55 protein-coding genes (1 of these 55 running past the window's edge) are annotated in these 54,782 nt (G+C 67.4%); 25 read left to right on the top strand and 30 right to left on the bottom strand.

What is annotated here, in order from left to right:
- The 3 genes from VLK31_RS12795 to VLK31_RS12785 all read left to right on the top strand — a co-directional run.
- A protein-coding gene (locus tag VLK31_RS12795) for a hypothetical protein (protein WP_409168788.1) crosses the window boundary here: on the top strand, positions 1-270 show its 3' portion. 258 nt of this gene lie to the left of the window's left edge; 270 of the gene's 528 nt are visible here — the last part of the coding sequence; its start codon lies beyond the left edge, outside the window; its stop codon occupies positions 268-270.
- A gap of 131 nt (positions 271-401) precedes the next feature.
- Positions 402-896: a hypothetical protein gene (locus tag VLK31_RS12790; RefSeq protein WP_409168787.1), complete on the top strand. Its 495-nt coding sequence runs from the start codon at positions 402-404 to the stop codon at positions 894-896.
- A gap of 184 nt (positions 897-1,080) precedes the next feature.
- Entirely contained in the window at positions 1,081-2,337 is a 1,257-nt protein-coding gene (locus tag VLK31_RS12785) for a metallophosphoesterase (protein ID WP_409168786.1), read from the top strand.
- A gap of 20 nt (positions 2,338-2,357) precedes the next feature.
- On the opposite strand, the gene VLK31_RS12780 is transcribed toward VLK31_RS12785, so the two are convergent.
- The 4 genes from VLK31_RS12780 to VLK31_RS12765 form a co-directional block, all read right to left on the bottom strand.
- Entirely contained in the window at positions 2,358-2,855 is a 498-nt protein-coding gene (locus tag VLK31_RS12780) for a polyhydroxyalkanoate granule-associated phasin (RefSeq protein ID WP_409168785.1), read from the bottom strand.
- A 98-nt stretch (positions 2,856-2,953) separates the two neighbouring features.
- Positions 2,954-3,931 carry a lysylphosphatidylglycerol synthase domain-containing protein gene (locus VLK31_RS12775; protein ID WP_409168784.1) on the bottom strand — a complete coding sequence of 326 codons (978 nt, stop codon included), beginning with the start codon at positions 3,929-3,931 and terminating at the stop codon, positions 2,954-2,956.
- Positions 3,932-3,953: 22 nt separating this feature from the next.
- Positions 3,954-5,222, bottom strand: coding sequence for a cardiolipin synthase ClsB (gene clsB / locus VLK31_RS12770; protein WP_409168783.1), 1,269 nt, complete (start codon positions 5,220-5,222; stop codon positions 3,954-3,956).
- Between the two features lie 14 nt (positions 5,223-5,236).
- The gene (locus tag VLK31_RS12765) at positions 5,237-6,037 is read right to left on the bottom strand and encodes an endonuclease/exonuclease/phosphatase family protein (RefSeq protein WP_409169241.1); all 801 of its coding nucleotides are present in this window, start codon (positions 6,035-6,037) and stop codon (positions 5,237-5,239) included.
- A gap of 258 nt (positions 6,038-6,295) precedes the next feature.
- On the opposite strand from VLK31_RS12765, the gene VLK31_RS12760 reads away from it, so the two are divergent.
- Positions 6,296-6,724: a serine/threonine protein kinase gene (locus VLK31_RS12760; protein ID WP_409168782.1), complete on the top strand. Its 429-nt coding sequence runs from the start codon at positions 6,296-6,298 to the stop codon at positions 6,722-6,724.
- Positions 6,725-6,802: 78 nt separating this feature from the next.
- Here VLK31_RS12760 and VLK31_RS12755 read toward each other — a convergent pair whose 3' ends face one another.
- From VLK31_RS12755 to VLK31_RS12740, 4 genes are all read right to left on the bottom strand, one after another.
- Complete coding sequence (locus tag VLK31_RS12755; RefSeq protein WP_409168781.1) at positions 6,803-7,381, bottom strand: Spy/CpxP family protein refolding chaperone; 579 nt, start codon at positions 7,379-7,381, stop codon at positions 6,803-6,805.
- 145 nt (positions 7,382-7,526) lie between these two features.
- Complete coding sequence (locus tag VLK31_RS12750) at positions 7,527-8,423, bottom strand: pirin family protein (protein ID WP_409168780.1); 897 nt, start codon at positions 8,421-8,423, stop codon at positions 7,527-7,529.
- A gap of 57 nt (positions 8,424-8,480) precedes the next feature.
- Positions 8,481-9,038 carry a hypothetical protein gene (locus tag VLK31_RS12745; RefSeq protein WP_409168779.1) on the bottom strand — a complete coding sequence of 186 codons (558 nt, stop codon included), beginning with the start codon at positions 9,036-9,038 and terminating at the stop codon, positions 8,481-8,483.
- The gene (locus tag VLK31_RS12740) at positions 9,035-10,510 is read right to left on the bottom strand and encodes a carotenoid oxygenase family protein (RefSeq protein WP_409168778.1); all 1,476 of its coding nucleotides are present in this window, start codon (positions 10,508-10,510) and stop codon (positions 9,035-9,037) included. The genes VLK31_RS12745 and VLK31_RS12740 overlap by 4 nt, the downstream gene beginning before the upstream one ends.
- Before the next feature lie 140 nt (positions 10,511-10,650).
- Between VLK31_RS12740 and VLK31_RS12735 the strand changes: the two genes are divergently transcribed.
- Positions 10,651-11,298 (top strand): TetR/AcrR family transcriptional regulator, encoded by a 648-nt coding sequence (locus VLK31_RS12735; protein ID WP_409168777.1) that lies wholly within the window; start codon positions 10,651-10,653, stop codon positions 11,296-11,298.
- Positions 11,299-11,322: 24 nt separating this feature from the next.
- Here VLK31_RS12735 and VLK31_RS12730 read toward each other — a convergent pair whose 3' ends face one another.
- Genes VLK31_RS12730 through VLK31_RS12710 form a run of 5 tightly spaced genes read right to left on the bottom strand, consistent with a single transcriptional unit; the run spans position 11,323 to position 16,973 of the window.
- A complete protein-coding gene (locus VLK31_RS12730) occupies positions 11,323-12,096 on the bottom strand; it encodes a GNAT family N-acetyltransferase (protein WP_409168776.1) in 774 nt (257 codons plus the stop codon).
- A 7-nt stretch (positions 12,097-12,103) separates the two neighbouring features.
- Positions 12,104-13,369: a biosynthetic peptidoglycan transglycosylase gene (locus VLK31_RS12725; RefSeq protein WP_409168775.1), complete on the bottom strand. Its 1,266-nt coding sequence runs from the start codon at positions 13,367-13,369 to the stop codon at positions 12,104-12,106.
- 12 nt (positions 13,370-13,381) lie between these two features.
- Positions 13,382-13,960, bottom strand: a complete 579-nt coding sequence (locus tag VLK31_RS12720; protein ID WP_409168774.1) for a hypothetical protein — start codon at positions 13,958-13,960, stop codon at positions 13,382-13,384.
- Positions 13,941-14,870, bottom strand: coding sequence for an exosortase Q (xrtQ, locus tag VLK31_RS12715; RefSeq protein ID WP_409168773.1), 930 nt, complete (start codon positions 14,868-14,870; stop codon positions 13,941-13,943). Before xrtQ ends, VLK31_RS12720 begins: the two co-directional genes overlap by 20 nt.
- 27 nt (positions 14,871-14,897) lie before the next feature.
- The gene (locus tag VLK31_RS12710) at positions 14,898-16,973 is read right to left on the bottom strand and encodes a VIT and vWA domain-containing protein (protein ID WP_409168772.1); all 2,076 of its coding nucleotides are present in this window, start codon (positions 16,971-16,973) and stop codon (positions 14,898-14,900) included.
- A 204-nt stretch (positions 16,974-17,177) separates the two neighbouring features.
- On the opposite strand from VLK31_RS12710, the gene creD reads away from it, so the two are divergent.
- The 4 genes from creD (at position 17,178) to VLK31_RS12690 (ending at position 23,109) form a co-directional block, all read left to right on the top strand.
- On the top strand, positions 17,178-18,668 hold the full coding sequence (creD, locus tag VLK31_RS12705) for a cell envelope integrity protein CreD (protein WP_409168771.1): 1,491 nt from the start codon (positions 17,178-17,180) through the stop codon (positions 18,666-18,668).
- Complete coding sequence (locus tag VLK31_RS12700) at positions 18,665-19,957, top strand: glycoside hydrolase family 3 N-terminal domain-containing protein (RefSeq protein ID WP_409168770.1); 1,293 nt, start codon at positions 18,665-18,667, stop codon at positions 19,955-19,957. Before creD ends, VLK31_RS12700 begins: the two co-directional genes overlap by 4 nt.
- A 13-nt stretch (positions 19,958-19,970) precedes the next feature.
- Entirely contained in the window at positions 19,971-22,391 is a 2,421-nt protein-coding gene (locus VLK31_RS12695; protein ID WP_409168769.1) for a penicillin-binding protein 1A, read from the top strand.
- Positions 22,392-22,503: 112 nt separating this feature from the next.
- A complete protein-coding gene (locus VLK31_RS12690) occupies positions 22,504-23,109 on the top strand; it encodes a hypothetical protein (RefSeq protein WP_409168768.1) in 606 nt (201 codons plus the stop codon).
- A gap of 19 nt (positions 23,110-23,128) precedes the next feature.
- Here VLK31_RS12690 and creC read toward each other — a convergent pair whose 3' ends face one another.
- Together creC and creB are read right to left on the bottom strand one after the other, a co-directional pair.
- Positions 23,129-24,577 (bottom strand): two-component system sensor histidine kinase CreC, encoded by a 1,449-nt coding sequence (gene creC / locus VLK31_RS12685; protein ID WP_409168767.1) that lies wholly within the window; start codon positions 24,575-24,577, stop codon positions 23,129-23,131.
- Positions 24,574-25,386, bottom strand: coding sequence for a two-component system response regulator CreB (creB, locus tag VLK31_RS12680; protein WP_409168766.1), 813 nt, complete (start codon positions 25,384-25,386; stop codon positions 24,574-24,576). Before creB ends, creC begins: the two co-directional genes overlap by 4 nt.
- 568 nt (positions 25,387-25,954) lie before the next feature.
- Between creB and VLK31_RS12675 the strand changes: the two genes are divergently transcribed.
- Positions 25,955-26,926: a YcjF family protein gene (locus VLK31_RS12675; RefSeq protein WP_409168765.1), complete on the top strand. Its 972-nt coding sequence runs from the start codon at positions 25,955-25,957 to the stop codon at positions 26,924-26,926.
- 105 nt (positions 26,927-27,031) lie between these two features.
- On the opposite strand, the gene cueR is transcribed toward VLK31_RS12675, so the two are convergent.
- Both cueR and VLK31_RS12665 read right to left on the bottom strand, forming a co-directional pair.
- Positions 27,032-27,439, bottom strand: coding sequence for a Cu(I)-responsive transcriptional regulator (cueR, locus tag VLK31_RS12670; RefSeq protein ID WP_409168764.1), 408 nt, complete (start codon positions 27,437-27,439; stop codon positions 27,032-27,034).
- Complete coding sequence (locus VLK31_RS12665) at positions 27,436-27,630, bottom strand: heavy-metal-associated domain-containing protein (RefSeq protein ID WP_409168763.1); 195 nt, start codon at positions 27,628-27,630, stop codon at positions 27,436-27,438. The genes cueR and VLK31_RS12665 overlap by 4 nt, the downstream gene beginning before the upstream one ends.
- A 154-nt stretch (positions 27,631-27,784) precedes the next feature.
- Between VLK31_RS12665 and VLK31_RS12660 the strand changes: the two genes are divergently transcribed.
- Positions 27,785-30,058 (top strand): heavy metal translocating P-type ATPase, encoded by a 2,274-nt coding sequence (locus VLK31_RS12660; RefSeq protein WP_409168762.1) that lies wholly within the window; start codon positions 27,785-27,787, stop codon positions 30,056-30,058.
- A 19-nt stretch (positions 30,059-30,077) separates the two neighbouring features.
- Here VLK31_RS12660 and VLK31_RS12655 read toward each other — a convergent pair whose 3' ends face one another.
- The 5 genes from VLK31_RS12655 to VLK31_RS12635 are packed head-to-tail and all read right to left on the bottom strand — an operon-like array spanning position 30,078 to position 34,242.
- Complete coding sequence (locus tag VLK31_RS12655; protein ID WP_409168761.1) at positions 30,078-30,560, bottom strand: GNAT family N-acetyltransferase; 483 nt, start codon at positions 30,558-30,560, stop codon at positions 30,078-30,080.
- Positions 30,561-30,606: 46 nt separating this feature from the next.
- Positions 30,607-31,734: a sterol desaturase family protein gene (locus tag VLK31_RS12650; protein WP_409168760.1), complete on the bottom strand. Its 1,128-nt coding sequence runs from the start codon at positions 31,732-31,734 to the stop codon at positions 30,607-30,609.
- Between the two features lie 35 nt (positions 31,735-31,769).
- On the bottom strand, positions 31,770-33,053 hold the full coding sequence (locus VLK31_RS12645; RefSeq protein ID WP_409168759.1) for a beta-ketoacyl-[acyl-carrier-protein] synthase family protein: 1,284 nt from the start codon (positions 33,051-33,053) through the stop codon (positions 31,770-31,772).
- Positions 33,050-33,337 carry an acyl carrier protein gene (locus VLK31_RS12640; protein WP_409168758.1) on the bottom strand — a complete coding sequence of 96 codons (288 nt, stop codon included), beginning with the start codon at positions 33,335-33,337 and terminating at the stop codon, positions 33,050-33,052. Before VLK31_RS12640 ends, VLK31_RS12645 begins: the two co-directional genes overlap by 4 nt.
- Positions 33,338-33,381: 44 nt before the next feature.
- A complete protein-coding gene (locus VLK31_RS12635) occupies positions 33,382-34,242 on the bottom strand; it encodes an alpha/beta hydrolase (protein WP_409168757.1) in 861 nt (286 codons plus the stop codon).
- Between the two features lie 141 nt (positions 34,243-34,383).
- Here VLK31_RS12635 and VLK31_RS12630 point away from each other — a divergent pair, with 141 nt between their 5' ends.
- Positions 34,384-35,073 carry a response regulator transcription factor gene (locus VLK31_RS12630; protein WP_409168756.1) on the top strand — a complete coding sequence of 230 codons (690 nt, stop codon included), beginning with the start codon at positions 34,384-34,386 and terminating at the stop codon, positions 35,071-35,073.
- A gap of 7 nt (positions 35,074-35,080) precedes the next feature.
- Entirely contained in the window at positions 35,081-36,484 is a 1,404-nt protein-coding gene (locus tag VLK31_RS12625) for a sensor histidine kinase (protein WP_409168755.1), read from the top strand.
- A gap of 131 nt (positions 36,485-36,615) precedes the next feature.
- Here the strand turns inward: VLK31_RS12625 and VLK31_RS12620 are convergent, their stop codons facing one another.
- The 7 genes from VLK31_RS12620 to gstA all read right to left on the bottom strand — a co-directional run bounded on the left by VLK31_RS12620 (position 36,616) and on the right by gstA (position 43,040).
- A complete protein-coding gene (locus tag VLK31_RS12620) occupies positions 36,616-37,365 on the bottom strand; it encodes a VOC family protein (protein WP_409168754.1) in 750 nt (249 codons plus the stop codon).
- Between the two features lie 8 nt (positions 37,366-37,373).
- Complete coding sequence (locus VLK31_RS12615; RefSeq protein WP_409168753.1) at positions 37,374-37,844, bottom strand: GNAT family N-acetyltransferase; 471 nt, start codon at positions 37,842-37,844, stop codon at positions 37,374-37,376.
- Positions 37,844-38,326 (bottom strand): RidA family protein, encoded by a 483-nt coding sequence (locus VLK31_RS12610; protein ID WP_409168752.1) that lies wholly within the window; start codon positions 38,324-38,326, stop codon positions 37,844-37,846. Before VLK31_RS12610 ends, VLK31_RS12615 begins: the two co-directional genes overlap by 1 nt.
- Positions 38,327-38,411: 85 nt before the next feature.
- Entirely contained in the window at positions 38,412-39,515 is a 1,104-nt protein-coding gene (locus tag VLK31_RS12605; RefSeq protein ID WP_409168751.1) for an alkene reductase, read from the bottom strand.
- 86 nt (positions 39,516-39,601) lie between these two features.
- The gene (locus VLK31_RS12600; protein ID WP_409168750.1) at positions 39,602-41,518 is read right to left on the bottom strand and encodes an acyclic terpene utilization AtuA family protein; all 1,917 of its coding nucleotides are present in this window, start codon (positions 41,516-41,518) and stop codon (positions 39,602-39,604) included.
- Entirely contained in the window at positions 41,515-42,327 is an 813-nt protein-coding gene (locus tag VLK31_RS12595; RefSeq protein ID WP_409168749.1) for an enoyl-CoA hydratase/isomerase family protein, read from the bottom strand. The genes VLK31_RS12600 and VLK31_RS12595 overlap by 4 nt, the downstream gene beginning before the upstream one ends.
- Positions 42,328-42,431: 104 nt before the next feature.
- Positions 42,432-43,040 (bottom strand): glutathione transferase GstA, encoded by a 609-nt coding sequence (gene gstA, locus VLK31_RS12590; RefSeq protein WP_409168748.1) that lies wholly within the window; start codon positions 43,038-43,040, stop codon positions 42,432-42,434.
- A 181-nt stretch (positions 43,041-43,221) separates the two neighbouring features.
- Between gstA and VLK31_RS12585 the strand changes: the two genes are divergently transcribed.
- From VLK31_RS12585 to VLK31_RS12545, 9 genes are all read left to right on the top strand, one after another.
- A complete protein-coding gene (locus tag VLK31_RS12585; protein ID WP_409168747.1) occupies positions 43,222-43,407 on the top strand; it encodes a DUF1328 family protein in 186 nt (61 codons plus the stop codon).
- A gap of 39 nt (positions 43,408-43,446) precedes the next feature.
- Entirely contained in the window at positions 43,447-44,334 is an 888-nt protein-coding gene (locus tag VLK31_RS12580; RefSeq protein ID WP_409168746.1) for a transglutaminase-like domain-containing protein, read from the top strand.
- 175 nt (positions 44,335-44,509) lie between these two features.
- Positions 44,510-46,495, top strand: a complete 1,986-nt coding sequence (gene mnmG / locus VLK31_RS12575) for a tRNA uridine-5-carboxymethylaminomethyl(34) synthesis enzyme MnmG (RefSeq protein ID WP_409168745.1) — start codon at positions 44,510-44,512, stop codon at positions 46,493-46,495.
- Positions 46,492-47,142, top strand: coding sequence for a 16S rRNA (guanine(527)-N(7))-methyltransferase RsmG (rsmG, locus tag VLK31_RS12570; protein ID WP_409168744.1), 651 nt, complete (start codon positions 46,492-46,494; stop codon positions 47,140-47,142). The genes mnmG and rsmG overlap by 4 nt, the downstream gene beginning before the upstream one ends.
- Before the next feature lie 168 nt (positions 47,143-47,310).
- Positions 47,311-47,925: a LysE family transporter gene (locus VLK31_RS12565; RefSeq protein ID WP_409168743.1), complete on the top strand. Its 615-nt coding sequence runs from the start codon at positions 47,311-47,313 to the stop codon at positions 47,923-47,925.
- Positions 47,926-47,944: 19 nt separating this feature from the next.
- Complete coding sequence (locus VLK31_RS12560) at positions 47,945-48,862, top strand: ParA family protein (RefSeq protein ID WP_409168742.1); 918 nt, start codon at positions 47,945-47,947, stop codon at positions 48,860-48,862.
- Positions 48,863-48,904: 42 nt separating this feature from the next.
- Entirely contained in the window at positions 48,905-49,474 is a 570-nt protein-coding gene (locus VLK31_RS12555; RefSeq protein WP_409168741.1) for an RBBP9/YdeN family alpha/beta hydrolase, read from the top strand.
- On the top strand, positions 49,474-50,439 hold the full coding sequence (locus tag VLK31_RS12550; RefSeq protein ID WP_409168740.1) for a ParB/RepB/Spo0J family partition protein: 966 nt from the start codon (positions 49,474-49,476) through the stop codon (positions 50,437-50,439). Before VLK31_RS12555 ends, VLK31_RS12550 begins: the two co-directional genes overlap by 1 nt.
- A 123-nt stretch (positions 50,440-50,562) precedes the next feature.
- Positions 50,563-51,468: a CsgG/HfaB family protein gene (locus VLK31_RS12545; protein WP_409168739.1), complete on the top strand. Its 906-nt coding sequence runs from the start codon at positions 50,563-50,565 to the stop codon at positions 51,466-51,468.
- An 87-nt stretch (positions 51,469-51,555) separates the two neighbouring features.
- Here the strand turns inward: VLK31_RS12545 and VLK31_RS12540 are convergent, their stop codons facing one another.
- Complete coding sequence (locus tag VLK31_RS12540; RefSeq protein WP_409168738.1) at positions 51,556-52,980, bottom strand: FAD-binding oxidoreductase; 1,425 nt, start codon at positions 52,978-52,980, stop codon at positions 51,556-51,558.
- A gap of 91 nt (positions 52,981-53,071) precedes the next feature.
- Here VLK31_RS12540 and VLK31_RS12535 point away from each other — a divergent pair, with 91 nt between their 5' ends.
- Genes VLK31_RS12535 through VLK31_RS12525 form a run of 3 tightly spaced genes read left to right on the top strand, consistent with a single transcriptional unit; the run spans position 53,072 to position 54,549 of the window.
- Positions 53,072-53,572 carry a DinB family protein gene (locus tag VLK31_RS12535; RefSeq protein WP_409168737.1) on the top strand — a complete coding sequence of 167 codons (501 nt, stop codon included), beginning with the start codon at positions 53,072-53,074 and terminating at the stop codon, positions 53,570-53,572.
- Between the two features lie 18 nt (positions 53,573-53,590).
- Positions 53,591-54,193: a cob(I)yrinic acid a,c-diamide adenosyltransferase gene (locus VLK31_RS12530; RefSeq protein WP_409168736.1), complete on the top strand. Its 603-nt coding sequence runs from the start codon at positions 53,591-53,593 to the stop codon at positions 54,191-54,193.
- Positions 54,190-54,549: a hypothetical protein gene (locus VLK31_RS12525; protein WP_409168735.1), complete on the top strand. Its 360-nt coding sequence runs from the start codon at positions 54,190-54,192 to the stop codon at positions 54,547-54,549. The genes VLK31_RS12530 and VLK31_RS12525 overlap by 4 nt, the downstream gene beginning before the upstream one ends.
- Positions 54,550-54,782 lie beyond the last annotated feature (233 nt).

Below are 54,782 nucleotides of genomic sequence, written 5' to 3'. Positions count from 1 at the left end.
CCGGCCAAGGCCGCGGTGCAGATTCGCCAGAAGTACACCGGTCAGGTGGTGATGGACGTGCAGACGCAGTCGCCCTACATGCTCGCGCGCCTGAACCCCGGTGCCTACGACGTGAACGTGACGCTCGGCGGCCTCACGCTGACGCAGTCGCTGGTGGTGATTGCCGGGCTGCCGGCCCGCGCGGCCTTCGTCTGGCCGTCGAACTTCGACATGGCCTCGGTGGCACCGCAGCTGCCGCAGACGCTGGCGCAAAGCTCGGCCGCGCGCTGAGGCGTTCGGTCACACCGGCACGCCAACAGGTGTGCCGGTTTTCATTTCAGGTCAGCCTTTCCTAAGCCACGCGCGCCACAGTGGCTGCGTGGCCCGTCGCCACGTACGTCGACCAGGAAAGGATCCAGACCATGACCTCCCGTTTTCCATCGCGCATGCGGCCTGTGCAAGCCGCGTTGTTCTGTGGCGCCGTTCTGCTGGGCGCGCTGTCGGCGGTGTCGTCGGCCCAGGCGGCGGTGAATCCGCCGATCTACATGTCGCACGGCGTCGAGTACATGAGCGGCGGCATCGGCAGCGACGAAGCCCAGCTGATGGAAACGGTGGCGCCGCGCTGGCCGGCCACCTTCGAGTTTTCGGTGAAGGACAGCAAGGGCGCCGACTTTGCGGCCAACGTGCATGTGACGGTGCGCGACGCCCACGGCGTGGCCCTCATCGACAACGTGACCTCGGGCGGCCCGTTCATGGTGGCGCGGCTGGAGCCGGGCAGCTACGAAGTGGAAGCGCGCCTGGGCAGCCAGGTGCTCAAGCAGCCGCTGCGCGTGCCCGAAGGCGCATCGGCCAAGGCGAGCTTTGTCTGGCCCGCGGGCACCGACATGGCTTCGGCCAGCACGCACACGGTGCAGTAGGGCGAGCGGCGCACGGGAGGCGCTCGCGATCGAGCGCAGCCGGGTGCCATCCGTCGCAAGCGCGCACCGGCATCGCCCCCGCGCGGGTGTTGGCCCAAAGGGCTTGGTCACGCCACAACGCCCGCTATCCGGGCGTGCTGCGCTATAGAAAAAATAGCGGCCATGGCGCATCGCAGTCTCTTGAATGCACGGCATGCGCCTTGCAGGTGGTGTATCCCGGGCAGTGCCCGAACCCATTGTCCCGATGCCGATCCGTCCCCTGAGCGCCCTGACCGCGCTGTTGCACGTCTACATTGCGCTGCGCCTGCTGCCGGCACTGGCCGTGCTCACGCCCGCCTGGCCGCTGGCGCTCCTGGCGCTCCTGGCGCTGGCGGTGTCTGCGCTGACCATTCCGCTGCCTTTCATGTCTCGGCGCATCGGGCGTGACGCCTCGCTGGGCACCGTCCTGAAATGGGTCGGGCTGATCAGCATGGGCTGGTTCTCCTCCATGTTCGTGCTCACGCTGGTGCGTGACACCGGCCTGGGCCTGACCTGGCTGGCCAGCGCGCTGGGCGGTGCACAGGTGCAGTGGGCGGCCCTGAAACAGTGGAGCGCGCTGGCGGTGCTGGCGCTGGCCACGGCCACGTCGGCCATCGGCTTCTTCAACGCGCGCCGCACGGCCAGCGTGAAGCGCGTCGACGTTCCCATTCAGGGGCTGCCGCAGGCGCTAGAAGGCTTCACGATCGCGCAGCTCAGCGACATTCACGTGGGCCCGACCATCCGCCACTCGTACATCCAGCGCATCGTCGACGCGGTCAACCGGCTGGGCGCGGACGCCATTGCCATCACCGGCGACCTGGTCGACGGCTCGGTGGCCGAATTGCGCGAGCACATCGCGCCGCTGGCCGGACTGCGCGCGCGCCACGGCACCTTCGTGGTCACCGGCAACCACGAGTACTACGCGGGCGCGCACGCCTGGATCGACGAGCTGCGCCGGCTCGGCCTGAAGGTGCTGCTCAACGAGCATGTGGTGCTGCAGACGCGCAACGTGCGCGGCGCGCAGACCGACGAAGAACTGTTCGAAAGCGCGCTGGTGCTCGCCGGCGTGACGGACTTCACCGCCGGGCATTTCGACGCGGCCCATGCCAGCGACCCACACCTGGCGCTGCACGATGCGCCGCCGTTGGTGCACACGCGCGTGCTGCTGGCGCACCAGCCGCGCAGCGCCACGCTGGCCGCCGCAGCGGGCTACCAGCTGCAGCTGTCGGGCCACACGCATGGCGGCCAGTTCTTTCCGTGGAACCTGTTCGTGCCGATGCAGCAGCCCTTCACGGCAGGGCTGCACCGGCTGCACGACATGTGGGTGTATGTGAGCCGGGGCACCGGCTACTGGGGCCCGCCCAAGCGCTTTGGCGCGCCCTCTGAAATCACGCTGCTGACGCTGGTGCCGGCCAAGCCCTGAGAGCTTTGCCGGGGCAGGGTTCAGGCCTCGAGGTCAGCCAGACGGCGTGCGTTGGACGTGGCGGCCGCATGAATCGGCTTGAGGCCTTCGCGCGCAATGCGTGCCGCCATGCCCGGCAGCTGGCTGGCGGCGTTGACGGAGCCGGCGGCCGACTGCACGAAGGCGTCGCCGTTGGCCACGGCCTGGGCCGGCGTCACGCTGCCTGCCAGCAGCAGGAAAGCGGTGGTGCCCTGCACCCATTGCTGCACCGCGCGGTTGGCCAACGAAAACTGGCTGCTGTGCCACTGCTTGACCATGGCCATGCCCGATTCACTCGCGGCCGTGAGCTTTTCCTGGCCCATCAGCTGGAACTCGGCCAGATCGGCCGGGCTGGGCGTGAGGCCGGCCTTGGCCATGCGCTCGGTGCGCATGCGGATCACCGAGCCGGAGGACAGCAGCATCTCGTGGGTCTTGAGTGCCAGGTCGAACCACTGCATGAGCGGGTTGGCCAGACGGGCGGCGGAGGAGAGCGATGACATGTGGGCGTGGGGGTGAAGGGGTGGTCGGGCCACTATAGGCTTCCCACGTTGAAATTGGTGCAGTGCAACAATTACAACGCTGTATTGAGGCATTAGTCCTACTTTGCAGGCTCAAGCACAGGCCCCTTCGCCGCGCGCAGCCGCCGGGCGCGCACCTCTGTCACCAGGTAGCCGAGCGTCGCCACCACCAGCGGCAGCAGGTAATACAGGCCGCGGTACGCCAGCAGCGCCCCCAGCAACTGCGTCTCGGCCACCGCGTGGGCCAGTAGCGCCACGAACACCGCCTCCAGCACGCCAAGCCCCGCCGGCACATGCGTCACCACGCCGGCCACGGCGGCCACCAGCAGCACGGCCAGCACGTGCACATAGTCGACCTGGCCCTGCAGCAACACCCAGATCACCCCGCCGATCAGCGACCAGTTGGCGCACGACATCGCCAGTTGCAGCAGCGCCATTGGCAGGCTCGGCGTCTTGAAGCTGTGCCCGCGCACCTGCCAGACACGGCCCTTGGCCACAGCGCAAAGCACCAGATAGGCAAGCGCCACCAGCAGCAGCGCCGCGCCCAGCATGCGCAGCCCCTCGTTGCCGATCTTCCAGGTCGGCGGCAGCGCCAGCGGCCAGAAGCAGAAGGCCGCGCCCGCCACCACAAGGTAGCCGAACCAGTTGGTCAGCATGCTGAAGCCCAGCACGCGCGTGATCGTGTCGTTGCCCAGCCCCAGGCGCGAATAGAGGCGATAGCGAAACGCCACGCCCCCCACCAGCGAGCCCAGGTTGAGATTGAAGGCATAGCTGATGAAGGTCACGCCCATCACGGTGCCCGCGCCCAGCTGATGCCGGGTCAGGTGCCGCCCGAGCAGGTCGTAGGTGCTGTACAGCGCAAAGCTGCAGGCCGCCAACGCGCCAGCCGCGAGCAGGGTGGTGGCGGGCAGCGCGCGAATGGCGTCGAGCACCTCGCCCCAGTCGATGGTGCGTGCCTGTGTCACCAGCAGCCATGCAATCAGCGCGAAGAAGCCCCACACCACGGCGCGACGGGCCCAGGGCCACCAGGCGGTGCAGGTCAGGGCCATTGCGCTCATGGAATTGGAATGCGCCGCCGGCTCAGGCGGCTTCGGTCTGGGTGGCGCCGCCGGTCGGGTTGCTCAGGCCGGTGTCGCGACGGTTCGCCAGGTCGGTGGCTTCGGCCGGCGTCAGGCGCGGCACGTGGCGCGGCAAGCGACCCAGCAGCGCCGGATACCAACGCATGATGTGGAACACGAAGAAGCTGCGCACCAGGCGCCAGCCGCTCCATTCGCTGGCCAGGTCGGCTGCTTGAATCTGCTTGCAGCTGTGCTGCATGAGCTGGTCCATGCGCTCCCACAGCACCGTGTTGAAGGCCTTGTCGCGCACGATCACGTTCGACTCGAGGTTCAGCGACAGGCTCAGCGGATCGAGGTTGCTCGAGCCCACGGTGCTCCACTTGTCGTCCATGAGCGCGACCTTGCCGTGCAGCGGCCGTTCGCAGTATTCGTAGATGCGCACGCCCGCATGCAGCAGGTGGTGATACAGCATGCTGGCGGCGATCTTCACGATGGGCATGTCGGGCTCGCCCTGCAGGATGAGCCGCACGTCCACGCCGCGGCGCGCCGCGCGGCGCAGCTCCTTGATGAGCCGGTAGCCCGGAAAGAAGTACGCATTGGCAATCACGATGCGGTCCTTGGCCGCGCGAATGGCCGCGCGGTACTGCCGCTCGATGTCGTTGGTGTGGCGCCGGTTGTCGCGCGTGACGAACATCGCATCGGCTTCGCCCACGGGGCTCAACCGCGCCGCCGGCGCCTGCTTCAGGCGGCGGCGGAACCACCCCGCGCCCTTGCCACCGAGCGCAATGGCGCGCAGCACGAACTGATGAATCTCCGCCACGATCGGGCCCTTCAGCTCCACCGCGTAGTCCTGCTTGGCCTTGGGGCCGAAGTCGAGCAGGTGGTCGGCCGAATAGTTGATGCCGCCCACAAACGCGCGCTCGCCATCGACCACCACGATCTTGCGGTGCATGCGGCGAAACACATTGAGCCGCTGGCCCATGAAGCGCGCACCCGGGTCGAACACGCGCACCTTCACGCCCACAGAGGTCAGCCCCTCGATGAACTCGCGCGACAGGTCGGGCGAGCCGAAGCCGTCGATCATCAGGTCGACCTTCACGCCGCGCTGGGCGGCCTCGCGCATGGCGGCATGCAGCTGCAGGCCGACCTTGTCCTCGAACAGGATGAAGGTTTCGACGATGGCTTCGCGCCTGGCGTTGCGGATGGCGTCGAACACGCGCGGAAAAAACTCCTCGCCGTTCTCCAGCAGCTCGATGCTGTTGCCGCCAGTCCAATGGTTGTTGTTGTTCATGCGCAGCCAGAGCCTCAAAGATCGATATTCGCCACCAGCGGCGCATGGTCCGACAGGTGCGACCACGGTTGACGCGGCAGCACCACGGGCGCATGCACCCCGGCGTTGCGCACATAGATGCGGTCCAGCGACAGCACCGGAAAGCGTGCCGGAAAGGTCTTGGCCGCACGGCCGTTGGCATGCACGAACACCTCGCGCAGCGAGGCGCCTTTTTCCAGGATGTCGTGTGCGCGGCCGCGCCAGTCGTTGAAGTCGCCCGCCACGATGAGCGGCGCGTCGCGCGGCACCTCGTCGCGCACGATGTGACAGAGCAGTTCGAGCTGCTGCACGCGATGCGCCTCGGCCAGGCCCAGGTGCGCGCAGATGGCGTGCACGTCGACCGTGCGGCCCGGCAGGCGCAGCACGCAGTGCAGCAGCCCGCGCTTCTCAGGCCCGCTCACCGACACGTCGTGGTTGCGGAAATGCACGATCGGAAATTTCGACAGCACCGCGTTGCCGTGGTGCCCCTTCGGATACACGGCGTTGCGCCCATAGGCGAACTGCGGCCACATGGTGTCGGCCAGAAATTCGTAGTGCGGTGCCTCGGGCCAGTTGCTCACCTTGCGCTCGTGGCGCGAGTGCGTGCCCAGCACCTCCTGCAGAAACACCACGTCCGCGCCCACGGTGCGCACGGCGTCGCGCAGCTCCGGCAGGATGAACTTGCGGTTCAGCGCGGTGAAGCCCTTGTGGGTGTTCACCGTCATGACCTTCAAGGAGGTCGGCGTTTGGGGGGTGGTCGCAGCGGTTGCAGCAGCGGGGTTGGGCGAAGAAGACATCGTCATATCGGTTGTACGTGGCCGTTGGCCGCCTGACTGTAGGAACGCGCCACCTTCTCGCGCCCCTTTCTTGCCGCACGTCGCCGCATGTCGCTGCACGTCGCCGCCCTTGCGGCGGAGGGCGGTCGACTCCTACAGCCAGGCCTGCCGCACCCCGACACGACAGGTTTTTCGGCGCTCCTACGGTGATTTCAGGGCCTTGAGAAAGCAGCCCGCGTTTTCATTCACCGATACGAGACAAGCCACAAGGAGCACTCCATGAAGCAAGCCACTTTCCACGCCACGGTTCTCGCCGCGCTGCTGGGCGCAGCCAGCCTCGCCACCGCGCAGACCACCTCCGTGCCTGCCGCACCCGACCCGTCGGTGGGCGGCCAGGCCAGCACGATGACGCCGGCCGGCGTGGCCAACCCGCCGCAACGCCCCGACAACTCGATGCCGGCCTCGCGCGAAGCCGTGAAGGCCGAAGCCCGCGTGCAGAACCGCAACAACGCCGACAGCTTGGTGCCCAAGGGCGAGGCCACCACCACGGTCAACCACCAGCCCAACGCCATGCCGCAGCCCACCGGCGAGATGTCGCGCGCCGAGGTCAGCCAGACCGGGCGCAAGGTGAAGCCGCAGTTCGGCCAGAAGGGCGAGCGCCCGGACGTGGTGACCAACCCGACCGACAAGACCGGCACGCCGAAGTAAACCGCCCGCTTGGCAAAACCGACCAAGAAAAAGCCCGCGGCGCTTGCGCGCCGCGGGCTTTTTTGCGGCTGACGCGAATCAGCCCTTGGCAGGTGCCGCGCCGCGCTGGCCGTCAGGACCACCGTGGCCGCCATGGCCGTGGTGACCGCGCGGGCCGCCGAAGTGCGCCGTCTCCGTGTCGAAGGTCTTCTGCTGGTCCGGCGTGAGCGCGGCGTAGAAGGTCTTGGTGGCGTCGGCACGCTTGGCGAACATGGCGCTGCGCTCGGCCTGGCGGGTCTGCATGCGTTCCAGGCGTTGCGGCGTGGTCAGCTTGGCGAACTCGGCGCGGTCCATGCGGGGCGGGCGGGCACCGGCGGGCGGCTGGCTCGCGGCGGTGAAGCTCGACCAGGCGCCTTCCTGCGAGGCGTTCAGCTTGAGCTTGTCCTTCAGGGCGGCAAGACGCTTGGCGCGGTGCTCCTGCATGCGCTCCATGCGCTTGGCGGGGTCCATGCGCGGGTGCTGCGCCTTGGGTGCGGCAGCGTTGTCGGCCTGGGCCACCGCGGCGGTGGGAGCGGCTGCGGTGGGAGCGGCCGGCGCTTGAGCGAAGGCGCCCGAAGAGGCGAGGGCGGCCGAACCGAGCAGGCTGGCCCAGACGATGCGTTGGCGAAGAGAGATCATGAGAAGTGCTTCCTTTCGAAGACTGCTACCGGGGGGCAGCAGGTGAGTTGAAGTGTGGAAGACGCCTGTATCGCAACCGTTAGCCCAGCGTGAGCTTGCGTAAAGAACAATGAACGGCGCGAATGAAGCGAACGCCCTCGCACCTTCACCCCAGCTTGCCGTTCTGGAAGTCGTGCACCGCCTGCTTCACCTGCTCCTGCGTGTTCATCACGAAGGGCCCGTACTGGGCAATGGGCTCGCGCAGCGGCTTGCCCGCGATGAGCAGTGCGCGGGCCGGGCTGTGGTTGGTGGCACCCGCGCGCAGCACCACGCCGTCGCTGCCCGTGTCGTTGGCCAGAATGGCCATGCGGCGCGTCGGTATCTCGCTGCCCGCGATCCACACCGATTCGCGAAACACATAGACCAGCGCGTTGTGGTCGTCCGGCAGCGGCTGCGCAAACTCGGCGCCCGGCGGCAAGGTGATGTCCAGGTACAGCGGCTCGGTGTGCGCGCGCTGCACCGCGCCCTCGATGCCGTGGCTCGCACCGGCAATCACGCGCACATGCACGCCCTGCGTGGTGGTGAATTCGGGAATCTCTTCGCTCTGGATGTCGCGGTACCAGGGCTCGCGCATCTTGTCCTTGGCGGGCAGGTTGAGCCACAGCTGAAAGCCTTCCATCAGGCCTTCTTCCTGCTCTGGCAGCTCGCTGTGCACCAGGCCGCGCCCGGCGGTCATCCATTGCACGCCGCCGTTCTGCAGCAGGCCCTCGTGGCCGGCGCTGTCGCGGTGGCGCATGCGCCCCGCAATCATGTAGGTGACGGTTTCGAAGCCGCGGTGCGGGTGGTTGGGAAAGCCGCCGATGTAGTCGCCCGGGTTGTCGCTGCCGAAGGCGTCGAGCATCAGGTAAGGGTCGAGGCGCTTTTGCAGCGGCTGCTGGAGCACCCGCGTGAGCTTCACGCCGTCACCGTCGCTGGTGGACACACCGGCCACGATGTGGTCGATGCCGCGCGGCACGGCGACGGAGTCGGTGGGGTGGTTGGCATGGTGGTTGGCGTTCGTCATGCGGCCATGGTGGCACCAACGCGGGCCGGGCGCCACCCATGCGCCGGCCGCCCCGTGTCAGCCGGCGCCTTGAAACCTGGCCCGCATGTGCTCGGGATACCACTGCGTGAAGCGAACCGCGCCCACGATGGCCACCACCGTCACCGCAATGCCCACCCACAGCGGCAGCGCGGGCATGTAGACCATGGCCACGTCGGCCAGCACCATCAGCGCGAAGGCCACGGCCCAGGCGGCGGTGATGACGTTGTTCACTCGCCTGAAGCCCGGCTGCGTCCACACCTCGGGCGGCGTGCGCTCCTTGGCGTACTGCAGCGTGAAGGGCTGGCCGATGGCCATGGTGGCGAGCACCACGAGCAGCAGGCCCGCGTCCACCCGCAGCCGCACGCCCAGCAGCGACCATTCGGTGTGCGTGGCCACCGCGTACGCCGCCAGGCCGCCGAACAGCAGCACGGTGCCGATCTCCAGCACCTTCACCGTGCGCCCCGGCGTGAGCCAGTCGCGCACCAGCAGCACGGCCGCCACCAGCGCCGCGGCCGACAGCGCCGGCACCACGCCCAGCAGGCGGTCGCACAGCGCGAAGACGATGAAGGGCGCAAAGGCCAGCAGCATGCTCATGACGAAGCTCCTTGTGGGTCTTGTGGGTCTTGGGGGTCTTGTGAGTTTTGCGGGAACCAGTTGCCATGAAAACCGACCGGCACGCGGTGCGGCAACGAGGCCACGCACAGCGGGCCGGCCGCGAGCGCGCGCGCGTCGAACACCACCAGGTCGCTGGTGTCGGTGGCGCCGCGCCACACGGTGGCCAGCAGCCAGCCGTCGCCCTCCGGCGCGTCGGCGCTGCGGGGCACGAACACGCCTTCGGACACCACGTCGGGCGCGGGAAACAGGTACACGTCGCGCTGCGGCGTGCTGTGGTCGATGTGCACCAGCCCCGCGTACAGGCGCGGCGGCTCGCCCGGCTGCGAGACGCCGCGGCACACATACCAGCCGTGGCGGTAGGGCAGGCCGGCAAAGCGCTCGTCGATGCGCGGAAACTCGCCCGGCATGTCTTCGAGCTGCGTCTGCGTGAACATGTGTTCCGGGCTTGACAGGTCGAACTGCCAGCGCACCAGCCGGCTCAGCGGCGGCTTGTCGCTCACGGGCGAGCCGTCGGGGCGGGGGAACAGCGGTGGCGTGGGGAACTGCACCACGTCGGCAAACAGGCTGCCGTCGGCTTCCCACGCGTTCATGACATGGAACACATAGCAGGCGGGCCCGCTCCACCAGACGATGTCGGCGGTGCTGCCGTTGCGCGGCATCAGGCCCACGCGGGTGCCGTACGCCGGCTCCCACGCATAGGGCGGGCGGCCGCTTTGCGCGCGCTCCATGCTGGCGGTGAGCGGCATGATGGGAAACATCACATGCCGCTCGGTCACCATGAAGTCGTGGACCATGCTGGCGTAGGGCGCCTCGAAACGCTCGAAGCGCGTGACGCGGCCCTCGGGCGACATCACGCCGAAGCTCATGCCGTTGGACAGCGGCGCCGGCGTGCCGTAGCCGAAGAACAGCAGCTCACCGGTTTTCGGGTCGGTCTTGGGGTGCGCGGTGAAGCTGCCGTGCAGGCCGCCGCCGAAGTCGGTGGCGCCCAGCGTGTCGAGCGCGGGCAGCGCCACTTCGACCGGCAGGTGCGCCTCTTCGAGCGCCAGCATGCGCCCGGCGTGGCCGACGATGTTGGTATTGGCCGAGCCATCGTCGTGCTGCTGCTTGGGCTGCTCGTTCAGCGCTGCTTGCTGAAAGCCGCCGGGCAGCTCCCGACCGTCGGCGGCCGCCTGCCAGCGCTGGGTGCGCACCCAGCGGTTGCGGTAGCGCACCTCCCCGCCACCCTGACCATCTTCCTGACCACCGCCCAGGCTGAACGCGTGCAGCATGCCGTCCCCCGAAAACCAGTGCGCCTTCGGGTCGGGCGCCACCGGATTCGGTCCGTTGCGCACCAGCGTGCCGCGCAGGCCGGCGGGCAAGCTGCCCTTCAGCGGCAGCGGGCCGAGGTCGGTCTCGAAATCGATCGGCGCCATGTTGGGAGGTGGTGCGCTGCGGGCAATGACATCGTTCATCGGGGCTCCTGGAGGGGGTGTGGAAGGCGTCTCTGAAGATCTTTCCAGTGGAAATATCTTCGAGTCCACGCCTGAAGTCAAGAAATTTTTCCAGTGGTAAGATTTTTGAGCACTTTCGCCGCCCTTGCTTTTTTTCACGAATGACCACCGACGCCCCGCCCAAGCGCTACCACCACGGCTCGCTGCCCGAAGCCCTGCTGGCCGCGGCCGAAACCGTGCTGCTGCGCGAGGGCATTCCGGGCCTGGGCCTGCGCGCCATCGCACGGGAGGCGGGGGTGTCGCACACCGCGCCCAAACACCACTTCGGCGACATGACCGGCTTGGTGAGCGAACTGGCCGCCGTCGGCTACGGTCGCCTGAGCGGCGCCATGCGCGACGCCGCGGCCTTGCACGCCGACGTGCGCGAGCGGCGCAACGCGATCGCCCGCGCCTATGTGCACTTCGCCTACGACAACCCGGCCATGTTCGGCCTGATGTTCCGCGACGAGATCATCGACATGCAGCGCCCCGTGCTCGGCGGCGCGGCGCGCGAGGCGATGCGGGTAATGGCCGCGATCATCGGCGCCAAGGACGAGCCGCCGGACGAAACACCCGTCTCGCTGAGCGCCACCGAGGCCATGCGCATCACCGCCGCCTGGGGCTATGTGCACGGGCTGGCGACGCTGCTGATCGACCAGCGCCTGCGCGGCATCGTCAAGATCACGCCGGCGTTCGAGAACCCGATCGACCTGGTCGACCAGGCGCTGAACGACGTGCGCTTCGGCTTCGAAGCGGGCGAGCCGGCCTAGGCGGCAGGCCGGCTCAAGCGAGGCTCAACGCGGCGGCGGCTGGCGCTGCCAGTAGCTGTAAGTCCACTGCGTCTCGAACCCCGCGCGGCGGTACAGCGCCAGCGCCGGCGCGTTGTGCGCATCGACCTGCAGAAACACCCGCTCGAACCCGCGCGCCAGCGCCGCCTGCGCCAAGCCGGCCAGCACGCGCCCCGCCAGACCGCGCCCGCGCAGTGCCTGGTCGGTGCGCATGCCGTGCACGCTGGCCCAGCCATGGCCGAAGGCCATCGCGCCCGCGGCCACCGTGCGGCCGCCTTCACACACGCTGGCAAACAACGTGCCCTGGGCGCGCGACAGCATGCGCACGCGGTGCGCGCCGTCCACCGGGTCGAAGCCCTCGCCAAGGAACAGCGCCGCCCAGGCGCCGTCGGGCGCGCTGTCGACATCGGCCAGCGAGCCGTCGGGCGCCACCAGCCGCCGCATGCGCGCGGCCGAGCCGACCTGCACGCAGGTCGGGCTGTCGGCCACGTAGTGCCGGCGCTCCAGCTCGGCGCGCAGCCCCTCGAAGCAGGCCGCGTCGGCCAGCCGCAGCGCAGGCGCCACCTGGCGCGCGTCGCAGCGGTCCTGGATGCGGTCGAGCGTGGCCGGCGCCACCGGGCTGCGGTGCAGCGGCACGGCCGACTTCGCGCGCTTCACGGTGCCCTCGGCAAAGGGCAGCAGCCAGCCGTCGATTTCTTCGGTGACATCGGGCGCGACAGCGGCGACGGTGGCGCGCTCGATGGCTTCGATGTCGCCCACGCTCAGGAATGCGGTGCTCATCGGGGTGTCACGGGTTGGCTTCGGGCGCCGTGAACTTGGCCGCGGCCACGCCCTTGAGCAGCGCCTCGCGCTGGTTGCGGCTGATGCCGCGGATGCCTTCGGCCACCCACTTGATGCGCTCGGCGTCGATCTGGCCGTCGCGGCGCCATTGCTCCAGCACCGCCTGCGGCTTGTGCAGCATGGCCGCCAGCCACACGGCCTGCGCCGGCTCCAGCGTGCGCGCGCTGCGCTTGAAGTAGCGGCGCGACGCGGCCTCGGCGCCGCACAGGGTGCCGCCCCACGGCGCGTTGTCCAGGTACAGCTGAAGAATGCGCGCCTTGCCCAGCGTCTGTTCCATTTCCACTGCGTAGAGCAGCTCGCGCAGCTTGCGCTCTGCCGTGCGGTCGCTGCCCGTCACCAGCAGCTTGGCCAGTTGCTGTGTGAGCGTGCTGCCGCCGCGGCGAATCTGCCCGGGCTTCTGGTTGTTGTCGATCGACGCGAGGATCTCGGTCAGGTCGTAGCCGGTGTGGGTGAAAAAGCGCTGGTCTTCGGCGGCGATGACGGCGCGCGCCAGCCAGCTGTCGTTGGCAAGCCTGGCGGACGGGCCGCAGCTGGTGCGCGCGTTCAGCATGGCCTCGGTGCCCAGGCCCTCCACCGTGAACTGGCTGATGGTCGGCTGCACCGCGAAGGTGGTCTCGGGCAGCACCAGCTGGCCGCGCAGCGCGAGCGTGCCGCCGATGCGTGCGCGCTGCAACTCGGGCAGCGTGGGCACCAGCACCGCGTACCAGCGGGCGATGGGGGCGTCCTGCACGTTGACGTTGAGCTGAAGGTTCTTCGGCGTGAGCTTGCCGTCCCAGTGGCCCTGCAGCGGCGTGGTGTCGGTGCTCAGCGGCATGGCCTCGAAGCTGCCGGCCAGCGTGTTGCCGTCGCGCTTCACGGTGGCGACCAGGCGCTCGACCTTGATCGGCTGGGTGCCCAGCGCGGGCACATCGGCGCTGCATGGCGCGCACTGCATCTCCAGCAGTTCGCCGGCCGGCTTCCAGCCGAAGCGCACGGTGCCGAAGCGGGTGTCCAGAGAGCGCCCGTCCAGGTACGGCGCGAACCACGGCGAAGTGGCCACGCGCAGCGCGGTCGGCACGCCGATCTCGAAATTCAGCGGCCCCGCCTTCACCGTGGTGCTCCATTCACCGGCGGCCGGCGCAAGCGCCAGCTTGGCTATCAAAAAGACAGCCACACACGCCGTAACCACGAGGGCCAGCAGGCCAAAAAGAACAAATCGCAGGGTCTTCTTCACAGAAACGTTTTCTCAGATCGGTCTTGCCACGGTGACAGCTTGCCACGGCCCATGCGATTGGCCGCTGGCCGCTGCCCAGTACCAGGCTGAAGTGTCTGTGAAAGCCGTGCCCTGGGCGTCCACGATCCGCTCGCAGACCCGGATTTTTTGCGCGCCGTGCCGTTGCGCAACAAAACAGCGCCACATCCGCTCCTGCGCATCGCGTTCCAGCCGCGCCTGCTCGATGCGGTAGCCCAGCGCGCGGTAGCAGTCCACCGCCGGGTGCAGCATGCGCGTGGGCTGCGTCACCTCGCGCAGCACCAGCGTCTGCCGGCCGTCGGTCATGCGGCCGATGGCACCCGGAAAGCGGTCGGCAAAGCGCTGCTCGACCTCGCTCAGCGCCAGCGGGCGCAGTGCGGCGCCGTCCCATTCGCTGGGCCATTCGTGCGAGGTGAGGGCGGCCACCGGTTCGCCCGGCGCGCCCGACACGCGCACCGCCGCCGTGACCGACCACAGCACGCACAGCACCATGGCCAGCGCAAAGGCCGACTTGTGGCCGATGCGGTTGATGAAGTGGTTGGCAAACCAGCGCTCAAAGAACGGTGTCGACACGGCGGCCTCCCTGGGCAGTGATGAGGCCCGCAATGGGTTGTTCGGCAAGCTCGGGCGCAGGGCGCGCCGGCACCATCAGCCGCGCGATGGCGCCGCACACCGCGGCCAGCACCAGCAGACCCAGCGCGTTGTGCGCCCACGGCGCCAGCGGTTGGCCGGCGCCTTCGAAGGCAATCAGCACGCTGTTGCGCACGATGTTCCCGCCCAGCACGAGCAGGCCGACCAGCGGCAGCCGGCGCACGAAGCCCCGGTCGCTGCGCCCCGCCCACAGCGCCACCGCGCAGGCCGTGAAGTAGCCCAGCCACACCATCTGCACGCCGGAGCAAGGCGCGTCCACGATCACCAACTTTCCATCGACCATCAGCGTGGCGCCCTCGCGCGCCACCTCGAAGCCCGGCGCCAGCAACCAGCGGCTGACCTCGGCCGTCACCACGCGCAGCGGGTAGCCCGCATAGAACTGCAGCGACGACAGCAGCGGCAGCGCCAGCACCGACAGCCCGACCACCGGCAGCGCCGCCACGCGCCGCGGCAGGAACGCCAGCAGCCCGCAGGCCAGTGCCAGCACGGCCACCAGCCCCGCCGCCAGCGGCGGCAACGCGGGCAAGCCGCCGAGCCCCGTGCGCAGCAACGTCGCCAGCACGGTGCCCGCGCCGGCCAGTGCCAGCCAGCCCAGGCGCGGCGAGGCGCGCAGCTCGCGCCGGCGGCTCCAGGCCAGGGCAGCGAGCGCAACCAGCGCCAGCAGCCCCAGCGGGTCGTCGGAGCCGTCGCGCATGCGCTGAACCATCCAGGCCCAGGTCGGCATCAGCGCGGCAAACTGCAGCGCGAGCCAGCCGGCCGATGGCATGCGGTCGATGTGGATGCCCCAGTCCACGATGCGCGGGTGGCGGCGGGCGAGTGTTGCCAGAGACATGCTTTTCTTTCGTCGCAGATCGGGGTGTCAGGCGGTGAAGCGGCGCGCGTCGTTGCGGCGCGCGCGGCGGCGCAGCATGGCCAGCATCGAAAGCACCACGGCAATGGCGCCCAGCGATTCGGGCTCGGGCGTGCTCGGCACTTCAGCGCCAAACGCCTGAACGGCCATCTCGCTCACGCCTTGCGGCAGGGGCAGCGGCTGGTTCACCTGCGCGCTGTCTTGCGGCGCCGGGTTGCGCACCACCTTGTCCACCGCAATGAAGCTGGTGTACTGCGTGAGCAGGCTGTACTTCAGGCCCAGTTCGGTGATGCGCTCCTTGAAGGCCGTGCTGCCTTCCAGCGTTTCCTGGTCGCTCAGGCTCTGGATGCGGTGGCGCGCCCACAGCGTGCGCAGCGCGGCCGTGTCCTGGCGCGTGCGGCTGTCGATGCGCACCTCTTCGCGGTACGGACCGCTGGCGCCCTGGCCTTCGATGATCACGCGGCCTTTGGCCTCGCCACGCCACTTGCCGAACACGATCACCGGGCGTTCGCCCAGCACGTCGGGCAGCGCCTGCGGCTCCACGTCGTACACATCGAGGCCGCCAAAGGTGGCCTTCACGCTGGTGAGCACCGGCGACTCGACCATGCGGCGAAAGCGCGCCGCCTGCTCGGGCGCCTGCACCGGGTCGGTGATGATGAAAGGCTCGCCCATGCCGGCGCGCGCAATGCCTTCCATCAGGCTGCGGTTCACCGACGAGCCGATGCCGAAGGCGAACACATTGGCCTTGGAGAGGTTGTTGCGCACCAGTTCGAAGGCCTCCTTCTCCACCGTCACATAGCCGTCGGTCACCACCACCACCGTGCGCGACACCTTGTCTTCCTTCGGCTCGGCGTACACGCGCTTCAGGGCCGGAATGAGTTCGGTGCTGCCGCTGCCGCTGTAGTTCTGAATGGTGGCCAGCGCCTGCTCGATGTTGGCGCGCGTGGCCGGCACCGACTTGGGCGACAGCATCTTGTTGCTGCCCGAGAACAGCAGCACGTTGAAGGTGTCGCTCGGGCGCAGCCCGCCAATCAGGCGCTGCAGCACCGTCTTTGCGGTGTCCAGCGGAAAGCCGTGCATGGAGCCCGAGATGTCGACCACGAAGATGTAGTCGCGCGGCGAAATGGCGCTGGCGGCCACGGCCTTCGGCGGCTCGACCATGGCAAGGAAGAAGTTCTCCGCGTTCTCGCCCTGGCCCTTGTAGAGCATCAGGCCCGATTCGATTTTTTCGCCCGCCAGCCGGTAGTCGAGCACGAAGTCGCGGTTGTCCGCAGGGCGGCCGTCGGCGGTGAGCACGATGTCGGCATGCTGGTCTTCGTCGCTCTTCTTCACGTCGATGGTGTGCGTGGCCGAGCGAATTTCCTTCAGGCCCATGGGCGTGTCGATGCTGGCCCGGAGCTTGAAGCCGGTGGTGGGCGCGGTGCCCGTGGGCAGAGTGGGCAGCGTCGGTTGAGCAACCCACTTGGCCTGCGCGTTCTCCGACTGCGGCGAGTTGTAGCGCGGCCCGACCACGGTCGGAAACACGAACTGGTAGTTGCCCGACTGCGGCACCAGCAGCTCGGTGTAGCGCAGCTCCACCTTCACGTCGTCGCCCGGCAGGATATTGGCCACGTTCATCTGGAACACGTTGGGCAGGTGCTGCTCGAGCAGCGCGGCGGTCTTGCCTTCTTTCTTGGCGGTGTCGTATTCGATCTGCGCCTGCTGCTTCTCGCGGATCTGCGCGGTGATGAGCCGGTCGCCCAGCCGCACGTTCAGGCCGCTCACCGCCGCCTGGGTCGAACCGGGGAACACGTATTTGGCTTCGATGGCGCGCCGGCCTTCGTTGCGGTAGGTCTGCGTGACCGTCACATCGGCGATGACGCCAGAGATCTTCACCGAGACCTCGGTGCCCTTCAGCGGCAAGCGGTCGACCGACGGGTCGTCGCTCTTCACGAAGAAATAGGGGCTCTCGGTCTTCAGGCGCGCGGCGGGTGCTTCCTGCGCGCCGGCGGGGCGCACGCCCATGGCGACGAAGCCGGCTGTCGCCAGGCTCACGGTGGCGAGCCAGAGCCAGCGGCCGGGGCGTAGGGAGGAGTGGGCGTCCATGGCGGGGGTCCTTGTTCGTGCGAACTTGCACAGCCGCAACTGTCGATTCCGCGCGAGAAGAGAGTTGGAAGCCTCCTTGAAGTCGCCGATGGCGAATGCCCCGCTGCGTGAAGTCTGTGTGAAGTGAAGCCGCCAGGGCGCTTCACACCGCCTTCGGGTCGCACGGCGAGCATCGCCGCTTCGCTACAGACGAGGAGAAAAACCATGCTTCAGTTGTTGAAGGCACTGCAGACATCCGTGCTGGCCAAAGTGACAGGCCTGTTCTTCCTGGTGCTGCTGCTTTGCATTCCACTGGCGGAGATCGATTCGATCAGCCGCGCACGCGGCGAAAGCCAGCGCGAGGCGGCCGACGAACTGGCCGCCACCTATGCCAGCCGGCAAACGGTGGTCGGTCCGCTGCTGCTGGTGCCGTACGTGGAACGCTGGATGGAGCCGCTGCGCGATGCGCAGGGCAAGGTGATCGGCCAGGAGGCGCGCAGCAAGGAGATGACCCACGTGGTGTTTCCCGACAAGCTGCACATCGAAGGCGCAATGACGCCGCAGGAGCGTTACCGCGGCATCTTCAAGATTCCCTTCTACACGCTCGATGCCACGCTCACCGGCGGCTTTGCCGCGTTCGATTCCAGGGTCTTGCCGCACAGCGAGACGGATTCGAAGATCGAGTTCAAGGCGCCCTTCATCGCCTTCAACGTCAGTGACCTGCGGGGCCTTGACGGCTCTCCGGCGCTGGTGATGGGCGGCGAGGCGTTGCGCTTCAAGCAACGCGTGCCGGGCATTGCCAGCGACGCCTGGTTCGCCGATGGCATTCACGCACCCGTTACCGGCGCAGCGCTCGCGGCATGGCAGGGCAGTACGCCATTGAGCTTCGAGATGAAGCTAGGCCTGGTCGGGCAGGACACCCTGGCCATTGCGCCCATCGCCGAAGACACGACCGCGCACCTGCGCTCGCCGTGGGCGCACCCGAGCTTTGGCGGGCGCTTTCTTGCCGCCGAGCGCAGCGTGACGCCGCAAGGCTTCGACGCGCACTGGCGCGTTTCATCGCTCGTGACCTCAGCGCGCGAACAGGTGCGTGCCGGTCTCTTGGGCCGTGGCAGCGCCTCGGACAGCGACAGCGCCGCCGCAGCAGCCACCGCCGAGGTGCGTGGCGCACGCCGCAATCTCGGTCCGCTGCAGACCTTCGACGTGTCGCTCGCACAGCCCATCAACGTGTATTCGATGAGCACGCGCGCCGGCAAGTACGGCATGCTGTTCATCGGCTTGGTGCTGATGGCAGCCTTCATGTTCGAGCTGTTCCGCAAGCTGCGCCTGCACCCCATCCAGTACGGCTTGGTGGGCCTGTCGATTGCGCTGTTCTTTCTGCTGCTGCTGGCGCTGTCCGAGAAGTTCGCGTTCTGGATGGCCTACGCGGGCGCGGCCACCGCCAGCGTGGCTTTGCTGGCCGTGTACTTCAGCGCGGTGCTCGAAGGCTGGCGGCGCGGCGTTTCGTTCGGTGCCTTCGTGGCGCTGCTGTATGCCGCGCTCTACGGGCTGCTGGCTTCCGAAAGCAATGCGCTGCTGCTGGGCGCGCTGCTGGTCTTCGGCATGCTGGCCGCGCTGATGCTGGTGACGCGCAAGGTCGACTGGTATGCGCTCTCGCGGCGCAACGAACCAGCGCAGCCAACGCCCGTGGCGACCACGCAAGCACACGCGGCATGAAGCTGCTGCGGGTCACCGGTGCGGCGCTGGGCTGGCTGACCCTGGCCACGCTGTGGTTCTGGGCCTGGCACCTGAAAGACCCGCACCTGCGCTTCATGCGCGAAGCGGAGTTGGCGCTGCTGCTCGGCTTGCTGGTGGCGGGCATCGCGCTCGCATGGCGCTTTGCGCGCGGCATGGCACGCCCGGTGGCGCTGGGCCTGGCGTTGGCGGCGGTGCTCACTGCGCTGTGCAACGAAGCGGCGTCGCGCCAGCACCGCGCCAATGTGCAGGCCATGTCGGGCCCCGCCGCGCAAGTGCTGGGCGCGCATTTCATCGTGGGCTACGACGATGCGAACGACCTGCGCGAGCTGGCCCGCAAGGGGCTGATCGGCGGCATCTTCGTGACCGGGCGCAACGTGCGCGGCCGCACGGCCGAGCAACTGCGCGGCGAGATCGCGGGGCTGCAGGCCTTGCGGCGCGAGGCCGGCTTGCCGCCGTTGATCGTGGCAACCGACCAGGAAGGCGGCGCGGTCTCGCGCCTGTCGCCGATCGTCGAGCGCCAGCCCGCGCTGTCCACCTTGCTCGATGCGGACGTGCCCGGCAACGCACTCTCGGAGCGCGCCCGCGCCTACGGCGCGCAACAGGGCAGGGCGCTCGCTGCTCTGGGTGTGACGCTCAACTTCAGCCCGGTGGTCGACCTGCGCCCGAGCCGTGCGCCGGGCCGCTGGGACTTTCACACACGCATCGACGAACGCGCCATTTCCAGCGACCCCGCACTCACCACGCAGGTGGCGCTCGCTTACGCGCAAGGCCTTGAATCGGCGGGCGTGCGCGGCACGCTGAAGCATTTTCCGGGGCTGGCCGGCGTGGCCGAAGACACCCATCATTTCGCCGCCGAATTGCGCACGCCGGTCGCCCGTCTGGCAGCACGAGACTGGAAACCATTTCAAGAAGTGTCGACACAATCTGACGCAGCCATCATGCTGGGCCATGTCATCCTTGCGGAACTCGACGCCAAATACCCGGTCTCTTTCTCGCGCAGAATCGTGCAGCAGGTGATTCGAGGCGAATGGGGCTACCAGGGCCTGCTCGTCACCGACGATCTCACGATGGGCGCGGCCTACAACCACGGTCTTTGCGATGCCACTGTCCGAGCCCTCGATGCCGGTGTGGACCTCTTGTTGATCGCCTTCGACCACGACAAGTACTTCGACGCCATGCATTGCGCGCAGCGGGCAGTGCAGAGCGGCGCGCTCAGTCTGCCGATGCAGGAACGCCGCGGCGCGCAGCGGCTCCAATCCTTTCGCTAGCTAGCTTTCTCCTATGTTCAAACGTTCAAGCTCCACCCCTCCCGACGGCCCCGACGACGGCTCCGTTGACGGCACTCAGGGCGCCGACCCCCACCGCCGCTGGAAACGCATCGCGGGATGGAGCGCCATCGTGGTGGGCTCCGGCGCGCTGGTGGCGATCGTTGCAGCCATCGTGGCCGTGGTGGCCATCTACCCCAAGCTGCCCGACGTGTCCGAGCTGGCCGACTACCGGCCCAAGCTGCCGCTGCGGGTGTATTCGAGCGAAGGCCAGATGATTGGCGAGTTCGGCGAAGAGCGGCGCAACCTCACGCCCTTCGCGAACATTCCCAAGGTGATGAAAGACGCGGTGCTGGCCGTGGAAGACGCGCGCTTCTACGACCACGGCGGTGTCGACTACAAGGGCTTTCTGCGCGCGGCCGTGGCCAGCCTGAAGGGCGGGCGAAAGCAGGGCGCCTCGACCATCACGATGCAGGTGGCGCGCAACGTGTACCTGAGCTCGGAGCGCACGCTGAGCCGCAAGTCGTATGAAATTCTGCTGGCGCTTCGGCTGGAGCAGCAGCTCACCAAAGACCAGATTCTGGAGATCTACCTCAACCAGATCTACCTGGGCAACCGCGCCTACGGTTTCGCCGCCGCGGCTGAAACCTACTTCGGCAAGCCGCTGCAGAACGTCACCGTTGCCGAAGCCGCGATGCTGGCCGGCCTGCCGAAGGCGCCCGGTGCCAACAACCCGGTGGCCAACCCGCGCCGCGCGCGGGCGCGCCAGCTGTACGTGATCGACCGCATGCAGGAAACCGGCTTCATCACCGCAGAGCAGGCCGCCGCCGCAAAGAAGGAAGAGCTGCACCTGCGCGACGCCGCCGACCCGAGTCGCCTGCATGCCGAGTACGTGGCCGAGACCGTGCGCCAGATGATGTACGCGCAGTACGGCGACAGCATCTACACCAGCGGCATGAAGGTCTACACCTCGCTGGTGGCGGCCGACCAGGCCGCAGCCTACAAGTCGCTGCGCAAGGGCATCATGGATTACGAGCGCCGCCAACCCTACCGCGGCCCCGAGAAGTTCGTCGACCTGCCGAGCGAGCAGAAGGAAGTCGACGAAGCGGTGGACGACGCGCTGGCGGAACACCCCGACAACGGCGACGTGGTCGCGGCCGTGGTGCTGGACGCCAACGCCAAGGAAATCAGCGCGGTGCGCGCCAACGGCGAAACCGTGCAGATCACCGGCGAGGGCCTGAAGCCCGCGCAGTCCGGCCTGGCCGCGAAGGCACCGCCCAACATCAAGATCCGCCGCGGCGCGGTGATCCGCGTCGCCCGCACGCCGAAGAACACCTGGGAGATCACGCAGCTGCCCGAAGTGGAAGGCGCCTTCATCGGCATGGACCCGCGCAGCGGCGCCATCAAGGCGCTGGTGGGCGGCTTCGATTTCGGCAAGAGCAAGTTCAACCACGTGACGCAGGCCTGGCGCCAGCCGGGCTCCAGCTTCAAGCCCTTCATCTATTCGGCCGCGCTGGAAAAAGGCTTTTCGCCCTCCACCGTGGTGAACGATGCGCCGCTGCACTTCGATGCCGCCGAGAACGGCGGCCAGGCGTGGGAGCCGAAGAACTTCGAAGGCACCTACGAAGGCCCGATGCCGTTGCGCACCGCCCTCATGAAGTCGAAGAACCTGGTCACGCTGCGCGTGCTGCAGTCGATCGGCGCGCCGTACGCGCAAGACTGGGTCACCAAGTTCGGCTTCGACAAGGACAAGCAACCCGCCAACCTGCCCATGGGCCTGGGCGCCGGCTCGGTCACGCCGATGCAGATGGCCGTGGGCTATTCGGTGTTTGCCAATGGCGGCTACCGCGTCAACCCGTACCTGGTGACGCGCGTGACCGACCTGCGGGACAAGGTCATCATGGAAACCGAGGCGCCGGTGCTGGACGAAACCCGCCGCGCCATTCCGCAGCGCAACGCCTTCATCATGGATTCGCTGCTGCAGAGCGTGGTGAAGAACGGCACCGGCTTCAAGGCCCACCAGGCCTTGAAGCGCGACGACCTCTACGGCAAGACCGGCACCACCAACGATTCGTTCGACACCTGGTTCGCGGGCTTCCAGCCGACCATGGTGGGCATTGCATGGATCGGCTACGACACGCCGCGCCAGTTGGGCGTGCGCGGCGAGACCGGCGGCAGCCTGAGCCTGCCGATCTGGATCGGCTTCATGCAGACCGCGTTGCAGGGCGTGCCGGTGACGCAACCGGCCGAGCCGCCGGGCGTGCTGAACGTCGACGGCGAGTGGTACTTCGACGACTTCGGGCCCGGCCACAACGTGGCCAGCCTGGGGCTGGACACCGAAGCCGCGCCGCCGCCCGTGGAAGAGATCACCGGCGCGCCGCTGGGTGCGCCGCCGCAGCCCGAAGAACGCAACAAGATCCTGGACTTCTTCCGCTAGCCGGCCTTCGGGGTTCGGCGGTCGCTGAAAAACAAAGACGCAGATCCGGGCGGGTCGCGGTGCCTACACTCGGTGCTGCGTCCCGCCTTCTCTTTTTTCTCCCCACGATTCCATGGAAATTCTTACCCTGGTGGCATTGATTGCCGCCGGCTTCTACATTCTCAAGTCGCGCGAACAGCGCCAGCGCATCGTGCTGCTGGGCAGCCACCTCGGCCGCTACCAGATCGAACGTCTCATGGAAAGCCTGACCTCCGGCTACCTGCGTTGCCTGGGCGAAAACGACGCCGAGCGCCGCCAGCAAATCTGGCACCTGCTGGACGCGACTGAAGAAAAAATCGCCGGACAACTCGAAGGCTTCGCCGCCGAAATTGCGCGCGTGCCCGAACCCATTGCGCGCGTGAGCAAGCTGCCGATCGCGCTGCCGCTGGCCACGCAGTTGCTGCCGGGCGCCACCTTCGACCTGCGCCAGGCCCTGCTCATTCATGCACGCGGCGTGGCCGGCGTGGTGCGCAACGACGCAGAGCGCACGCCCAAGTCGAAAGCCTTCACCATGTCTGCCGAGCTGTTCCTGCTGCAGCACACCTGCCACTGGTACTGCAAGTCGAAGACGGTGGCGTCGGCGCGCATGCTGGCGCGCCACCAGACCTCGTACGACCAGTTGCTGAACGCGGTGAGCCCGGAGACGCGCAGCGCCTACCGCGCGCTCACGGGCCTGTGATCCGCTGGCGTATGTGCGCTCAGTGATGTGACAGCAACGGCAACGTGAGCGTTGCCACCGCGCCGCCACGCGACGCGTTGCCAAGCTCGATGCGGCCGCGGTGCAAGGCCGCAATTTCCTTCACGAACGCGAGCCCGAGCCCCGTGCTTTTTTTCTGGTTGTGCGGCCGGGCGAGCGAATAGAACTTCTCGAAGACCTTTTCCTGCGCGTACTCCGGAATGCCAGGGCCGTGGTCGCGCACGCTCACGCGTGCAAGCTTGGCGGTGGTTTCCAGCGTGAGCAGCACCTCGCTGTCGCGCGGTGAAAAATCGATGGCGTTGTCCAGCAGGTTGCTGACGGCCCTGCGCAGCAGGAACGGGTCGCCTTCGGTGCGCGCCTCGTGGCGAATGTTGACCAGCAGGCGAATGTTGCGCTTGGCCGCCGCGGGCTGCGCGCTGCGCACGATGTCCTCGATCAGCAGGCCCAGCGCAACCGGCTCGGTGCGGTCGAGCCTGCGCCGCGTTTCCAGCGCGGTGAGCTCCATCATGCGGTCGACGATTTCCTGAATGCGCTGCGTCTCGCGTTCGATGTTGGTCAGAAAACGCTCGCGCTCGGCGTGCGGCATCGACGGCTCCTGCAGCAGTTCGGCCGCGCCGCGAATGGCCGACAGCGGGCTCTTCACTTCGTGCGTGAAGGTCTGCACGTAGTCGGCCACGTAGTTGCGCCCGGTCAGCGCATCGCGCATTTCGTCGAAGCCGGTGCGCACGCCGTCGACCGCGCGGCGCGCCATGCGCCACATGCTCAGGCTGCCCAGCCTGTGTTGAGCGCGCACCCAGGTCCAGTAGTCGCGAATCAGCCCGAAGGGCCGCACCAGCCAGACCGAGACGATGAGCGCCAGCAGCAGCAGCGCCAGCGCCGAGCCCACGCCCACCCAGATGGTGCGGGCGCGAGCGTCTTCCACGAACTGGCCGAAGCTCTGCACCGGCTTGCCCACGCTGACCATGCCGACGATCTCGTTGTTCCAGCGGATCGGCGCGCCAACGTACATCACCGACGTGCGCGGGTCACCGTCGACGTCGCGCGAGGTGCGCGCGCCGTACTCGCCGCCCAGCGTGCGGCTCACGTCGCTCCACTGCGAATAGTCGGCGCCCAGGTGCCTGCCGAGCGAGTCGAACATCACGCGCCCGCCACGGTCTGTGACGTACACGCGCAGCTCCACGCGGCTCTTGTGCAGGTTGTAGATCTGCGCGGAAAACTCCCTTGCATAGACCGTGCGAAACAGCGGCTCCAGCCGTGCGGTGTTGATGGCACCGGCAATGACGTCCTGCTCGACCAGGCTGGCCACCAGCTGCGAGGTTTCCACCAGCGATTCTTCGGCCGACTCGCGGTAGCGCGGGTCGATGTCGGACACCACGCGGTACAGCAAGAGCCCGATGCCCGCCGAATAAATCAGCAGGATGCCGATGAAGATCCGCGTGCGCCGGGTCACGACGCCTTGGCGGGCAATTCTTCGTTGAGTGCGTAGCCGGTACCGCGCAGCGTGCGGATCGGCTCCACGTCGGGCGCAATGGCCTTGAGCTTGGCGCGCAGGGTCTTGATGTGCGCGTCGACCGTGCGGTCGAAGCTGTCGCTGGCGTCGTCCCAGACGAGCTGCAGCAGCTCGTCGCGCGTGAACACGCGCCCGGGGCGCTGCACGAGCAGTCTCAGCAAACCGTATTCGTAGCGCGAGAGTTCGAGCAGCCGACCGTAATACCGAATCTGCATGCGCTCGTTGTCGAGCAGGAATGGCATTGCAGGGGTCTGTGGTGCCGCTGGAGGCGCCTGGGGCGCGATTTGATGGGGTGCCCCATGGATCGAGGCCGAGGCCGCAGGCGAGGCGTTTGAGGCATTTCCAGCGTTCTGGCCATTTCTGGCGCTGCGCCGAAGGATCGTTCTGACGCGAGCGACCAGTTCGCGCGGCGAAAACGGCTTGGCGATGTAGTCGTCCGCACCCAGTTCCAGGCCCACCACGCGGTCTATTTCGTCGCTGCGGGCGGTCAAAAACACCATTGGTACCTCCGGGCCCCCCATCGACTGATTCAGCGCCTGGAGGCGTTTGAAGAGCTCGAAACCGTTCAGGTCGGGCAAGCCGATGTCCAGGATGGCCAGCGCCGGCGGCTCCAGCGCGAACTGGGCAATGGCTTCTTCGGCCGTGGCGCACCACACCGGAATGAAACCGTCGCTCTTCAGGACGTACTGCAGCGTATCGGCGATGCCTGACTCGTCTTCGGCGATCAGGATCCGGGGTTTGAAGCTCATGCCCCGGATGTTAGCGAGGCGAAAGAGGCGGGAGGACCCGCGTTCCGCCCGAGGCGCCGTGGACCGGCGCGGCCTCTCGCGGCTTTTTTTTGCGCGCAGCTGTCTGCGTTCCCTATCTTCTTATTCTTCTTATTCAAATTAGTAGTAGTAGATAAGGGTCGCACTCTTCTGTGGACATGCCTCTTTTTTCGTTATGTGACAACGAGTTGTCATGCCTGCGTCACTGTGCGCAGCCGTGCTTCCGAGGTGTACCCGCCAAATGAACAACATTGGGTAACCGCCTCGCCCTGTGGATAAGCCATGGCTTGTGCAAAAACTGTCCCCAGAGTTGTCCTTTGACGCCCCCCGGAAAATCTGCCAAAGACGGTTTTTGGGCAAAGAAATTCATTGCCTAATATTTAGGCAATATGTAGATTTCCCTTGTAAATCAATAACTTGCAACACCCCTACATGGAAGTGCCAACGTTATCCACAGAGTTGCTCAAGCTTTGTGGGGAGAACACGGGGCGGAACCTTCGGGCCGTTCGGCAACCGAACCGGCTCATCCAATTTGCGAGATTCCTTACAAATGACACCTTCAGAAACAAAGTCGATCGTTGCCCTGTCCCTGCTGGCTGCCTTTGTGGACGGCGAGAAGCACGAACGCGAGCGCGCCGAGATCAAGCGGATTGCGGAAGGCCTGTCGCAGGCCGATGGCGTGAACCTGCCCACCCTTTACCAGGACGTGCTGATGAAGCGCGTGTCGCTGGCCTCGGTGGCAGGGGAGCTGAAGAGCCCCGAGTCGAAGCAGCTGGCCTACGAAATGGCCGTGTGCGTGTGCGATGCGGACGGCACGCAGTCCGAGGCGGAGCGCATGTTCCTGGCGGACGTGCGTACCTCGCTGGGGCTGGACGCGTCGGCAACCAGTTTTTCGCAGCAGGCGGAAGAAATTGCGGCAGTGCCTATCGGTGCTGCCGCACCTGTTGCCGTTGCCACCGTCGCAGCCGGGACCGCGGTCACCGCGGCAGGTGCGCCGAATACACCCGACACGGCCGAGCTCGACAAATCGATCCTCAACGCGTCCATCGTCAACGGCGCGCTCGAGCTGCTGCCCGAGACGCTGTCGACCATGGCGATCATTCCGCTGCAGATGAAGCTGGTCTACCGCATCGGGCAGGCCTACGGCTACCAGCTCGACACCGGCCATATCAAGGACTTTCTGGCCACGGTCGGCGTGGGCCTGACCTCTCAATACCTGGAGCAGGCCGGCCGCAAGCTGCTGGGTGGGCTGCTGGGCAAGGTGGGCGGCGGCCTGCTGCGCGGGCTGGGCAACCAGGCCGTGAGTTCGGGCATGAGCTTTGCCTCGACCTATGCCCTGGGCCATGTGGCCAAGCGCTACTACGCGGGCGGGCGCACGCTGTCCACGCAGATGCTGAAAGAGGCGTTTTCGGGCGTGGTGAAGGAAGGGCAGAGCCTGCAGACGCAGTACCTGCCGGCCATTCAGGAAAAGGCCCGCACGCTGGACGCGGGCAAGGTGCTCTCACTGGTGCGCGGCGCCTGATGCTTTCCAGGGACACCGTGGAACCGGCTTTGCCGGGCCACCGGTGTCGCCCCCGGCGAGGGGGTTGGCGCAGCGACACGCAGTGCGCGAAGCCTGGGGGAGAGCCTAGTTCGCCAGGTCGTCCAGAATCGGGCAGTCCGGCCGCGCATCGCCGTGGCAGCAGTGAACCAGGTGGGCCAGCGTGTTGCGCATCGACTCCATGTCGGCAATGCGCTGCTCCAGTTCACCCAGGTGCTTCTGGGCGATGCGCTTGACGCTGGCGCTGGCGCGGCGCCGGTTGTTCCACAGCCCGACCAGCTCCGCGATTTCTTCCATCGAGAAACCCAGGTCGCGCGAGCGCTTGATGAAGCGCAGCGTGTGGATGTCGGCCTCGCTGTACTGGCGGTAGCCGCTCTCGGTGCGCGCCACCGCCGGCAGCAGGCCCAGCCCTTCGTAGTGCCGGACCATGCGGGCCGACACGCCGGAGCGCTGCGCTGCTTCGCCAATGGCGACGACGGCAGCAGCAGCGGTCATTGGACGGCGTAGCCCGCGTTCTCGATCGCCACCACAAGGTCTTGGCGCGGCTGCTCGCTCTGCACGTCGACATGGCCCGTTGCAAGATCGACCGTGACCTGCGCCTCGGGGTCGACCGCCTGCACCGCGTTCTGCACGGCGCTCACGCAGTGACCGCAGCTCATGCCCGTGACCTGAAATTTCTGGCTCATTGTTCTGGCTCCTTCGAAGGGGGTGATGGAATGGATGAATGCTCGACTGGAAAGAGCCTGCAGTCTGAACCCTCTCACGATGTCAATGTCCAGCGCAGGGGCACTGAAAGTTTCCGCTTGACCTTGCCATCGTGTGAAGCCTTAGCCTTCACCTATGGAAAACCTGCAGCTGTCTCCTTCCCCGGGCACCACGCTCGATCTTTCGGTCGGCGGCATGACCTGCGCTTCTTGCGTCATGCGCGTCGAACGCGCCCTGAAGAACGTGCCCGGCGTGCAGGACGTGAGCGTGAACCTGGCGACGGAGTCGGCCCGCGTCGTCACGGCAGCCAGCGGCAGTGGCAATGAAGACATGGACGTGCGCCTGCGCCGCGCCGTGCGTGCCGCGGGCTACGAGCCGCGCGCGGCAAGCACTGCGGCCGAAGACACCGCGGCCATGTCGCCATGGCATGGCTTCGGTCCGGTCGCGGCGGGCTTGCTGCTGTCGGCTCCCTTGCTCGCGCCCATGCTCGGCAACCCCTTCGGGCAAGACTGGATGCTGCCGCCCTGGGTGCAGCTGCTGCTCGCCACGCCGGTGCAGTTCTGGCTCGGCGCGCGTTTCTACCGCGCCGGTTGGCATGCGGCCAAGGCGCGCACCGGCAACATGGACCTGCTTGTGGCGCTGGGCACCAGCGCGGCCTTCGGCCTGTCGCTGTGGCTCTGGTGGCGCGCGGCCACCGGTGAGCATGCGGGCCATGGCGCCATGCCGCACCTGTACTTCGAGGCTTCGGCCGTGGTCATCACGCTGGTGCTGCTGGGCAAGTGGCTAGAGGCGCGTGCCAAGCGCCAGGCCACTTCGGCCATTCGCGCCCTGCAACAACTGCGGCCCGAGGTGGCGCACCTGGTGGGCGCGCGCGGCAAGGAAAGCGATGTGCCGCTGGCCGAGGTGATGGTCGGCGATCGCCTGGCCGTGCGCCCCGGCGAACGCGTGCCGGCCGATGCGCGGGTGATCGAAGGGCAGTCCGAAGTCGACGAGTCGATGCTCACCGGCGAGCCGCTGCCGGTGGTCAAGGGACCGGGCGACGCGCTGACCGGCGGCGCGGTCAACGGTGACGGGCGCATGGTGGTCGAGGTGCGCGCGGTCGGCGCCGAAAGCGTGCTGGCGCGCATCATCCGGCTGGTCGAGGACGCGCAGGCGGCCAAGGCACCGATCCAGCGGCTGGTCGACAAGGTGGCAGCCGTGTTCGTGCCGGTGGTGCTGGTGATTGCGCTGCTCACGCTGGCCGGTTGGCTGATGGCGGGGGCCGGCATCGAGACCGCGCTGATCCATGCAGTGGCCGTGCTGGTCATCGCCTGCCCCTGTGCCCTGGGCCTGGCCACGCCGGTTGCGGTGATGGCGGGCACCGGCGTGGCGGCGCGCCACGGCATTCTCATCAAGGACGCACGCGCGCTTGAAATGGCTCACCGCGTCGACACGGTGGCGTTCGACAAGACCGGCACCTTGACGCTGGGCCGGCCGGTGCTCACCGCGCTGGTGCCGCTGGTGCAACGGGCGTCGTTGGCCGGGGCACAAGCCAGCGAAGACCGGTTGCTGGCCACAGCCGCCAGCCTGCAAGGCGGCAGCGAACATCCGCTCGCCAAGGCGGTGCTCACCGCCGCCGCGCAGCGCAACCTGCAGGCACCGCCGCTCGGCGCGATGCAGGCATGGCCGGGCCGCGGTGTGCGCGGCGATGTAGACGGCGTCAACTGGGCGATCGCCAGCCTGCGCTGGTGCCGCGAGCTCGACGCGATGCCCGAAGCCTCCGACGTCGATCCCCTGCAAGCGCAGGGCGCCACGGTGTCGGCCCTGCTGCGTTTCGACGAGGCGGGCACGGCGCATGTGCAGGCGCTGCTCGCCTTTGCCGACGAGCCCAAGCCGGAAGCCGCCGAAGCGGTGCGCACGCTGCGCGCGCGGGGCCTGCGCGTGGTGATGATCTCGGGCGACAACCTGCGAGCGGCGCAAGCGATGGCGGCGCGCCTGGGCATCGACGCGGCCGATGTGCGCGCCGACGTGCTGCCAGCCGACAAGGCCGCGCAGGTGAGCGCATTGCGAAAGAACGGACACGTGGTGGCCATGGTCGGCGACGGCGCCAACGACGCGCCCGCGCTGGCGGCGGCCGATGTGGGCATGGCCATGGCACCGTCGGGTGGCGGCACCGACGTGGCCATGGAAGCCGCCGGCATCACGCTGATGCGCGGTCACCTGGCGCTGGTGGCACAGGCCTTCGAGCTGTCGGCGCGCACCGTGGCAAAGATTCGGCAGAACCTGTTCTGGGCCTTTGCCTACAACGTGGCCGGCATTCCGCTCGCGGCTTTCGGCTTGCTGAGCCCGGTGGTCGCCGGTGCGGCCATGGCACTGTCGAGCGTGAGCGTGATGGCCAACGCGCTGCTGCTGCGGCGCTGGAAGCCTTGATGCAGTTGCTGTCGGCGGGTCAGTCGAACAGCCGCGCCATCACGTACTCGTCGATGTAGTCGGCTTCGCCGGCGCGCTTGTAGAACTTGCGCAGCGTGCCTTCGCGTTCGAAGCCCAGTTTTTCATAGAAGCGCAGCGCGGGTGCGTTGTCGCTTTCGGCGAAGAGCTCGACGCGCTTCACGCCCGAGGCCTTCAGCAGGTCGATGGCCTCGCTCACCATGGCCAGCGCAATGCCACGGCCGTGGAATGCGGGGTCGACCGCCAGCGTGCCCAGGCAGGCCACGTGCTGCACCCGGCCCGGGTAGCGCGTGGCGCGGTAGAAGCCGGCGATGCCGCCGTCTACCTCGTACACATGGAAGCAACCGCTGTCGAGCAGGCCCTGGTAGATGGGCCGAAATTCTTGCAGCGGCATCGGGTCGTAGCCCAGAAAGGGAATGACCTTCTCGTGCATGTAGAGGGCGAAGACGGCGTCGATGTCTTGCGGTGTGGCCAGTCTGCGCATGGTGGGTGGAGCCTCGGAGCGATGAAAGCGCCGAGCATAGCGAGGCTCAGGTGAGCAGCACGACCGAAAGCGCCAGCAGCACGGCCTGCGCGCACCACGCCCAACGCAGGCGCAAGCGCGCGTCGAGCACCGCGCCAATCGCCCAGAAACCACCGACCGCCAAGGCGAGCAGCGCCAGCCCGGTGTGGAAGGCCAGGTCGTCGGCGCGCCATAGAAACGCCAGCGTCACGCCGACCCATGCGGCGAAGTGGATGGCGCTCGACATCACCTGCGCGCGGGTCAATGCCGGGTCATGGATGTGCCTGGCTTCTTCGAGCGAAAAATCGGCCTCGGGGAAGCGCGCCGCCACATCGGCCGGGCGCCAGCCCGGTGGCTTGAACCACACGGCGACCTTGTCCTGCCAGCGCCGCGTGTGCCACGCGTCGCGCAGCAGCGGCACATACGGCCCGAGGATGGCGCGCAGCGGGTCGAAGCTCGCGAGCGCCTTGCGGGTGCCGTACACGCAGGGCTCTTTTTCTTCGGCGAAGGTGCCGAACATCCGGTCCCACACCACCAGCATGCCACCGTAGTTGCGGTCCACATAGCCGTCGTTCACCGCGTGGTGCACGCGGTGGTTGGAGGGCGAGGAGAACACGCGGTCGAACCAGCCGAGCTTGCCGATGTGTTCGGTGTGAATCCAGAACTGGTAGACCAGCACGATCAGCCCCGCCAGCCCGAACTGCTCTGGCGGCACGCCCACCACCGCCATCGGCAGGTAGAAGGCCCAGCCCAGGAAGGCCACGTTGCTCTCCTGGCGCAGCGCGGTGGAAAAGTTGAAGTGCTGGCTCTGGTGATGCACCGAGTGCGCGGCCCAGAACACGGCCGACTCGTGGCCCGCGCGGTGCAGCCAGTAGTCGAAGAAGTCGAACAGCAGCACGGCAAGCACCCAGCCGATGGCGCTGTCCCAGAAGTCCGGCCGCGTCCACACTGCCACCAGCGGATAGACCATCGCGTACAGGCCGATCTGGAACAGCTGCGTGCACACCGTGAGCGCCTGGCTCAGCAGCCCCTGGCTCAGGCTGCCGAGCGTGTCGCTGAAGCGGTAGGTGTTGCGCTGCTTGAGCCAGCCCCAGGCAAGTTCGCACGCCATGAGCAGTGCAAACACGGGCACCACGAAAACGACCAGCCGATGCACCGTGTTCTTTTTTTCAGCAAGCGTTCAGTGAATCTTCAGTCTTGCGCCGCAAGCCCGGCCACGATCACCGCGTTGGTGCCGCCAAAGGCGAAGGAGTTGGACAGCGCATAGCGAATGCCCTTGGCCTTGCGCGCCTCGCCCTGAACAAAGTCCAGGTCGAAGGCCGCGTCGGGCGCGTGCAGGTTGGCGATGGGCGGCAGGGTTTCACGCGCCAGGGCGCGCAGCGCCGCAATCAGCTCGATGGCGCCGCCGCCGCCGAGCACATGGCCGTGGATGGCCTTGGTCGCGCTCACCGGCGTGGCCTTGCCGAACACCTCGCGGATCGATGCGGCCTCCGCCGCGTCACCGGCCGAGGTGGCGGTGCCGTGCGCGTTGATGTGGCCCACGTCGGCGGCCTCGATGCCCGCGTCGCGCAGCGCGGCGCGCATGGCACGTACCTGGCCCGCGCTGTCGGGGTTGGTGATGTGCGTGCCGTCGCAGTTGGTGGCGTAGCCCGCGAGCACGAAGGGCGCCGCTTCGGCACCGCGTGCGGCGGCATGCGCCTCCGACTCGAGCACCAGCGCGGCCGCGCCTTCGCCGATGGCAAAGCCCGCGCGGTCGCCCGAGAACGGACGGCAGGCGCCGGAGGGCGCGTCGGCCGGTGGCGGCGCCATCACGCGCATGGCGTTCCAGCTGGCCAGCACGCCGGGCGTGAGCATGGCGTCGTGCCCGCCCACGATGGCCACGTCGATCCAGCCGCCGCGAATGGCGCGCATGGCTTCGCCGATGGCCACGGCCGAGGAGGCACAGGCGCAGGCGTACGCAATGGCCGCGCCGCGTGCGCCGAAGTGCAGCGCCAGCTCCGCCACGGCGGCGTTGGGCATGACGGTGAGCACCGTGGTCGGGCGCATGCGGCGCTGTTCGCCGTAGAGCGCGCTGGTGGTGTTGTCGAAGGTGCCGGCGCCGGCGAGGCCGCTGCCCCAGAAGATGCCCAGGCGGTCGCGGTCGATGGTGTCCAGGTCCAGGCCTGCTTCGCCGGCCGCGTCCTGCGCGGCGGCAAGTGCCATGGCGGTGCCGCGGTCCAGCGGCAGGCGGGAGGTGCTGCGCACACCGTTCGAGTCGAACTCGCAGGCGGCCACGGCAAGTTGCACGGTGTCCATGCCCTTGATTTCGAGCGTGTGCGCGCGCACCGCCGAGCGGCCCGCGAACAGGGCCTCGTCGAAGGCTTCGACGGTGCGCCCGATGGGCGTGACAAAACCGATGCCGCTCACGCGCACCGGCGCGGAAGCGGCGCGCGCGGCCGAGGCGGCAAGTACGGCGTGGGCGGCACCGCTGCTCATGCTGTTGCGACGGCGGGTTGGCCCGACACGGCGGCGCTGCTGCTCTCGGCGTCGATCACTTCGCACAGGCGCTGCAGCGTGATGCCGGCTTCGCGCGGGTCGAGGCGGTCTTCGGGAATGCGCAGGTGGAAGGCGTCTTCGACGGCAAAGACGAATTCCATCAGCGCGAGCGAGTCGAGGCCGAGGTCGGACAGCGCGGTGGCCGGCGAGATGGCCGAGCGCTCCACGCGGAAGTCGGTTTCCAGGATCGTGGCGATGCTGTTGAAGGTGGGCGAAGAAGACATGAGGGTGCTTTCCTTTCGGTCAATGTCGAACGTGAGCGACGGGTTCAGACGTACAGCGGATGCTCGGGCATCGTGCCATGCGCCACCGCTTCGGCGAATGACACGGTTTCGCGCACGACCTGCTGGCGGTCGTTGTCGATCGTGATCATGTGGTAGCTGTTGGCTACCACCACGGTGCGGAAAGCGCGGCAGCGCAGACCGCGCGCCAGGATGTCGAGGTTGGCCACGCTGGCCACCTCGTCCTGCTGCGCATGCAGTGCGAGCACGTTGGCGCACCGCACGTTGTTGAGGTTGCGTCGCACGTGGCGAATGAGCCGGTCGTGCTCGCGCAGGTGGCCCACGCCAATGACCGAGCTGCCGGCACGCGAGACCTTGCGGTGGCGCAGCTCGCGCTCGATCCAGGCGCGCACGCGTTCGTTCTTCACGCCGTAGGGCGGGCGCTCGCGGTATTGCCACAGCCGGCCCAGCGGCGTGTAGAAGGCCAGCGGCAGCAGGAACTGCGTGCGCGGAATGGCCCAGCCGTCGAAGCGCAGCGTGGTCGACATGAGCACCAGCGCATCGACGTCGCTGCCGCAGCGGATGGCCGCGCCCAGCGCAAGCGACGAGCCGGCCGAAATGCCGACCAGCATCACGCGGTCGTGCGCCACGCGCAGTGCCTTCACCTGGGCCTGGATTGCATCGAGCCAGCGCTCGTACGGCGCGGCGCGCTGCAGCGGCGCGCTGGCATCGAACGAGTAGCCTTCGATCGACATCGGATGCACCGAATAGCCACGGCTGCGCAGTGCGGACTGCACGGTCAGCAACTCGTCAGGCGTGCTGCACAGACCATGCAGCAGGACCACCGCGGTGCGTTGCACCTCGTGCGGAACAATGCTCAACTGGTCGGATGGTTCGCGTGCACTCATCGCGCGGCACGTGCCATGAAAATGGCCCGTGTTTCGTGTGGCTGTCGTATGCTCATGTGCCGTTTATCGCTTGGAGCGACTGACCGGCCGCTGACCCGTCTATCGCAATGGCAGACCCCCTCCAACCATTCAAAAAACACCATGCGAATCCTGCTTGTCGAAGATGACGCCGTACTGCGCGATGTGATGGTCCGAAGCCTCGCGGATGCGGGCCATCGCGTCGACGTGTCGACCAACGTCGAAGATGCCGATCACCTGTGGCGCGTGCAGCCTTTCGATGCCGTGCTGCTCGACCTCAACCTGCCCGCCACCGCCAGCCCCACCAGCGGCCTGGCCAGCGGCCTTACCGCGCTGCGACAGGCGCGTGCGCGCGGCGACCGCACGCCGGTGCTGGTGCTTACCGCGCGTGGCCGCACCGAAGAGCGTATCGCGGGCCTGGACGCAGGTGCCGACGACTACCTGGGCAAGCCCTTCGACCTGGCCGAGGTCGAAGCCCGCCTGCGTGCCCTGGTGCGCCGCGCCAAGGGCACCGAAGACATCGTGCTGCTGGGCCAGCTCAAGCTCGACCGCAAGGCGCGGCGCTTTTCCACCGGAAGCGGCCCGCTCGACCTGCCCGCACGTGAGTTCGAGGTGCTGTGGGAACTCATGAGCCCGCCGGGCCGCACGGTGAGCAAGCGGGCGCTGTCGGACAAGCTCTCCAGCTTCGACGAATCGTTGGGCGACAACGCGCTGGAGGCCTTCATTTCGCGCCTGCGCAAGAAGCTGCAGGGCACCGGCGCGGGCATTCGCACGCTGCGCGGCATCGGCTACCTGCTCGAAGCCGAGGTGTGAGCCGCGCGTGACCGAGTCGCCGAAAGAACGGCTGCAGGAGCCGAAGAAACTGCGTCCGGCACCCTCGCTCACGCGGCGCGTGCTGCGCAACGTGCTGGTGCCGCTGGCGCTCACGTGGATGGTGGGCGCGGTCATTGCGCTGGTCATTGCCAACTACTTTTCCGAGCAGGCCTTCGACCGCGGCATGCTGGACGACGCGTATGCGCTGTCGGCCAACGTGCAGGCGGGCGAGCGCGGCATCGAGCTGCTGCTCACGCCGCGCGAGGTGGCCACTGTTTTGTTCGACCAGGTCGACAAGGTTTACTTTGCGGTGCAGCGGCTGGACGGCACGCTGATCTCGGGCCAGTCGGGCCTGCAGGCACCGCTGCCGGTCGACGGCTCTCGCTACCGTTTTTCGGATGTCGACTACGAGGGCAGCACGCTGCGCGCGGTGGTGCTCGAGCACGACGCCGAGCCCGACATCAGCATGCCCTACCGCGTGATCATTGCGCAGACCACGCTGAGCCGAACCGCGCTGGTGCGCCAGTTGCTGGGCTATGCGCTGGCGCCGCAGATCCTGCTGCTGGTGCTGCTGGCCATCTGGCTCTGGTACGGCATTCGCAGCGACCTGCGCCCGCTGGGCGAACTGCAGCGCGCGCTCGACCGGCGCGACGTGCACGACCTGTCGCCGGTGGCGGTGGTCGAAACCTCGCGCGAGCTGCAGCGCCTGGGCAATGCGGTGAACTCGCTGTTCGAGCGCCTGGGCCAGAGCGTGCAGGCGCAGCGCGAGTTCGTGGGCAACGTGGCGCACGAGCTGCGCACGCCGCTGGCGGGCATTCGCGCGCTGGCCGAATACGGCCTGGCGCAGCAAGACACCGCGGTGTGGCGTGAGCAACTGGAGCGCGTGTCGGAACGGCAGGGCCGTGCCAGCCACCTGATCGACCAGCTGCTGGCGCTGGCGTTGGCCGAAGAGGCACGCGCGGGGCTGGAGCGTGTGCCGGTGCACCTGGATGTGCTGGCCGAGCAGACCGTGCTGCGCCACCTTGCAAAGGCCGATGCGCGCGGCGTCGACCTGGGCGCGCGCGGCCTGGACGACGGCGTGGTGGTGCTGGCCAACGAAGCGCTGGTCGAAGGCATTCTGGACAACCTGATCGACAACGCGCTGCGCTACGGCGGGCGCACCATCACCGTGGAACTGGCGGGCCGCACGCTGAGCGTGATCGACGACGGCCCCGGCATTCCGCTGGAGGCGCAGCGCGACCTGATGCAGCGCTGGGCGCAGGGGCCCGAAGGGCAGAAGCTGGGACAGGGCTCGGGGCTGGGGCTGTCGATCGTGTCGCGGTATGCGGAGCTGCTGGGCGCGGAGTTGCGCTTGGAGGCAGCGGAGCCGACGGGGCTGCGTGTGAGTGTGGCGTTCGGCGCGCCCGCGTAGCTGGTCTTGCTCCTTCCCCTTCCGGGGGAAGGCTGGGATGGGGGCAGGCCTTCGATGAGGAGCCGCGTGGGGTTGGAGGCCGTCGTGCCCCACCCCAACCCTCCCCCCGGAGGGGAGGGAGAAAGACACAACTACAGCGCCGTGCCCTGGTGAAACACCATGCGCCAGCGGCCCTGACGGCACTTCCACAACGAGCTGCGCAGCGAGTCCGCCGCAGGCCTTTCGTCGTTGGCTTCACGGTGCACCCGGTACGTGACCAGCGCCACATCGGTCGCCATGCGCCGCACGCGAAAGTCCGACATCGCGCGTTCTGAAAACACTTCTTCGCGCAGCGCCTCGATGATGGCGGCGCGTGTCCACACGGTGCCCGAGACGCCGAGTTCATGGAAGTCTTCGTCGAGCAATTCGGCAAGCTGCGTGGCGCTTGCGCGCACATCGCGAAGGTGCAGCGCGCCTTCGAGTTTCAGCAGCAAGGCATCGAGATCTTCGGCCGGCGCAGCCTCGTAGAGTTCCAGCGGAAGACCATCGGGATCGGCGAAAAACGTGAAGCGCCGGCCGGTGAATTCGTCGGTGCGCAGCGGCTCCACGGCAACGCCCTTGGCCGCGAGTTCGTCGGCCGCGGCCTGCACGTCTTGCACCTCGAAAGAGAGGTGACGCAGCCCTTGTGCCTCGGGGCGAGTGGGCCGCGCGGGCGCGTCGGGAAAGGAGAAGAGTTCGATCTGCGTGCCGTCCGGCAGGGCCAGGTCGAGCTTGTACGAATCGCGTGCGGCGCGGTAGTTTTCAGCCACCACGCGCAGGCCGAGCAGCTCGGTGTAAAAGCGCTTCGACACTGCGTAGTCGGCGCAGATGATCGCGACGTGATGCATGCGGCCGAGCTGCATCGATGGCCTCATTGCAAGGGCTTGCGCAGGTAGACGCGGGTGCGGCCTTCGAGCGTTTCGCGCTTGTATTCGACGTAGCCGATGCGCTGGTAGAGCGCGAGGTTTTCGGTCATCTTCTCGTTGGTGTAGAGGTAGATCGACGCATGGCCCTGCCGCGCGGCCTCGCGCTCGGCCAGTTCCAGCAAGGCACGGCCAACGCCGGTGCCCTGGTGTTGTGGCAGCACCGCGATCACGTCGATCAGAAAGCCTTCGTCGGTCACGTCGAGCAGCAGCGCGGCCACGGTTTCCTTTTGCTGCGTGGCGACCCAGACCTGCGTGTGGGCAATGGCCTGGCCGTAGTCGCGCGTCATCGGGCGGGGTGCAACGCCCAGGCGCGCAATGTAGATGCGAAAGGCGTTCGCGGCGCAGGTGGCCACGTCGGCGGTGTCGGTTGCGGTGGCGCGCCGAAGTGTCCAGGGTGTGTGCGTGGCGATGTTCATCACTCGAATTCCACCTCGCCCTCTATCTCCACCGGAATGTTGAACGGCAGCTCGGCCATGCCGACGGCGCTGCGCGCATGCGCGCCGATGTCGGGGCCGAAGAGTTCGAGGATGAGGTCGGAAAAGCCGTTGATCACCGCCGGCTGTTTGTCGAAGCCGGGGGCGCTGGCGACCATGCCGAACACCCGCGTCCATGCGGTGATGCGGTCGAGATCGCCGAGTGCGCGTTGCAGGCTGCCCAGCATCGCCAGTGCCGTGAGGCGAGCGGCCGCGTAGCCTTGTTCCACGTCGAGCTCACGCCCCAGTTTGCCCAGCGGCGCGGCCAGCGTGCCGTCGGCGTTGAGCGGGCCGTGGCCCGAGATCAGCGCGCGCCGGCCGGCGAGGCGCACGAAGGAAAAGGGCAGCACGACGCCGGGCGGCGGCGTGACCGGGGGAGGCAATGCGAGGCCTGCGGCGGCCAGTCGTTGCGCGATGCGGGGCATGGCGGTTTTCTCCTGTGGGGCGGACGAAGGGGTCCGCCGCATCTTGCCATCCGCCATTCGCCATGGTTGCCCCCGGGGAGCGAACTCAGGCCAGTGCCGGATAGTCCGTGTAGCCCTTGGCGCCGCCGCCGTACATGGTGGCCTTGTCAATCTCGTTGAGCGGTGCGTTCTCGCGCAGGCGGCGCACCAGGTCGGGGTTCGAGATGAAGGGCTTGCCGAAGGCCACGAGGTCGTCGCCTTCCTTCACGGCTTCTTCGGCCAGCGGGCGGTCGTAGCCGTTGTTCACCATCCATGCACCCTTGCCGCCGGCTTCGCGGTAGGCGGCTTTCAGCGCTTCGTAGTCGAAGGGGCGGTCGGCAATTTCGCGCGGGCCACCGGTGGCGCCTTCGATGATGTGGATGTACGCCAGGTTCAGCTGCGCGAGCTGCTTCACCACGTAGGTGAACAGCGGCTGCGGGTTGCTGTCGTGCGCGTCGTTGGCCGGCGTCACGGGCGACAGGCGAATGCCGGTCTTGCCGCCACCCACCGCGTCGACCACGGCGCGCGTGGATTCCAGCAGCAGGCGTGCGCGGTTTTCGATGCTGCCGCCGTAGTCGTCGGTGCGCTTGTTGCTGCCGTCCTTCAGGAACTGGTCGAGCAGGTAGCCGTTGGCGCCGTGCAGTTCCACGCCGTCGAAGCCGGCGGTTTCCACCGCGCTGCGGGCGGCCACTGCAAAGGCGTGCACGATGCCTGGAATTTCACCGGCGTCCAGCGCGCGCGGCTCGGAGGTGTCGACGAAGCCCGGCACGCCGTTCTTGATGAGCACGGTCTTGGTCTTGGCGGTGATGGCCGAAGGCGCCACGGGCTTGCCGCCATCGGGTTGCAGTTCGGTGTGCGAGACGCGGCCCACGTGCCACAGCTGCACGACGATCTTGCCGCCTTCGGCATGCACGGCGTCGGTCACGCGCTTCCAGGCGTCGAGCTGCTCGGTGCCGTACAGGCCGGGCACGTCGGAGTAGCCCTGGCCCTGGTGGCTGATGGCGGTGGCTTCGGTGATGAGCAGGCCGGCGCTGGCGCGCTGCGCGTAGTAGGTGGTGGCGATGTCGGGCGGGATCGCGTTGGGCGAGCGATTGCGCGTCAGCGGCGCCATCACAATGCGGTTGGCGAGCTGCAGGTCGCCGGCCTGGACGGGGTCGAAGAGGGTGGACATCGAAAAATGTGGGAACAGAGTTGAAACAGCCGCAAGGCTAAGCGCCCGGCCCCAACCCTGCTGTCGCACGGTTGTCCCGAATGGTGCTAGGACAAGGGCGCGACTGGAGGCATCGATATCACTTGTGTCACCGGCACCGGGGTCAGCAGGCCGAGCAGCGCCGGGCTCACCCGCAGCGGCACGGCCAGCAGGATCTGCCCCATGCCCTTGCCTAGCGGATCGTTGCGCAGCGAGGCCATGCCGCCGCCGCCCAGCGCCTGCTCGCAGACGAAGTTGAAGGCGTCGATGCCCGGCACTTCATGGCGCGTGACCCGGCCCTTGACGAGGTGCGCGAGCCAGTCGGCCACGCGCGCCTCGGTGAGCTGCGCGCGCAGCAGCGGCAGCAGGGCAGGGTGGCGCGCGATGACGCCGATGTTCGATGTGTCGCCCTTGTCCCCGCTGCGGGCCCAGGCGAGGCAGATGAGGGGCACTTCGACCGTGTCCGATGCCAGTGGTGCGGGCAGGCTCGCCGGGGCCTTGGTGGCGGCGGGCTTTGGTGCGTCGGCGTCTTTGCCAACCGGCACTTCGGTGCGTGGCAGCTCGATGCGTTCTCCGTCGACCTGCACGCTGGCCTGCACCTGCGACTTGTCGAGCAGAAACGCGTACTGCCGGATCGACGGCGACACCGACGCCCGCCCGCCGCCCGCGCCCGTGGTGCCGGGCGACCACGAGGTGCCGGCCGGCGCCACCTCGCGCGCGAACAGCTCCAGCGCCTCCTTGCGCACATGCGTTACCGCGAGCCGCAGAACGGCTTCGCGCGTCTGCAGCGCGTGCGCCTGCGCATGTGGTCCGTAGCAAGACTCCGCGCCCAGCACTTCGAGCTGCGTGCCGCTGTAGGGGCCCAAGCCCTGCTGCGCGAACAGCATGCCGGTGCGCGCCAATATCGCCTCGCCCGTGCGCCGGGCCTTGGCCACCGCGTCGAAGCCCACGATGGTGAGCTGCGCCGCGGTCTTGAAGCCGTCGACGTAGGTGGCGCTCACCTTGTAGCTCGCGGTCGGCGCGCGGCCCCGGGCGCCATGCACGCGCACGCGGTGTTCGCCGGCCTGTTCGATGCGCACCTGCGTGAAGTCGGCCGTCACGTCGGGCAGCAGGTAGGCCGCGGGGTCGCCTATTTCGTAGAGCATCTGTTCGGCCACCACCGCTGGGGTGAGCTTGCCGCCGGTGCCCGCGGGCTTGGTGACGACGAAGCTGCCGTCCGCGCTGCATTCGACGATGGGGTAGCCGATGTTGGGCCAGTCGGGCACGGTGTCCCAGTCGGTGTGCAGGCCGCCGGTGGCCTGGCAGCCGCATTCGATGATGTGGCCCGCGAGGCTGCCCGCGGCCAGCAGGTCGAGGTCGCCCGGCTGCCACTTGAACTCGTGCATGAGCACGCCCAGCGTCACAGCCGAGTCCACACAGCGCCCGGTGATGACCACCTGCGCGCCCGCGTCGAGCGCGGCCTGGATGGGGCGCGCGCCCAGGTAGGCGTTGGCGGTGAGCACGCGCTCTGGCAGTGCGGCGCCGCTCTGCAGTTCGCGCAGCGGCGGTTGTGCTTGGCGCAGTTGCGGCAGCAGCGCGGACACGTCGTCGCCGCTCACCACCGCAATCTTCAGCGCAATGCCTTGCGCTGCTGCAAGTGCCGCGAGCGCGTCGGCGCAGCCTTGCGGATTGACGCCGCCCGCGTTGCTCACCACGCGAATGCCTTGGGCCACGACGTCTTTAAGCACGGCCTTCATTGCGACGGAAACGAAGTCGGTTGCGTAGCCCAGCTCGGGCTTCTTGAGCCGCGCGCCCGCCAGGATCGACATGGTGAGTTCGGCGAGGTAGTCGAACACGAGGTAGTCGATCTGCCCGCTGCTCACGAGCTGGGGCGCGCCCACGCTGCTGTCGCCCCAGAAGCCCGATGCACCGCCGATGCGGACGGTGCGTTGCTTGTCGTTGCTGCCGTTGTTGGGGTTCTTGCCGTTGTTGCTCTTGCTGCTCATCGTCCACTCCATTGCGGCTTGCGCTTCTCGCGAAAGGCGCGTTGTCCTTCGGCGGCGTCTTCGGTCAGTGCGAAAAGGCCGATCTGGCTTTCGGTGAAGGCCATCGATTCCTCGAAGGCCATGGTCTCGATCTTCTTCATGGTGTACAGCCCGCGGCGGATGGCGGAGGGCGACTTGTCGAGCAGGCGCGCGAGCAGCCAGTCGACGCTCTCGTCCACGTCGTCGCTCACGCGGTTCACGAGGTTCAGCGCCAGCGCCTGCGCGGCGTCGATGGGCTCGCCGGTGATGCACATCTGGGCCAGCACGCGGCGCGGCAGCAGGCCGCCGAGCACGCTGAGCACCTGCGCGGGAAACACGCCCACCTTCACCTCTGGCAGGCCGAACACGGCCGTGCTGCTGGCCACGGCCATGTCGCACATGGCCATGAGGCCCATGCCGCCGGCCATGCATGCGCCGTTGACGCGCGCAATCAGCGGCACGGTCGACTGGCGCGCCTGGCGAAACAGGTTGGCCATGCCCTGGTAGGGCGCGGCGTAGTCGAACTTGAAGGAGGTGCCGCTCTGCAGGTCGGCGCCCGCGCAGAAGGCGCGCGTGCCGGCACCGGTGAGCACCACGGCGCGCACGGCGGTGTCGGCGTTGGCGCGGGCCAGTGCATTGCCCAGGCCGGCGATGACCTCGGCGTTGAGCGCGTTGCGCCGCTCTTCGCGCGCGATGGTGAGCCACATGACGGGACCGCGCATCTCTTCGCGCAGTTCTTCGCGCAGTTCGCCGGAAGCAGCAGCAGGGGAGGAGGAAGGTAGTTCGGGCATGCGCCTAGCGTCGCCCGAAAAAAAAGCCGCTTCATGCGGCTTGTGGCTGAAGCGGGCCGGGTTTTCCCTGAAAGAGGGAGCCCGGCCGCTTGCGTCTGGCGTGCTTACTTCAGCAGGCCCTCTGCCTTCAGCGCTTCCTGCACGGCGGGGCGTGCACCCACGCGGGCGTGCCAGGCTTGCAGGTTGGGGTAGCCGGAGATGTCCACGCCCGTGGGCTTGGTCCAGTTGGTCACGGTGAACAGGTAGCCGTCGGCCACGCTGAAGGTGTCGCCCATCAGGTACTGCTTGTCGGCCAGTTCGCTGTCCAGCCACTTGAAGCGCGAGGCGAGCTTGTCCTTGAAGATGGTCTTGGCTTCTTCGGGCATGTTCGGGTTGAACAGCGGGCTGAAGCCCTTGTGCACTTCGGTGCCGATGAAGGTGAGCCACTCCTGCAGGCGGTAGCGCTGCAGCGTGCCGGCAGCCGGTGCCAGGTTCTTGGTGGGGGCCAGGTCGGCGATGTATTGCAGGATGGCCGGGCCTTCGCGCAGGCGGGTGCCGTCGTCGAGCTCGAGCATCGGCACATAACCCAGCGGGTTGATGCCGTAGTAGTCGGTGCCGTCCTGCAGCTTGTGGCTCTTGGTGCTGGCCAGCACCGCTTCAACGGCAATGCCTGCTTCATGCAGTGCGATGTGGGGCGAGAGCGAGCATGCGCCGGGCGAGTAATACAGCTTCATTCGAAAGACTCCAATGGATGACGAGATGATTGTTTTGAAAGACCGAAGCGGATGCTAGCGAATTTGCCTGCGTCGCGTTTTTGTCCTACGGCGGCATGCGCGGGGTGACTATCGGGCGCATGAGCACCTTTTTCTAAGCTGCCTGCACGGCGGGAAAGGGTCTTGCCGAAGGAGCATTCGAATGTTGAAGTACGCGATCATTTTTGCGGTGGTCTCGCTGGTGGCAGGTCTGTTGGGCTTCGGTGGCATTGCCGCCGGCGCGGCTGGCATTGCCAAGTTGCTGTTCGGCCTGTTCCTGGTGCTGGCCGTGCTGTTCGTCGTGCTGGCCGCGCTGGGCGTGGGCGCGGTGAAAAAAGCCATCGACTGACCGACGTCCCGAGACGTGAAGACCTGAAGAGGCTACCCCATGCACATCTCGCACATCGACGCGCAACTGGACTACGAAGTTGCCGCGCCGGCCCACATGCTGCTCAACATCGAGGCGGCCAGAGCGGGCGCGCAGGCGGTGGTGAGCGAGGTGCTCAAAATCGAGCCGCCCACCGAGATGCAGGTCTTCTGCGACGAGGGCAGCGGCAACCGGTTCATTCGGTTCGACGCCAATCCGGGGCCGCTGAAGATCAGCTACAAGGCCACGGTGCAGCGCGCCCATGTGCTGGTGCCGCACGACCTGCGCGAGGTGTCGGTCAGCGAGGTGCCCGACGACGTGCTGCACTACATGATGCCCACGCGCTACTGCGAGTCGGACCTGATGTCGCGTTGCGCCCAGCAGCTCTTCGGCGACCTGCCGCCCGGTATCGGTCGCGTGCAGGCGATCGTCGACTGGATCCACGACAGCATTGCCTACGAGCCCGGCAGCAGCAACTCGACCACCACTGCGCGCGAGGTGTTCGTGGAACGCGCTGGCGTGTGCCGCGACTTTGCGCACCTGGGCATCACCTTCTGCCGCGCGCTGAACATTCCGGCGCGGCTGGTGGTGGGCTATGTGTGGTTCGACGAACCGCCGCAGGACTTTCATGCGGTGTTCGAAGCCTGGATTGGCGGGCAGTGGGTGCTGTTCGACCCCACGCGCATGGCACCGGTCGACCGGCTGGTGCGGGTGGGCACGGGGCGCGATGCCAAGGACGTGGCGTTCTGCACGATCTTTGGCAACGTGCGCATGACCGACAAGCGCCTGGTGGTGCGCGAGCTGCAGGACGAGAGCCTGCAACCCTCGAAGGCGCCGCCGCCGACAGGCGCGCTGGTGGGCATCGAAAAGCCCGTGCCAGTGGTGCAAGTGGCTGAAGTCACCGGCTGACAACGTTTGTTTGCTATTAAAAACATAGCAAACTATTCAATACAGGCGAGCGCGAGCGGCCAATTTGGCACGGCCCTCTAGCTTGTCCACACTGCGGGCGCAAGGCGGCACCGGCGATTAAAATTGGCGCCCCCTTTTGCGCCGCGCACGCGTCAGTTGTGCGCCCCCATTTCAAATGCTGTACCCCGAAGAATTCGACGTGATCGTCGTCGGCGGTGGCCATGCCGGCACCGAAGCCGCGCTGGCCTCCGCGCGCATGGGCGCCAAGACGCTGCTGCTCTCCCACAACATCGAGACGCTGGGGCAGATGAGCTGCAACCCGTCCATTGGCGGCATCGGCAAGGGCCACCTGGTGAAGGAGGTCGACGCGCTGGGCGGCGCCATGGCCATTGCCACCGACGAGGCGGGCATTCAGTTCCGAATTCTCAATTCGAGCAAGGGCCCTGCGGTGCGCGCCACCCGTGCACAGGCCGACCGCGTGCTGTACAAGGCTGCGATCCGCCATCGGCTGGAGAACCAGCCCAACCTGAGCCTGTTCCAGCAAGCCGTGGACGACTTGATGGTGGAGGGCGACCGCGTGGTCGGTGCCGTCACCCAGGTAGGCATTGCGTTTCGCGCGCGCACCGTGGTGCTGACCGCGGGTACCTTCCTGGATGGGCGAATTCATGTGGGCCTGGACAACTACCAGGCCGGCCGCGCGGGCGACCCGCCAGCCATCAGCCTGTCGGCGCGCCTGAAGGAACTGAAGCTGCCGCAAGGCCGCCTCAAGACCGGCACGCCGCCGCGCCTGGACGGCCGCACCATCGACTTCTCCAAGTGCACCGAGCAGCCGGGCGACGGCATGCCGGGTGGGGCAGGGCCGATGCCGGTGTTCAGCTTCATGGGCCGCGCCGAAATGCATCCGCGGCAGATGGCGTGCTGGGCCACGCACACCAATGCGCGCACGCACGACATCATTCGCTCCGGTTTCGACCGCAGCCCGATGTTCACCGGGAAGATCGACGGCGTGGGCCCGCGCTACTGCCCGAGCGTGGAAGACAAGATCAACCGCTTCGCGGACAAGGAAAGCCATCAGATCTTTCTGGAGCCCGAAGGCCTGACGACCAACGAGTACTACCCGAACGGAATTTCGACCAGCCTGCCGTTCGACATTCAGTACCAGCTGGTGCGCTCGATGGCGGGGCTGGAGAACGCGCACATCCTGCGCCCGGGCTACGCCATCGAGTACGACTACTTCGACCCACGCGAACTCAAGAGCAGCTTTGAAACCCGCTCGGTGAAGGGCCTGTTCTTTGCGGGGCAAATCAACGGCACCACCGGCTACGAAGAGGCCGCCGCACAGGGCCTGTTTGCCGGCATCAATGCCGCGCTGCAGTGCCGGGGTGAAGAGGCCTGGCTGCCGCGCCGAGACGAGGCTTACCTGGGTGTGCTGGTCGACGACCTCATCACCAAGGGCGTGACCGAGCCGTACCGCATGTTCACCAGCCGCGCCGAGTTCCGGCTGCAGCTGCGCGAGGACAACGCCGACATGCGCCTGACCGAAGCAGGGCGGAAGTTGGGATTGGTGGACGACGCCCGATGGGACGCTTTCAGCCGAAAGCGCGATGTTGTTTCACGTGAAACACAGCGGCTCAAATCGATTTGGGTGAACCCGCGCAACCTGCCGGCGGCGGAGTCAGAGCGCGTGCTGGGCAAGGCCATCGACCACGAATACAGCTTTGCCGACCTGCTGCGCCGGCCCGACGTGAACTACAGCACGCTGATGTCGATGGACGGCGGCAAGTACAGCGCCAAGGAGCCTCTGAGCGACACCGAGATCGAGCAGATCGAGATTTCCGCCAAGTACTCGGGTTACATCGAGCGCCAGCATGACGAAGTGGAGCGTGCTGCCCACTTTGAAAAGCTGAAGCTGCCCGCCGACTTCGACTACGGGCAGGTGAAGGCACTGAGCTTCGAGGTGCGACAGAAGCTGGACAAGCACCGTCCGGAGACGCTGGGTTTGGCTTCGCGCATCTCGGGCGTGACGCCTGCGGCCATCTCTTTGTTGATGGTTCATCTGCGCAAGGGCGGGCACAAGGCGTTTGCCCGCGATGCACAGCCTTCCGACGTCGTCAGCGAAGCCACCACGGAAGCAGCCGCCGCGCCGCAGTCCGCCGAATGACGGCCCCGATCGACACGCTGCGCGCTGGCGCAGCCGCCATGGGCGTGGCCCTGTCCGAGCACCAGGGCGAACAGCTGCTGGCCTATGGCACGCTGATGCTCAAGTGGAACAAGGTCTACAACCTGACGGCGCTGCGCGACCCGGCCAGCGTGCTCACGCACCACCTGCTGGACAGTTTGGCGGCGGTGGGGCCGCTGCAGCGCGAGTGGCCGGGCAAGGAAGGGAAGGGCAAGTTGCTCGACGTAGGCTCCGGTGGCGGCTTGCCGGGCGTCGTCATTGCCATCATGCGGCCCGACCTGGACGTCAGTTGCCTTGATGCGGTGGCCAAGAAGGCGGCCTTCGTGCAGCAGGTATCGGCCGAACTTGCGTTGCCCAATCTGCGTGGGCTGCACGCACGGGTGGAGCTGCTCACGGGCAGCTACGAGGTCATCAGCTCGCGCGCTTTCGCGTCGTTGCCCGACTTCTTCACCGGCTCGATGAACCTGCTGGCGCCGGGCGGCGTCTGGCTGGCCATGAAGGGCAAGGTTCCCAACGACGAACTCGCGGCCTTGCCCCAGGGCGTTGAAGTGTTTCACGTGGAACAATTGACGGTGCCCGGCCTCGATGCCGAGCGTTGCATCGTCTGGGCACGCAAGCCAGCCGCCTGATTTGGGCCGCCACTGGCGTTCGAATCGGTAAAAGAAGCGGCGGCATCGGCAAATGCCGCCGCCGGAACAGCCTTCCCCGCATCGTGCTCGCTTAGACTCGATGCCTCTCGCCGCTCCCTGTTTTTGTCGGTCTTCGTCTGCTCCGGCGCTCTTTTTCGAGGCACTCCCATGTTCGGCATCGCTGACTACGGCGCATTCGTCGCCGCCATCGTCCTGTTTCTCCTGATTCCCGGCCCGGGCAATCTGGCGCTGATCACCTCGACCAGCAAGGGCGGCGTGCGCGGTGGGCTGGCCGCCACGGCCGGGCTGATTCTGGGCGACCAGTGCCTGCTGTGGGCCGCGGTGGCCGGCGTGTCGGCCTTGCTGGCCGCGTACCCGACCGCTTTCAAGGCGGTGCAATGGCTGGGCGCGGGCTACTTGGCATGGCTGGGCCTGAAGATGCTGCTGGCCAAGCCAGGCTCGGCGCCCATCCTCAACATCAAGCCGCGCCACTTTTTGCGCCAGGCCTTCACCATCACCTTGCTGAACCCCAAGGCGATCGTGTTCTACATGGCCTTCTTTCCGCTGTTCGTGGACCCGGCCCGCCATCAGGGCCTGGTCACCTTCGGCGCCATGGCGCTCACCATTGCTGCGCTGACCTTTCTGTATGGGCTGACGTCGACGCTGCTCACGCACTTCTTGGCCGAGCGCATCCGCGCCAATCCCCGTATTTCCACCACGCTCGAAAAGCTGGCCGGTACCTTCCTGATTGCCTTTGGCATCAAGCTCGCCATTTCGCGCTGACCGAACCTCCCGTACTGACATGGCCAAGATTTTCTGCATTGCCAACCAAAAGGGCGGCGTCGGCAAGACCACCACCACCGTCAACCTCGCAGCCGGCCTGGCCAAGGCGGGTCAGCGCGTGCTGATGATCGACCTCGACCCACAAGGCAACGCCACCATGGGTTCGGGCATCGACAAGCGCCAGCTGGAGCTGACGGTGTACGACGTGCTGCTCGAGTCGGCCTCGGTGGCCGAGGCCCGGGTCAAGACCGACAAGCTGGTGGAGGGCGGTTGCGGCTACGACGTGCTGGGCGCCAATCGCGAACTGGCCGGCGCCGAAGTGGAAATGGTGGCCATCGACCGTCGCGAGAAGCGCCTGCGCACCGCGCTGGCCGCGGTGGGTGCGGAGTACGACTTCGTGCTGATCGACTGCCCGCCGTCGCTGAGCCTGCTGACGCTCAACGGCCTGTGCGCCGCGCACGGCGTGATCGTGCCGATGCAGTGCGAGTACTTTGCGCTTGAAGGCCTGACCGACCTGGTCAACACCATCAAGCAGGTGCACGCCAACCTCAATAAGAACCTGCAGATCATCGGCCTGCTGCGCGTGATGTTCGATCCGCGCATCACGCTGCAGCAGCAGGTGAGCGAGCAGCTCAAGTCCCACTTCGGCGACAAGGTGTTCGACACGGTCATCCCGCGCAATGTGCGGCTGGCCGAGGCACCGAGCTATGGCCTGCCGGGCGTGGTGTTCGACCCGGCAGCGCGCGGCAGCCAGGCGTTCATTGCCTTCGCGCAGGAGCTGATCGAGAAGATGCCGCCCGCCAGCGCCTTCGCCTCGGGCGCGGTGGCGCCGCCCATTGCGCCGGTCGAGCGCGTGGCGCCCGACCTGGCCATTCCAGACGACGTGCTGGCGCCTGTGTCTTCGCCAGCCTCCCGCACCAGCGACAACAACGCCTGAAGCCCGCCACTGTTGACTAGTGTGCTATCAAAATAATAGCAAATGACCGCACCCCGCATTCTGCTGCTGCCCGGTTGGCAAAACAGCGGCCCCGGACACTGGCAAACCCTTTGGGAGTCAGCTCACGGCGATCACCGCGTCGAGCAGCATGAGTGGATGCGGCCGTTGCGTGGCGACTGGTCCATCCAGCTCGAAGAGGCCGTGCTGGCAGCGCCCGGCCCGGTGGTCTTCGCCGCGCACAGCCTGGGCTGCATCCTGGTGGCCGCCTGGGCCGCGCATTCGCGCAACACGCACAAGGTGCGCGGCGCGTTGCTGGTGGCGCCCGGCGACCTGGAGCGCGACGACCTGCGCCAGCTGATTCCCGGCTGGGCGCCCATCGTGCGCCAGCCGCTGCCGTTCCCGGCGGTGCTGGTGGCCGCCAACGACGACCCGTACTGCGACGCTGCACGCTCGCGCCAACTCGCGCAGGACTGGGGCGCCCGCTTTGTCGACGCCGGCCCGCGCGGGCACCTGAATGCCGAATCCGGCCTGGGCGACTGGCCCGAAGGACGGCAGCTGTTGAACACAATCTCGACCGAAACGTCGACCGAATTCTCGAAAGACAAGCACTGATGGCGACCAAGAAACCCAAGGGCCTCGGCCGCGGCCTCGAAGCCTTGCTCGGCCCCACGGCCGCACCCGCCGCCGACCACGGCAATGGCGACGGCACATCGGGCTCGCAAGACGGTGGCGCCCAGCGAAATCCGAACACGCTGATGCTCGACCAGATGGTGGCCGGCGTGTACCAGCCGCGCACGCGCATGGACGAGGGCGCGCTGTACGAGCTGGCCGAGAGCATCAAGGTGCAGGGCATCATGCAGCCGATTCTGGTGCGCCGGCTCGATGCCGCATCGGCCGCAGCCAAGAACGCGGAGTTCGAAATCATTGCGGGCGAGCGCCGTTTTCGCGCCGCCAAGCTCGCGGGCCTGGACAGCGTGCCGGTGCTGGTGCGCGACGTGCCCAACGAGGCCGCGGCGGCCATGTCGCTCATCGAGAACATCCAGCGCGAAGACCTGAATCCGCTGGAAGAAGCGCAGGGCCTGCAGCGCCTGGTGAACGAGTTCGGCCTCACGCACGAGCAAGCCGCGCAAGCCGTGGGCCGTTCGCGCAGCGCCGCCAGCAACCTGCTGCGCCTGTTGAACCTGGCCGAGCCCGCGCAGCAGATGCTGATGGCCGGCGACATCGACATGGGCCACGCGCGCGCGCTGCTCGCGCTCGACCGCGGCACGCAGATCACCGCGGCCAACCAGATTGCCGCCAAGAAGATGTCGGTGCGCGAGGCCGAGGCGCTGGTGAAGAAGCTCGCGGCCGAGTTCACGCTCACGCCTTCGCGGCGCAGCAACGACGGCGAGAAGTCGCGCGACCTGCAGCGCGTGGAAGAAGAACTGGCCGACCTGCTCACGGCCGAGGTCGAGGTGCGCATCAAGAAGCGCAGCAAGCGCGGCGGCAAGATCGAAGAGAGTGGCGAGCTGGCCATTCACTTCGGCTCCATCGATGCACTCAACGGATTGATCGAGCGCATCCGCCGAACGGCCTAGAACGAGACGCCGTTTCGAGTGCTATGTCGGGCGTTTGTTTGATTGATTGCTGCAATCCTTTGCGCGTATCCTTCGCGGCTGGATTTGTTAATCAATATCTCTGAATACAGAGGGAGTTCACACATGCAGCTCACCAGGTTCCCGCTTGCGGCCATTGCCGCGGGCGCTTTCTTTCTCACCGGTTGCGCAGCCACCGACATGCAGATGGGCAGTCAGTCTGCCAAGACCATGGCCACGGGCAGCGCCGCAGGCGGCTCCACCTCCGGCGAGAGCAGCCAGCTCGAGCGCTGCGAGTCGCCGCTTGGTACGGTCTCGCTCATCGAGAACCAGAGCGCAGGGTGGTACACCGTGCTCACCGGCGAATACCGCCTGCCCCCCACCGCCAACCTGCTGCGCTTGCTGGTGCAGCAGTCGAACTGCTTCGTGGTGGTGGAACGCGGCGCGGCCGGCATGAACGCCATGACGCGTGAACGCGCGCTGCAGCAGTCGGGCGAAATGCGCGGCGGCAGCAACTTCGGCCGCGGCCAGATGGTCGCCTCCGACTACGGCCTGTCGCCTGAAATCGTCTTCAGCAACAGCGATGCCGGCGGCATCGGCGGCGCCCTCGGCGGCCTGGTGGGTGGCGGCCGTGGCCGTGCCCTGGCAGCCATCGGCGGCAACATGCAAACGAAGGAAGCCAGCGCGCTGCTGACCCTGATCGACAACCGCTCGGGCGTGCAGGTGGCGGCCGCTGAAGGCAGCGCCTCCAAGACCGACTTCGGCGCCTTCGGTGCGCTGGCCGGGCGCAGCGGCGGTGGTGGCCTTGGCGGCTACACCAACACGGCGCAGGGCAAGGTGATTGCCGCCGCGTTCATGGACGCCTTCAACCAGATGGTTCGCTCGCTGCGCAACTACAAGGCGCAGACGGTGCGCGGCCAGGGCCTTGGCGGCGGTGGTCGTTTGGGTGTGGACGGCGGCGCTGCGCCGTCGCAAACTTACGTGCCTGCCGAGAAGGCACCGCCGGCACGTCGGCGCAGCAACAACAACTGAGAACCAGCAAAGCACGGCAACTGCAAAGCAGAAAGCCCGGCGGCTCGAAAGAGCCACCGGGCTTTTTTTATGGGGCAGCCGATTGGCTCAGAGCGCGAAGATCTTGCCCGGGTTCATGATGTTCTTCGGGTCGAGCGCGCGCTTGATGGTGCGCATCATGTCGATGGCGCCAGTGCCCGCTTCGGTCACCAGGAAGTCCATCTTGTGCAGGCCCACGCCGTGCTCGCCCGTGCAGGTGCCTTCGAGCGCCAGCGCGCGGCTCACCAGCGCGTGGTTCAGCGCCTCGGCCTTCACGCGCTCTTCGGGCACGTTGGGGTCGAGCAGGTAGCCGAAGTGGAAGTTGCCGTCGCCCACGTGGCCGACCAGAAAGTAGGGGATGCCGCTGGCGTCGGCCTCGGCCACCGAGTCGAGCAGGCAATCGGCCAGGCGCGAGATGGGCACGCAGGTGTCGGTGGAAATCACGCGGCAGCCCGGGCGCGACTGCACCGCCGCAAAGTAGCTGTTGTGCCGGGCGGTCCACAGGCGCGTGCGTTCTTCCGGCGTGCTGGCCCATTCGAAGGCATTGCCGCCGCGGCCGCTGGCCAGTTCCTGCACCGTCTCTGCCTGCTCCTTCACACCGGCGGGCGAGCCGTGGAACTCCATCAGCAGCATCGGCTCTTCGCGCAGGTTGAGCTTGGCGTAGGCGTTCACCATGCGCACCGTGTTCACGTCGATCAGTTCCACGCGCGCAATCGGCACACCCAGCTGAATGGTCTCGATGGTGGTGCGCACCGCGGCCTCGATGCTGGGGAACGAGCAGATGGCGGCCGACACCGCCTCCGGCAGCGGGTAGATGCGCAGCGTGATCTCGGTGACCACGCCCAGCGTGCCTTCGCTGCCCACCATCAGGCGCGTGAGGTCGTAGCCGGCCGACGACTTCTTTGCGCGCGTGCCAGTGCGGATGACCTCGCCGCTGGAGGTGACCACCTGGAGCGCCAGCACGTTCTCGCGCATGGTGCCGTAGCGCACCGCGTTCGTGCCGCTGGCGCGCGTGGCCGTCATGCCGCCGATGGAGGCGTCCGCGCCGGGGTCTATGGGAAAGAACAGGCCCGTGCTCTTGATCTCTTCATTGAGCTGCTTGCGCGTGACGCCCGGCTGCACCGTGACGGTGAGGTCGTCGGCGTTGATCGACAGCACGCGGTTCATGCGCGACACGTCGATGCTGATGCCGCCTTGCACGGCCAGCAGGTGGCCTTCGAGCGAGGAGCCCGCGCCGTAGGGAATGACAGGCACGCTGTACGTGCTGGCCAGCTTCACCGCATCGGACACGTCCTGTGTGTTCTCGGCAAACACCACGGCCGAGGGCGGTGGTGCGTCGAACGACGACTCGTCACGCCCGTGCTGCGTGCGCACCGCCATGGCCGTGGAACAGTTGTCGGCGAAGCGGGTTTTCAGCGCGTCGATCAGGGCGGCGGGGACGTCGCGCAGATGAAGCTCCGGCATCAGGTGCGAGGTTTGGGTCGGGGCGTTCATCGGGCGTCTCCTGGCAGGTGAGAGTGGATCGTGAAGATCGGGGGGATCGGTCATTTTACGGAGGGCGCACCATAATGCGCTTCGGAAAAACATGAACCCCACCACCCTCAGCGCCCTGGCGGCCTTCCCCTCGCAACTGGAGGCCCACTACGCGGCCATTCCCGCTGCCTTCAAGCATTGGACGCCGCCCTCTTGGGAGGGTGTGCCCAGCGAGGCCTTCACGGCCATCGAGCAGCTCTGCCATGTGCGCGACATCGAGACCGAGGGCTACCACGTGCGCTTTCGCCGCACGCTGGCCGAGACCCATCCCGTGCTGGCCTCCATCGACAGCGAGCCGCTTGCCGCCGAGCGCTGCTACGGCGCGGCCGACGCGGCGAAGGTGCTGGCCGACTTTCGCATGGCGCGCATCCAGACGATGGAAATCGTCTCCAGCCTGAGCGATGCCCAGCTGCAGCGCACGGCGGTGTTCGAGGGCTACGGCCCGCTCACGATGCGCAGCCTCATTCACTACCTCTGCAGCCACGACCAGCAGCATCTTGCGGGCCTGCAATGGCTGGCCGGCAAGATCGACGCGTCGAGCGTCGGCGCATAACTTTCAAAGGAGCCTTCCATGGGCAACCGACTTTCCCAGATCGCCACCCGCACCGGTGACGACGGCACCACCGGCCTTGGCGACAACAGGCGCGTGCCCAAGGACCATTTGCGTGTACATGCGATGGGCGACGTGGACGAGCTGAACTCGCAGATCGGCGTGTTGCTGTGCGAGCCCATGCCAGAGCCTGTTTGCACGCTGTTGGTCGATGTGCAGCACCAGCTCTTCAACCTGGGTGGCGAGTTGTCGATGCCGGGTTTCACGTTGCTGAAGGCCGATGCGTTGCTGCAGCTGGACAACGCGCTGGCCGACCACAATGCCGCCTTGCCGCGTCTGGCGGAATTCATTCTGCCGGCGGGCACGCGCGCGGCCTCGCTCGCGCATGTGTGCCGCACGGTGGCGCGCCGGGCGGAGCGCGCGGTGGTGGCGCTGGGCGCTCACGAACAGCTCAACGATGCGCTGCGGCAGTACCTCAACCGGTTGAGTGACCTGCTGTTCGTGCTGGCGCGTGTGCTGAACCGAATGAACGGTGGTGACGACGTGTACTGGAAGAGCGAGCGCATGGCGCGCGCGGCTGCAGCCGAGGCAGATGCTGAAGGCGACACCAAGGAGGCACCATGAAATTCCAGCGCACTGTTCGTGCATCGTTAGCTTTGGCGATGTGCACGGCCCTGTGGTTGCCGATGGGCGCACAAGCCCAGAGTGCCGACAACCCGCCGAAGGCCCAGCGCGCCCACACCCTCAAGTCACCGTCGCGCAGCGGCAAGGTCGTGGGCTCGGTGCAGCGAGGCACCAATGCAGCGGGCCGTGGTGTCGACCGTGCGGATGCGGCCACGCGGCGTGGGGTCAACAATGTGTCGGAGAAGGCGAGCCGGCCGGTGCGACGTGTGGGCGAGGCCTTTGGTCGCAAGCTCTCGCCGGGGTCCAGTGGGCGTCCTTCTCCACCGGCAGTGGGGCCGCAGGGTAACGCGCCCTGAGTGTGTTGTTGTTGTTCGAGGTGCTGCTGTTTCGTTCAGGGCGCTGCTGTCCAGGGCGACGCTCACGCCGACGGGGTGCCTTGCTCCGCGAATGTCCCCCGCTTCGCTCCTCCTGATATTGTTTCCACCGCTCCCGTAGCGCTGAAGGGAGCCCGTTCGGTGGACCCTGTTCTCCTCCTTGGGTTGTTTAGCCCGCAATAAAGAGTGGGGACCCGGACGGATTCGACGCTGTA

This window comes from Variovorax sp. H27-G14, assembly GCF_046156345.1.
Lineage (GTDB): Bacteria > Pseudomonadota > Gammaproteobacteria > Burkholderiales > Burkholderiaceae_C > Variovorax.
The sequence above is the reverse complement of the archived record's forward strand: the minus strand, read 5'-3'. Positions and strand labels throughout refer to the sequence as shown.

Coding starts and splice junctions, on each gene's coding strand:
- VLK31_RS12790 (WP_409168787.1), top strand. CDS start 402: ATGACCTCCCGTTTTCCATCGCGCATGCGGCCTGTGCAAGCCGCGTTG.
- VLK31_RS12785 (WP_409168786.1), top strand. CDS start 1,081: ATGCACGGCATGCGCCTTGCAGGTGGTGTATCCCGGGCAGTGCCCGAA.
- VLK31_RS12780 (WP_409168785.1), bottom strand. CDS start 2,855: ATGTCATCGCTCTCCTCCGCCGCCCGTCTGGCCAACCCGCTCATGCAG.
- VLK31_RS12775 (WP_409168784.1), bottom strand. CDS start 3,931: ATGAGCGCAATGGCCCTGACCTGCACCGCCTGGTGGCCCTGGGCCCGT.
- clsB (WP_409168783.1), bottom strand. CDS start 5,222: ATGAACAACAACAACCATTGGACTGGCGGCAACAGCATCGAGCTGCTG.
- VLK31_RS12765 (WP_409169241.1), bottom strand. CDS start 6,037: ATGTCTTCTTCGCCCAACCCCGCTGCTGCAACCGCTGCGACCACCCCC.
- VLK31_RS12760 (WP_409168782.1), top strand. CDS start 6,296: ATGAAGCAAGCCACTTTCCACGCCACGGTTCTCGCCGCGCTGCTGGGC.
- VLK31_RS12755 (WP_409168781.1), bottom strand. CDS start 7,381: ATGATCTCTCTTCGCCAACGCATCGTCTGGGCCAGCCTGCTCGGTTCG.
- VLK31_RS12750 (WP_409168780.1), bottom strand. CDS start 8,423: ATGACGAACGCCAACCACCATGCCAACCACCCCACCGACTCCGTCGCC.
- VLK31_RS12745 (WP_409168779.1), bottom strand. CDS start 9,038: ATGAGCATGCTGCTGGCCTTTGCGCCCTTCATCGTCTTCGCGCTGTGC.
- VLK31_RS12740 (WP_409168778.1), bottom strand. CDS start 10,510: ATGAACGATGTCATTGCCCGCAGCGCACCACCTCCCAACATGGCGCCG.
- VLK31_RS12735 (WP_409168777.1), top strand. CDS start 10,651: ATGACCACCGACGCCCCGCCCAAGCGCTACCACCACGGCTCGCTGCCC.
- VLK31_RS12730 (WP_409168776.1), bottom strand. CDS start 12,096: ATGAGCACCGCATTCCTGAGCGTGGGCGACATCGAAGCCATCGAGCGC.
- xrtQ (WP_409168773.1), bottom strand. CDS start 14,870: ATGTCTCTGGCAACACTCGCCCGCCGCCACCCGCGCATCGTGGACTGG.
- VLK31_RS12710 (WP_409168772.1), bottom strand. CDS start 16,973: ATGGACGCCCACTCCTCCCTACGCCCCGGCCGCTGGCTCTGGCTCGCC.
- creD (WP_409168771.1), top strand. CDS start 17,178: ATGCTTCAGTTGTTGAAGGCACTGCAGACATCCGTGCTGGCCAAAGTG.
- VLK31_RS12700 (WP_409168770.1), top strand. CDS start 18,665: ATGAAGCTGCTGCGGGTCACCGGTGCGGCGCTGGGCTGGCTGACCCTG.
- VLK31_RS12695 (WP_409168769.1), top strand. CDS start 19,971: ATGTTCAAACGTTCAAGCTCCACCCCTCCCGACGGCCCCGACGACGGC.
- VLK31_RS12690 (WP_409168768.1), top strand. CDS start 22,504: ATGGAAATTCTTACCCTGGTGGCATTGATTGCCGCCGGCTTCTACATT.
- creB (WP_409168766.1), bottom strand. CDS start 25,386: ATGAGCTTCAAACCCCGGATCCTGATCGCCGAAGACGAGTCAGGCATC.
- VLK31_RS12675 (WP_409168765.1), top strand. CDS start 25,955: ATGACACCTTCAGAAACAAAGTCGATCGTTGCCCTGTCCCTGCTGGCT.
- cueR (WP_409168764.1), bottom strand. CDS start 27,439: ATGACCGCTGCTGCTGCCGTCGTCGCCATTGGCGAAGCAGCGCAGCGC.
- VLK31_RS12665 (WP_409168763.1), bottom strand. CDS start 27,630: ATGAGCCAGAAATTTCAGGTCACGGGCATGAGCTGCGGTCACTGCGTG.
- VLK31_RS12660 (WP_409168762.1), top strand. CDS start 27,785: ATGGAAAACCTGCAGCTGTCTCCTTCCCCGGGCACCACGCTCGATCTT.
- VLK31_RS12655 (WP_409168761.1), bottom strand. CDS start 30,560: ATGCGCAGACTGGCCACACCGCAAGACATCGACGCCGTCTTCGCCCTC.
- VLK31_RS12645 (WP_409168759.1), bottom strand. CDS start 33,053: ATGAGCAGCGGTGCCGCCCACGCCGTACTTGCCGCCTCGGCCGCGCGC.
- VLK31_RS12640 (WP_409168758.1), bottom strand. CDS start 33,337: ATGTCTTCTTCGCCCACCTTCAACAGCATCGCCACGATCCTGGAAACC.
- VLK31_RS12635 (WP_409168757.1), bottom strand. CDS start 34,242: ATGAGTGCACGCGAACCATCCGACCAGTTGAGCATTGTTCCGCACGAG.
- VLK31_RS12630 (WP_409168756.1), top strand. CDS start 34,384: ATGCGAATCCTGCTTGTCGAAGATGACGCCGTACTGCGCGATGTGATG.
- VLK31_RS12620 (WP_409168754.1), bottom strand. CDS start 37,365: ATGCAGCTCGGCCGCATGCATCACGTCGCGATCATCTGCGCCGACTAC.
- VLK31_RS12615 (WP_409168753.1), bottom strand. CDS start 37,844: ATGAACATCGCCACGCACACACCCTGGACACTTCGGCGCGCCACCGCA.
- VLK31_RS12610 (WP_409168752.1), bottom strand. CDS start 38,326: ATGCCCCGCATCGCGCAACGACTGGCCGCCGCAGGCCTCGCATTGCCT.
- VLK31_RS12605 (WP_409168751.1), bottom strand. CDS start 39,515: ATGTCCACCCTCTTCGACCCCGTCCAGGCCGGCGACCTGCAGCTCGCC.
- VLK31_RS12600 (WP_409168750.1), bottom strand. CDS start 41,518: ATGAGCAGCAAGAGCAACAACGGCAAGAACCCCAACAACGGCAGCAAC.
- VLK31_RS12595 (WP_409168749.1), bottom strand. CDS start 42,327: ATGCCCGAACTACCTTCCTCCTCCCCTGCTGCTGCTTCCGGCGAACTG.
- gstA (WP_409168748.1), bottom strand. CDS start 43,040: ATGAAGCTGTATTACTCGCCCGGCGCATGCTCGCTCTCGCCCCACATC.
- VLK31_RS12585 (WP_409168747.1), top strand. CDS start 43,222: ATGTTGAAGTACGCGATCATTTTTGCGGTGGTCTCGCTGGTGGCAGGT.
- VLK31_RS12580 (WP_409168746.1), top strand. CDS start 43,447: ATGCACATCTCGCACATCGACGCGCAACTGGACTACGAAGTTGCCGCG.
- mnmG (WP_409168745.1), top strand. CDS start 44,510: ATGCTGTACCCCGAAGAATTCGACGTGATCGTCGTCGGCGGTGGCCAT.
- rsmG (WP_409168744.1), top strand. CDS start 46,492: ATGACGGCCCCGATCGACACGCTGCGCGCTGGCGCAGCCGCCATGGGC.
- VLK31_RS12565 (WP_409168743.1), top strand. CDS start 47,311: ATGTTCGGCATCGCTGACTACGGCGCATTCGTCGCCGCCATCGTCCTG.
- VLK31_RS12560 (WP_409168742.1), top strand. CDS start 47,945: ATGGCCAAGATTTTCTGCATTGCCAACCAAAAGGGCGGCGTCGGCAAG.
- VLK31_RS12555 (WP_409168741.1), top strand. CDS start 48,905: ATGACCGCACCCCGCATTCTGCTGCTGCCCGGTTGGCAAAACAGCGGC.
- VLK31_RS12550 (WP_409168740.1), top strand. CDS start 49,474: ATGGCGACCAAGAAACCCAAGGGCCTCGGCCGCGGCCTCGAAGCCTTG.
- VLK31_RS12545 (WP_409168739.1), top strand. CDS start 50,563: ATGCAGCTCACCAGGTTCCCGCTTGCGGCCATTGCCGCGGGCGCTTTC.
- VLK31_RS12540 (WP_409168738.1), bottom strand. CDS start 52,980: ATGAACGCCCCGACCCAAACCTCGCACCTGATGCCGGAGCTTCATCTG.
- VLK31_RS12535 (WP_409168737.1), top strand. CDS start 53,072: ATGAACCCCACCACCCTCAGCGCCCTGGCGGCCTTCCCCTCGCAACTG.
- VLK31_RS12530 (WP_409168736.1), top strand. CDS start 53,591: ATGGGCAACCGACTTTCCCAGATCGCCACCCGCACCGGTGACGACGGC.
- VLK31_RS12525 (WP_409168735.1), top strand. CDS start 54,190: ATGAAATTCCAGCGCACTGTTCGTGCATCGTTAGCTTTGGCGATGTGC.